Source organism: Streptomyces sp. NPDC031340 (genome assembly GCF_055569945.1).
On record NZ_JBVIIE010000036.1, the window covers coordinates 1 to 56,819 of the forward strand.

The window sequence follows — 56,819 nt, forward strand, 5'->3', positions numbered from 1 at the left end:
TCCTCTCTTGTGGGGGGTTCCCTTTTTTTTTCCCTCCCCCCCCCCCCCCCGTTCTTTCCTTCTGACTCTGTTTTTTCCTCCCAGACCCCCCCCCCCCCCCCCCCCCCCCCCCCCCCCCCCCCCCCCCCCCCCACCAGGGAGAGTCGGACCGCGGGTCCTCAGTCTTTGGCCCGGCCCTCGGCTCAGCCTTGGGCTCAGCCCTTGGCCATGATCAGGTTGATGCCGTACGCCACCGCCGCCGCGCAGGCGGCGAAGCACACGTAGGCGCCGGTGACCGCGAGGGCCGCCGAGTCGCCCTGCGCCACCGCCCGCTCGCGGCGCGACAGGCCCATGACGCCGAGGGTGAACAGGCCCACCAGGGCCACGGTGACCGCGAGGCTGACGCCGAAGACGGAGCCCAGGGCTGCCCAGTCGATCTTCATGCTGCTTCTCTTCCTTCTGCCGGGGGCTCAGACCGCGGCGGCCGGCGGGGCGGCCTGGGTGGCGGGGGTGGCCGGGTCGGGAACGGCGGCCGGGGCGGCCGGTGACGGGATCGTGGCGGTGAGCTCCTCGGCCACCGGGCCCGCCGGGGGCGGCGTCACGGCGGCGATCGCCGCGGTCACCACGCCCTCCGGCTCCTCGACGTGGTTGACGTTGCTGTGGTCGACGACCTCCCGGCGGGAGATCTTCCAGATCGCGGCGCTGGAGGCGATCAGGAAGACCGCGACGACCGCGGTGCCCCAGTCGCCGAGACCGGTGACCGACTCGGCGAGCGCGCCGACCAGGGCGGCGGCCGGGAGCGTCAGCACCCAGGCGACGACCATCCGGGTGGCGGTCGACCAGCGGACCAAGCCGCCCTTGCGGCCGAGGCCTGCGCCCATCACCGAACCGGAGACGACGTGCGTGGTGGAGAGGGAGAAGCCGAGGTGGGAGGAGGCCAGGATGGCCGTGGCCGCGCTGGTCTGGGCGGCGAAGCCCTGCTGCGGCTGCAGGTCGGTCAGGCCCTTGCCCATCGTGCGGATGATGCGCCAGCCGCCGATGTAGGTGCCGAGCGCGATGGCCAGACCGGCGGAGAGGATGACCCAGGTGGGCGGGTCGGAGTCGGGGGCGACGACGCCGCCGGCGACCAGGGCGAGGGTGATGATGCCCATCGTCTTCTGCGCGTCGTTCGTGCCGTGCGCCAGGGAGACCAGGCCCGCGGAGGCGATCTGGCCGGCCCGGTAGCCCTTGTCGGCGGCCTTGCCGTCGGCCTTCCGGCCGAGCGAGTAGGACAGCCGCGTGGCGAGCATCGCCGCCACTCCCGCGACGACCGGGGCGGCGACCGCAGGGATCAGCACCTTGGTCACCAGCACATCGCCGTGGACCGCGCCCATGCCCGCCGAGGCGACGGTGGCGCCGATCAGGCCGCCCATCAGGGCGTGCGAGGAACTGGACGGAAGCCCGACCAGCCAGGTCAGCAGGTTCCAGAGGATCGCGCCGACCAAGGCGGCGAAGATGACCTCGGGACGGATGCCGGTCTCGTCGACGAGACCCTTGGAGATCGTGTTGGCGACCTCCACGGAGAGGAAAGCGCCCACAAGGTTGAGCACGGCGGACATGGCCACCGCGACCTTGGGCTTGAGTGCGCCGGTCGAGATGGTGGTGGCCATCGCGTTGGCGGTGTCGTGGAAACCGTTCGTGAAATCGAACGCGAGTGCGGTAGCCACCACAATCGCGAGGATCAGCGAGAAGTTTTCCATTTACCCAGGCAATCGTTCGAGGTCATTGGCGCGTCGAACGTACGTAACCTGGGTGAACGGAAGATGAACTGAGGCGGACCGCAGGATGTCTGAAAAAGGGGGTCGACGGTTCCGCCGTGCCGCCTGCCCCGGCTGGCGGTGACGGCTGGGTTTCGCGTGGTCACGGACCGTGTCTCCGGCCGGAACGGCGGCGGGTCCGAGGGCGTCCTGGCAGGATCGCCGCATGGCTGAGCGGCGAGCGGACGGGCGGGTCGGACGGGACGGACGGGATGCCCGGGAGGGTGTGCGGTCCGGGCCGGAAGAACGGACTGTGCCGGAGGGGCAGGGCGGGCCGGAGGGGCCGGGCAGGCCGGTGCGGGCCGAGGAGGCGCGCGCCTGGGAGGACCTCGTCGCCACGGCCCGGCGCACGGTGGCCGACGGGCTGGTCGTCGGCACGTCCGGCAACGTCTCGGTGCGCGTCGGGGACACCGTGCTGGTCACGCCCTCGGGGGTGCCGTACGACCGGCTGACCGCGGGCGACGTGACCGGCGTCGGTCTCGACGGCCGACAGGTGCTCGGCTCGCTGGTGCCGACCAGTGAACTGCCCATGCATCTCGCCGTCTACCGCACGACCGCGGCCCGCGCCGTGGTCCACACCCACGCCGTGCACGCGACGGCCGTCTCCACCCTCGTCCCCGAACTACCGGTGATCCACTACATGACCGCCGCGCTCGGCGGCCCCGTCCGGGTTGCCCCTTATGCGGCTTACGGCACCGAGGAGTTGGCCGGGAACATGCTCCAGGCCCTCGCCGGCCGCTCCGGCTGCCTGCTGCAGAACCACGGCACCGTCACCTACGGCGCGACCCTCGAGCAGGCCTACGACCGCACGGCCCAGCTGGAGTGGATGTGCCGGCTGTGGCTGACGGCGTCCGCGGTCCCGGGTCTGTCGCCGTCCCTGCTGACGGCGGAGCAACTGGCGGACGTGGGGGAGCGGCTGCGGGGGTACGGACAGCGCGAACAGCGCGAACAGCGCGAACAGCGCTGACAACGCGGACGGCGCGGGCGGCGCGACTGACCGGCCCGGCGCGCCCCGGCGCACCCCGGTGAACCACCCCGTCCGCCCCCGCCCCCGCCCCGCCGCGTCACCCCGCCCCGTCCGCCCGCTGGCCGGTGGCGCGGTCCGCCGGGACACTGGACGGGTGCGCACTGTCAGAGCGTCGGCCGCCGCCGTCACCGCCGTCCTGGCAGCCGGCGCGGCCAGCGTGGCCGCCGGCCGGCTGGCCGCCGACGCCGCGCTCAAGGCGCCGCCGGGCAAGCCCCTGCCCACCGAACCCCGGCTCACCGTGCACGCCACGGCCCCGGACCGGATCACCCTCACCCGCGACCTCGCCTCGACGCGCCCCGGCACCTACGGCCTCACCGACGCCGGCGCCCACGCCGTCGTCGGACCCGTCCTGGGCACCGCGGGGAACTCCGCCGACGCGGTCGTGCGGCGCCTGGAACGCGTCACGCGCGGCACCCTCCAGCCCGGCGACAAGGTGTGGTTCACCCCCAACCTGCACGTCGGCGACCCGGGCACCGCACTCGGCCTGGACCACGCCGAGGTCCGCATCCCCGGCGAACTCGGCTCCCTGCCCGCCTGGTTCGTCCACGGCGTGCGGCAGACCTGGGTGATCGCGGTGCACGGCCTGGGCACCACCCGCGAACTCACCCTGAACGTCATGGACTTCCTGCACCGCCGGCGCTTCCCGGTGCTCGCCCTCGCCTACCGCGGCGACCCCGGCGCCCCCCGCTCCCCGGACGGCCTGAGCCACCTGGGCGAGACCGAGTGGCGCGACCTGGACGCGGCGATCCGGTACGCCGTGCGGCAGGGCGCCCGGCAGGTCGTCCTGTACGGCTGGTCCACCGGCGCCACCATGGCGCTGCGCGCCGCCGTGCACTCGGGCGTGCGTGAGCGCGTCTCCGGCCTGGTCCTGGACTCCCCCGTCCTCGACTGGACGACGACGCTGCGCGCCCTCGCCGCGGCCCGCCGCACACCGGCCGCCCTGCTGCCGCTCGCCGTACGGGCCGCGCAGGGCCGCACCGGCCTGTACGGCGACCGCACGGCCGGCCTGGCGGACGCGGCCCGGCTCACGGTCCCGGCCCTCGTCCTGCACGGCCCGGGCGACACCCTGGCCCCCTGGGACCTCTCCCGCGGCCTCGCCCGCGCCCTGCCCGGCCTCGTCGCCCTGCACACGGTCCGGGACGCTCCGCACGGAGCGATGTGGAATGCCGACCCGGCGGCCTACGAGGAGGCGCTGCGCCGCTTCCTCACCCCCTTGATGTGAGCCGCGGCTAGCCCCTGCCGGCCCCGGTCCCGGAGATTCCGTTTGAGCCCGCGGAACCGGCCTGTCCCGGGCACCGGGCGGGCCTGTGGAAGCCGGACTTCCGCCCTGTTCAGCGGCCACGGTGACATTCCGTTTGGGTTTTCGGACCGTCAACCGGAAGACTGCCCCCGTGACGTCCCGTATCCCGCGCGACTCCAGGCTTCGACTCGTCCGCCCGCGACCCCTGGCCGCCGCCCCCTCAGCAGTGAACCAGCGGCGCCCGCGGCGCGCCGCACCCCGTCCTCCGGAGGGCACACCGGCCCCCGCGGAACTGGCCAGGATGGCGCGCTCCGGTCTGGCCGCCGCGGCCCGCGTCGCGCGCTGGGCCGACACCGCGCTCGGCGTGGGCCGGGACGGCGTGACCGCCGACGGAAAGGCCACCCTCTCCGACGCGACCGCCGAACACGCGGCGGCCGACCTCGGCCTGAGCGCGGCTCAAGTGCGCGCCGACTGGGACATCGCCCGCCTCGCCGGCCTGGTGGAGGTGCACGGCGGCCGCGCCCGGCCCGGCTGGCGGCTGCGCGCCTGGGACCGCGACGACAGCGCCGTCCTGCGCGGCTGGGTCGCCCTCTTCGACGCATGGTCGCTCGCCTACCCCGAGCCCGCGCACCACGAGCCCGCCGCCGTCGCCGAGGTCGTCTCGGCCATGCCACAGGTGCTCTCCTTCCTCCAGTTGTCCGCCGGCCCGGTCCCGGTGGAGCAGCTCCTGGACCTTCTGGAGCAGCGGGTCACCGAACTGCGCACCGAGCGCTGCGAGATCCCCTACGGCCCCCAGCCCGGCCCGGCGCTCGATCCCGGCTGGCAGGACACGCCCCTCGCGCCCCTCCTCGACTGGGCCCTGCACGCCCTCGCCTCCGTCGGCGCGCTCACCTGCGGCGACGGACACGCCACCCTGACCCCGCTCGGCAGCTGGGCGGTCTGGGTCAAGCTGGAGCAGATCTGCGTCGCCGCCCAGAGCCCCGCCGGGAACATCGAGCAGGGCGCCGAGGACATGCTCCGCGGCTGCGCCCAGCTGCGCCCCAACGCCGCCCGCGCCGAATACCGCGCCTGGCTCGCCGCCCGCCCCGTGGGCAGCGCCGTCACCGAGCTGCTGGCCGCCGCCCGCGGCGAGGACGCCCTGCTGCGCGGCCTCGCCTTCGAGGCGCTGCGCGTGGTCGGCGCACCCGCCGAGGCGGACGTGCGTTCCGTGGCCGACGAGCCGGCGCTGCGGCCCTACGCCCTGCTGTGGCTCGCCGAGCACGACGGCATCGACCCCGAGGACGCCCACGAGGTGCTCACCCGGGAAGAGGCCACCTGGCTGTGGGTGGACACCGCCGCCGCCGTCGCCGACCACGGCGAGGCACCCATGCTGGTGCGCCACTTGGAGTCCGCCGTGCAGCCGACCGTGCCGGCCCTGCTCGACGAGGTGCGCGCCGTCGGCCACCCGCGCACCGTGCAGGTGCTGGTCGCGCTGGCCGCCGCGCACCCCGACCCGGCCCTCGCCAAGGCCGTCCGCCGCGCCGCCTTCCAGGTGCACACCGGCGGCGACTAGGCCCTCGACGGGGCTGGGCCCTCGACGGGGCCGCTGGCTCCGTCAGGCCCCGATCTCCGGGGTGTACGTGCCGAAGCTCCATATGTTGCCCTCGACGTCCCGGGCCATGTAGTCCCGGGCGCCGTACTCCTGGTCCGCCGGGGGCGTCAGGATCTCCGCGCCGTGCTCCACGGCGTGGCGGTGGTGTGCGTCGACGTCGTCCACGACGACGTACACCCCGGTGGTGCCCGCGTCCTTCATGGCCGCGTCGAAGACGCCGCCGCGGCCCTTGGAGGCGATCATCACCGCGCCGTTGCCCTGCACCAGCTCGGCGTGCATGACCACGCCGTCCTCGCCCTCGTACACCGACAGCTCGGTGAACCCGAAGGCCTTCGTGAGCTGGCTCATCGCCGCTTTCGCGTCCGCGTACAGCAGTGTCGGGTAGATGCTCGGACGTCCGCCGTGCGTGCCGGCCATACCGATCACTCCCTCGTGATCACGTCGGAAATGCCATCCACCGCCCAGTGTGACAGCGGCCACTGACAACGGCCCGCGCACGCTGAGCCGGAAAAGCGCTTGCAGGTGCCCGTTAGACTTCTCCCATGGCCATTCTCCTCGCGCATTAGACGGCGGGAACGTCCTCAGCCGCCCACCCGCCAACCCCTGTCCGCCCTGGAGTCTGTCCGTGATCTCCGCCTCCGGTATCGAGCTGCGCGCCGGTGCCCGCATCCTCATCGAGAACGCCAGTTTCCGCGTCGCCAAGGGCGACCGGATCGGCCTGGTCGGCCGCAACGGCGCCGGCAAGACCACCCTCACCAAGTGCCTCGCCGGCGAGGGCATCCCCGCCGCCGGCACCATCACCCGCTCCGGCGAGGTCGGTTACCTCCCGCAGGACCCGCGCACCGGCGACCTGGACGTCCTCGCCCGCGACCGTGTGCTGTCCGCCCGCGGGCTCGACGTACTGATCCGCAAGATGCGCGAGAACGAGCAGCGCATCGCGAACGGTCAGGGCGCCACCCGCGAGAAGGCACTCAAGCAGTACGAGCGCCAGGAGACGGAGTTCCTCACCAAGGGCGGGTACGCCGCCGAGGCCGAGGCCGCCACCATCGCCGCCGCGCTCAACCTGCCCGACCGGGTGCTGAACCAGCCGCTGCACACGCTCTCCGGCGGTCAGCGGCGCCGTATCGAGCTGGCCCGCATCCTGTTCTCCGACGCGGACACCCTGCTGCTGGACGAGCCCACCAACCACCTCGACGCCGACTCGATCATCTGGCTGCGCGACTACCTCAAGACCTACCGCGGCGGCTTCATCGTGATCTCCCACGACGTCGACCTGGTCGAGACGGTCGTGAACAAGGTGTTCTACCTGGACGCCAACCGCGCCCAGATCGACATCTACAACATGGGCTGGAAGCTGTACCAGCAGCAGCGCGAGGCCGACGAGAAGCGCCGCAAGCGCGAGCGCGCCAACGCCGAGAAGAAGGCCGCCGCGCTGCATTCGCAGGCCGACAAGATGCGCGCCAAGGCCACCAAGACGGTCGCCGCGCAGAACATGGCCCGCCGGGCCGACAAGCTGCTCGCCGGCCTGGAGGCCGTCCGGCAGTCCGACAAGGTCGCCAAGCTGCGCTTCCCGGAGCCCGCGCCCTGCGGCAAGACCCCGCTGACGGCCGAGGGCCTGTCGAAGTCGTACGGCTCGCTGGAGATCTTCACCGACGTCGACCTGGCCGTCGACAAGGGCTCCAGGGTCGTCATCCTCGGCCTCAACGGCGCCGGCAAGACCACCCTGCTGCGCCTGCTGGCCGGCGTCGAACAGCCCGACACCGGCATGGTCGTCCCCGGCCACGGCCTCAAGCTGGGCTACTACGCCCAGGAGCACGAGACCCTGGACCCCGACCGCACGGTCCTGGAGAACATGCGCTCGGCGGCCCCCGACATGGACCTCGTCGAGGTCCGCAAGGTGCTGGGCTCGTTCCTGTTCTCCGGCGACGACGTCGACAAGCCGGCCGGCGTGCTCTCCGGCGGTGAGAAGACCCGCCTCGCCCTCGCCACCCTGGTGGTGTCCTCGGCGAACGTGCTGCTGCTGGACGAACCGACCAACAACCTCGACCCGGCCAGCCGCGAGGAGATCCTCGGCGCGCTGCGCACCTACAAGGGCGCCGTCGTCCTGGTCACGCACGACGAGGGCGCCGTCGAGGCGCTGCAGCCGGAGCGCATCATCCTGCTCCCGGACGGCGTCGAGGACCTGTGGGGTTCCGACTACGCCGACCTCGTCGCCCTCGCTTGACCGAACTCGTGATCAACGGCGTATGGATCATTCGGCTCATCGGTGATCCATCATCTGGGTGAGATCGCCTGGTACCCGGGTGTGTCCGCCATCGATTTCGCGGCCGAGTCCTCCATCGCCGGGGGCTCGGCCGTCGCGCGTCGCTGACCAGGAACTTCGCCGGAGAACCCGTTCGGCCCAACGAACGGGACAGTGCGGAATGAGGCGTTCCGCATGTGGGGATGTGCTCCTGTCGTCACAAGCCTGTCTCACGGACCTTGCCGAATGGGTGGCCATGAGCGCCCGGAGGGGTGATCATGAGGAGACCAGAGCGCACTTCCCATGAGGAGGCACGGGTGGCCGAGACTCTGAAGAAGGGCAGCCGGGTGACCGGCGCCGCGCGCGACAAGCTCGCGGCAGACCTGAAGAAGAAGTACGACTCCGGTGCGAGCATCCGGGCGCTGGCCGAGGAGACCGGCCGCTCGTATGGCTTCGTACACCGGATGCTGAGCGAATCGGGCGTCACGCTGCGTGGGCGTGGCGGGGCGACTCGCGGTAAGAAGGCCGCTTCGTCCTGACCCGGGCGGCCCATCGGCTTCGATGGTGGCCACCCGGTCGGTCTCCCCTGGGCCCTTGAGGGACCCGGGGGGACGTGAGACCGGCCGGGTGGTTACTGTGCAGTCACTTAGCTCTGCTCTGCTGACCGCACTCATCGGAGGCGCCCCATGGCTTCGCCCGCCCAGGACCTCGGTCCGGTACTCGACAAGGACGGCGTACGGCTCACCGTCGACGACGCGATCGCCACGGTGACGCTGACCAACCCGGCCAAGCGCAACGCGCAGAGCGCCCCTCTGTGGCGGGCGCTCGCCGAGGCGGGGCGGCTGCTGCCGGGGTCGGTCCGGGTCGTCGTGCTGCGCGCCGAGGGCCAGTCGTTCTCGGCCGGTCTCGACCGGCGCATGCTGACGCCCGAGGGAATCGAAGGCGAGCCGACCTTCCTCGACCTCGCGCGCAGCAGCGACAGCGAACTGGACGCGGCCATCGCCGAGTACCAGGAGGCGTTCACCTGGTGGCGGCGCAGCGACATCGTGTCGATCGCCGCTGTGCAGGGACACGCCATCGGGGCGGGCTTCCAGCTCGCGCTCGCCTGTGACCTGCGCGTCGTCGCGCACGACGTGCAGTTCGCCATGCGCGAGACCAGCCTCGGCCTGGTCCCCGACCTCACTGGCACGCACCCGCTGGTGAGCCTGGTCGGTTACGCCCGGGCGCTGGAGATCTGCGCCACCGGGCGCTACGTGCTGGCCGAGGAGGCCGTGAGCACCGGCCTGGCGAACCTCGCCGTGCCCGCGGACCAGCTCTCCGACGCGGTGCGGGACTTGGCGTCGGCGCTGCTGGCCGCCCCTCGCGACGCCGTGGTCGAGACCAAGGCGCTGCTGCGCGGCGCGCAGGGACGTTCGTACGACGACCAGCGTGCCGCCGAACGCGCGGCCCAGGCCCGACGCCTACGAGACCTCGCCGGCCTCGGCGAATAGGCCCCCGGCCGACAGCGGCCGGCCGACCGCGCCGACGGATCGCGGACGGCGGACCGCGGTCAGCCGACAGCGGCCAGCGCTGAGTCGACCGCGCCGGCCGACAGCAGGCGGCCGACCGGGCCGGCCGACCCCGCCGGCGGACCGCGGCGAGCCGACCGGGCCAGCGGACAGTGGCGAGTCACCGCTGTCCGCGAACCGCGGTCAGCCGACAGCGGCCAGCGGCCAGCGCTGAGTCGACCGCGCTTGCGGCCAGCTGCGAGTCACCCGCGCCAGCGAACCGCGGTCAGCGGACAGCGCCAGCGGCCAGCGGCGAGTCACCGCTGTCCATGAACCGCGGTCAGCCGACAGCGGCCAGCGGCCAGCGCTGAGTCGACCGCGCTTGCGGCCAGCGGCGAGTCACCCGCGCCAGCGAACCGCGGTCAGCCGACAGGGGCCAGCGGACAGCGGTGAGTCGACCGCGTCGGCGGACCGGGGTCAGCCGTCCGGGCCAGCTGACCGCGCCGGCGGATCGGGTTGGCCGACAGCGGCGAGCCGACCGCGCCAGCCGGCAGCGGCCGGCGGTCAGCGGCGAGTCGACCGTGCCAGCGGACAGCGGGCAGCGGTGAGTGGACCGCGTCGGCGGACAGCTGTCAGCCGACCGGGCCAGCCGGCAGCGGCCGGCTGACAGCGGTCAGCCGACCGCGACGGCGGACAGCGGTGAGCCGACCGCGCTCAGTCGACCGCGGTCACCAGCACTGCCACGGTCGGACGCCCGGGCAGCGTTGCGGCGACCGCCTCGCGGACGCGCCGGGCCACCTCGACGGTCCGGTGGTCCGCTGCCACCGTCACCTCCACCCGGACGTGGCGGTGCGGCAGGCCGCCCCCCGTCCGCCGCTCCTCGACGTGCACGGCGTGCCCCAGCAGGGCCGTCAGCCGGGCCACGCCCGCGACGGCCAGGACGGCGGCGGTGACGCGTTCCTCCTCCGGCGTCTTCGGCCCCGCGGCCTCCGGCGGCCGCGGCGACGCGACGGGCGGGCGCTCGGGCTCGGTGTCGAGCAGGGCCGCCACTCGCAGGTCCACCTCCGCCACCGTCGGCCCCAGCAGCCGGGTGGCCGAAGCGGCCAGGGCCGCGCGCAGCCGGGCCGCCGTCGCGGGCAGCGGCTCGGCCGCCGTCGCCGCGAACTCCGCCGTCACCCGCAGGGGGCCCGGCGGCAGGGCGCCGGGCGGCGGCGGCACGGCGGGCTCGGACACGTCCTCCGGGTCGGCGAGCGCGATCCGCAGCGCGTCGACCCGTACGCCGGGCACCTCCCGCGCCGCTCGCCGCAGCACCGCCCCGGCCGCCTGCTCCGAGATCCACGCGCCGTCCCGGGGGCCGCCCAGGGGCAGCAGCCGGCCGGGCGCCAGCCGCTGCCGTACCGCGTGCGTCCACTGCTCCGCCGTCATTGCTCCAGCCTGCCGCATCTCCGGCGCACCGCGGCTCAGACCCGCTTACCGTGGTCGAAGGGGACGACCACGCGACCGGAAGGGACGTGACCGCGATGAGCGAGATGACGGAGCCGAACCGGCCGGGGACTCCACCGGGGCAGAAAGAGGTGCCGGAGACTCCCGCCACGCGCAGGGTGCAGGCGGCGCGGCGGGGCAGCGGAGACCCCGCCACCCGCGGGCGTACCACCATCGCCGACGGCGTCGTCGAGAAGATCGCCGGAATGGCCGCACGGGACGTGCTCGGCGTGCACACCCTGGGCAGCGGGCTCAGCCGCACCTTCGGCGCGGTGCGCGACCGGGTCCCGGGCGGTTCGAAGTCCGTGGCCCGCGGGGTGAAGGCCGAGGTCGGCGAGGTGCAGACCGCGCTCGACCTGGAGATCGTCGTCGACTACGGCGTGTCCATCGCCGACGTCGCCAGGGCCGTCCGGGAGAACGTCGTCGCGGCGGTGGAACGCATGACCGGCCTGGAGGTCGTCGAGGTCAACATCGCGGTCAGCGATGTCAAACTGCCGGAGGAAGAGGGCGAGGAGCCGGAGCCCCGGATCCAGTGACCGGGCCGCCACCGGACCGTCCGCACCGCTGAGGGGAGCTCACCATGAGCAGGGCCGTGGTCGGCATGATCGCCGGAATGGCGCTGGGGTTCGCCGGGTACTTCGGCGGATTCGGGGCCTTCCTGCTGGTGGCCGCCATGGGCGCGGTCGGCTTCGTCGTCGGCCGGTTCCTGGAAGGGGACCTGGAGGTCGGCGACTTCTTCCGCTCGCGTGACGACCGGCGCCGGTGACGTCCGTGAGCGCCGACGCGTCCCGCGGACCCCTGGCTGTCGTCGCGCCGGGCGAACGCGGGGCGATCCGGATCGCCGACCGGGTCGTCGCCAAGATCGCCGGACAGGCCGCCCGGGAGGCGCTCGGCGGGCTGCCCGCCCCGGCCGCGCCCCCGTACGCCACCGTCGTGGTGCGTCATGAGGCCGCCCACGTCCGTGTCCACCTCGAACTCGGCTACCCCTGCGACATCGGCGCCCGCTGCCGCGACGTGCGTCGGCACGTGGCCCGGCGGGTAGGCGATCTGGTGGGAATGGAGGTGCCGGAGGTCGCCGTCCACGTGGAACGGCTGCACCTGGCCCCGGCGCACGACGCGGCACAGGGGAGGACGCGATGAGCGAGCCCCAGGGCCCCCAGGGCTTCGAGGGGACGACACAGCGGCTGCCGGTGGTCGAGCGGGACACCGGCCCGAACGAGGCGTACGGGCCGCCGCCCCCGCCGGAGGACGTGGGCGGCCGTGCGGGCCGCTTCTGGTCGGCGCGCCGCGTCCCCGCGGGCGTCACCGCGCTGCTGCTCCTGCTCGTCGCGGGCGTCTTCCTCTACGACATCGCAGCCGTGCGGGCCCACCGCCCCGCCCTGGGCCGGCGCCGGGAGCTCGCCCGGCAGCTCGCCGAGCGGCCCCTCGACGACACCTGGGTGCTGCTCGGCGCGGGCGTCGCCGCGCTCCTCGGCCTGTGGCTGCTCGTGCTGGCCGCCACGCCCGGCCTGCGCGGTGTCCTGCCGATGCGGCGGATCCACCCCGACGTCCGCGCCGGACTGCACCGCGACGCCGCCTCCCTGGTGCTGCGCGACCGCGCCATGGAGGTGGCCGGGATCCAGGCGGTGCGGGTGCGGATCGGCCGCGCCCACGCCGACGTGCGCGCCGTCTCGCACTTCCGGGACCTGGACGACGTGCGCGCCGACCTGGACCTCGTGCTCACCGACGCGGTCGCCGGCCTGGGCCTGGCCCGGCCGCCCGCCCTGTCGGTGCGTGTGCGTCGGCCCGGACGGAAGGGGTGAGCGCCGTGCTCGCGATCGTCAACCGGGTGCTGATCGGGACGGTCGGCCTGCTGCTGTTCCTGCTGGGCGGCTCCGTGCTGGCCGTCGGCCTGGGCCTGCGGCCGCCGTCCTGGTGGATCCACCACGGACGGCACGACGTGCTCCTCAGCGACGCCGAACGGACCCGCTGGCGGGACGCCGGCTGGTGGTGGCCGACCGTCCTGGCCGTCCTCGCCGTCCTGGTCCTGCTGGCCCTGTGGTGGCTGACCGCGGTCCTGCGCCGCCGCCGTCTCGCCGAGGTGATGGTCGACACCGGCGACGGCGAGGGCGCCCTGCTGCGCGGGAAGGCGCTGGAGGGCGTGCTGGCCCGCGAGGCGGGCGAAGCGGACGGCGTCGCGGCGGCGCACGTTCGGCTCACCGGCCGGCGCACCGCGCCCGAGGCGCGGATGGCCCTGCGTCTGGAGCCGCACGTGGACCCCGGCATGGTCCTGCACGACCTCACGGACCGGGCGTTGAGGCACGCCCGCAACTCGGCCGGCCTCGCCGCGCTCCCTGCGGAGATCCGCCTGCGGAGTGTCAAGTACCGTGCGGAGAGGGTGAGTTGACCAAAGGGGGGGAGAGGGGCGGGCGGCCCGCGGTCGGGCTCAGAACCCGCGCCGCATCCCCCCGTCCACCGGCACCATGATCCCCGTCAGATAGGAAGCGGCCGGCGACAGCAGGAACGCGGCCACCCGGCCGAACTCCTCCGGCGCCCCGTACCGCCGCAGCGGGATCCGCGACTCCTGGGCGGCCCTGGTGGCCGCCGGGTCCGCGGACAGCGCGTCCAGCTCGCGCACCCGGTCGGTGTCGATGCGGGACGGCAGCAGCCCCAGCACCCGCACGCCCCGCGGCCCCAGCTCGTCCGCGAGGGACTTGGCGAACCCGGCGAGCCCGGGCCGCAGACCGTTGGAGATCGTCAGCGCCGGGATCGGCTCGTACACCGAGCCGGACAGCACGAAGCCGATGACACCGCCCGCGTCCAGCTCCGCCGCGGCCGCCCGGGCCAGCCGTACCGCGCCGAGGAACACCGACTCGAACGCCGCGCGCCACTGCTCGTCCGTGTTGTCCGCGACGAACCCGGCCGGCGGTCCGCCGACGCTGACGAGGATGCCGTGGAACCCGCCGAAGCGCTCACGCGCCGCCGCGATCAGCCGTGCGGGCGCCTCCGGGTCCGCGTTGTCCACGGCCACCCCGGCGGCGTTCGGTCCCAGCGCGGCCGCCGCGTCGGCCACCCGCTGCTCGTCCCGACCCGAGACGACCACCTTCGCCCCGTCGGCGACGAGTTCCCGCGCGGTGGCGTGGCCCAGGCCGTTCGTGGCTCCGGTGACGACGTACACCCGGTCCTTCAGTCCAAGATCCATGTCCCCTATCCTGCCTCCTCGTCCCCGAACAGGGCGAGGGCGGTGTTGACCAGGCCGATGTGACTGAACGCCTGCGGGAAGTTGCCGAGCTGGCGGCCGGCGACCGGGTCGTACTCCTCCGACAGCAGCCCCACGTCGTTGGCGAGGCCCACCAGCCGTTCGAACAGCTCCCGCGCCTCCGCGGTGCGGCCGGCCGCGTGCAGCGCGTCCGCGAGCCAGAACGAGCAGACCAGGAACGCCCCCTCACCGCCGGGCAGCCCGTCGACGGTCGAGTTGTCGCTGCTGTAGCGGCGCAGCAGCCCGCGGTGGCCCAGATCCTCACGGACCGCGTCGATCGTGCCGGTCACCCGCGGGTCGTCGGGCGGCAGGAAGCCGACGCGCGGGATGAGCAGCAGCGAGGCGTCGAGTTCGCGGGAGCCGTAGCACTGGGTGAAGGTGCCGCGCTCGGCGTCGTAGCCCTTCTCGCACACCTCGCGGTGCACCTCATCGCGCATCTCGCGCCAGCCGTCGAGGTCGCCGCTCAGCTCGGGGTGCTCCTCCAGCGCACGCACCGCCCGGTCGACGGCCACCCACACCATCACCTTGGAGTGGACGAACTGGCGCCGCCCGCCGCGCACCTCCCACAGCCCCTCGTCCGGCTGCCGCCAGTGCTCGCGCAGCCAGTCGACGAGGGTCCGCTGCAGCGCCCAGATGTCCGGCTTGGGGGCCAGCCCCGACCGGCGTGCCAGCGCCAGCGAGTCCATCACCTCGCCGTACACGTCGAGTTGGAGCTGGTTGACGGCCCCGTTGCCGATCCGTACCGGTGTGGAGCCGGCGAAACCGGACAGCCACGGCAGTTCCAGCTCGGGCAGCCGCCGTTCGCCCGCCAGCCCGTACATGATCCGCAGGTCCGCCGGGTCGCCCGCGACCGCGCGCAGCAGCCAGTCCCGCCAGTCCGCCGCCTCCTCGTGGTAGCCGCAGGCCAGCAGGGCGCCGAGGGTCAGGGTGGAGTCGCGCAGCCAGCAGTAGCGGTAGTCCCAGTTCCGCAGCCCTCCCAGCTCCTCCGGCAGCGAGGTGGTGGCGGCGGCGACGATGCCGCCGGTCGGCGCGTAGGTGAGGGCCTTCAGGGTGATGAGGGAGCGCACCACCGCGTCCCGGTGCGGGCCCCGGTAGCCGCAGCGGGCGGCCCACGCCCGCCAGTCGGCGACGGCCGCCTTCAGCGCCCGGTGCGGATCGATCTGCCGCGGGCGGGGCTCGTGGGAGGGGTGCCAGGTGAGGACGAACGCCACCTTCTCGCCCTGGGAGACCGTGAACTCCGCGTGGGTGCTGAGGTTTTCGCCCCAGGTGTGCACGGCGGGCTCGCTGCGCAGCCAGACCGAGTCCGGCCCGGCGACGGCCACCCTGTGACCGTCGGTCCGGCGTACCCACGGCACGATGGCGCCGTAGTCGAAGCGCAGCCGCAGCACGCTGCGGACGGTGACCTCGCCGCGCAGGCCCTCGACGATGCGTACGAGGTCGGGAGCGCGGTCGCGCTGCGGCATCAGGTCGGTGACGCGGATCGCGCCCTCGGCGGTCTCCCACTCGGTGTCCAGCACCAGGGTGCCGGGGCGGTAGGCGCGCCGGGTGCAGGGGCCGTCGACGCCTTCCGGGGCGATGCGCCAGTGGCCGTTGTCCTGGTCGCCGAGCAGGCGGGCGAAGCAGGCGCCGGAGTCGAACCGGGGCAGGCACAGCCAGTCGACCGAACCGTCCCTGCCGATCAGGGCGGCGGTCTGTTCGTCGCCGACGATCGCGTAGTCCTCGATGCGGGGGTGCACGGAGTCCGGATTCCCGGCGGACCGAGGGGGCAATCAGGGTAGTGACCGGGGAAGCGATGCGTGCGCGGTCCCGCCGTCCGCCCCCGAGAAGATCACCCCGGGGTGCGAGGGGGTCTGGTTGAGCACCCACAGGCCGAGCAGGGTGGCCAGGGCGAAGACGACGGTGATCAGCACGATGAGGACCAGCCGCCGCCGGCGCTCCCGGCGCAGCCAGTCGCCGCGTGCCGTGCGATACGCGTCGGGTGCGGGCCGCACCTCGCCGGCCAGCGCCTCGAGCGCCTCGCGCAGTCCCCGCTCGGTGCGGTCCGGACCGGTGTCCTTCATCGCCGGGCCTCCATCGCCTTGTTCAGCGCGGCGATGCCGCGTGCCATGTGTGTCTTCACCGAGCCGCAGGAGATCCTCATCGTGGCGGCTATCTCACTCTCCTTCAGGCCGAGCCAGTGCCGCAGCACGAGGGCCTCCCGCTGACGGGCCGGCAACCGCTGCAGCGCGTCGATCAGCACCCGCTGGTCGTCCCGCAGCAGCGCGGTGCTCTCGGCGGAGGCGACGGCCTCCTCGAGAGGGCTCGGCGGATTCTCCACGTGCCTGCGGGCCACCTGCAGGTGACGTATGCGCATCCGGGTCAGGTTGCACACCGTTGACCGCAGGTACGCCTCGGCCGCCTCGACGTCCCGCAGTCGCCGCCACCTGCGGTAGATCTGGTAGTACGACTCGGCCACCACGTTCTCCGGATCGTCGGCGCCGAGCAGTACGGCCAGGCGGAGCATGGAGGAGTAGTGCAGCTCGAAGAGCCGGGCGAGCGCGGCCTCGCGCTCCAGCTCGGCGGGGTCCTGCACAGCGGGTGCCAGGGCCTCGGCGAGCGGTTGCGGGGACGGCTCCTGCAGCGGAGCGGGATGTCTGCGTCTCACGGGTCGTTCGCTTCCGTCTCGGGACACCGCCTGACGGCCAGGCGGGACGGCAGGTCGGTCAGATCGGCGCCGCGCGGGACGCCGAGCCGTTCCAGGGCCGCGGTGCAGGCCACCGCGACGATCAGATTGAGCACAAGGGCCGCCAGCCCGGCATAGACCTCGAACGCTCCGAAGCCCAGTGCGAGCGTGGAGGAGAACCCGTCCCGTACGACCATGACGGTCCCGGCGGCCATGCCCACGCCCCACCCGGCGAGCAGCGCCCGCGGATGCAGCCGTCCGGTGAACAGCCCGACCGTCACCGCCGGGAAGATCTGCAGGATCCACACCCCGCCGAGGAGCTGCAGGTTGACGGCGTCCTGGTCGCGCAGCCCGAACACGAACGCGATCGCGCCCACCTTCGCGGTGAGCGACACCGCCTTGGCGATGCGCACCTGTCGCTTGGGCGTGGCGGTGGGCTGGACGTACTCGACGTAGACGTTCCGTACGAAGCCGGTGGCGGCGGTGATCGACATGACGGCGGCCGGGACCAGCGCCCCCACGGTGAGAGCGCCGAACACCAGCCCGGCCAGCGGCCCCGGCATCAGCCGGTCGACCAGCATCGGCACCGCGGACTCGGCACCGCCCCGCGGTGCGCGCACCCCGGCCGCGAGGGCCGCGATACCGAGGAAGCCGAAGACCGCCAGCAGTCCCGTCCAGGCGGGCAGGGCCACCGACACCTTGCGCAGGGTGCGTGGCCCGTCGGCGGCGAAACCGGCGGTGAGCACGTGCGGGTACATCAGCAGGGCGAGGGCCGAGCCGAGGGCCAGGGTGCCGTACGCGGGCTGCTGCTCGGGGGCCAGCACCAGCGCCGGGCTGCCCAGTTGCCGTGCCGCCCCGTCGAAGACCGCGCCGGGGCCGTGCAGCCGCTCCAGCACCAGCCAGGTCACGGCCGTGAGTGAGACGAACACGGCCACCGCCTTCAGCGCGGAGATGACCGCGGGCGCGCGCAGCCCGTGCCGGTACGTCGCCACCGCGAGCCCCGCGAACAGCGCCACCATCGTCAGGTCGCCGGCTGCGCCCCGCGGATACACGCCCCCGGCTGTGAGCACCGCGCGTATCCCGAGCAGTTGCAGCGCGAGGTACGGCATCGTGGCCAGGATGCCGGTCAGGGCGACCACCAGCGCCAGCGGCGGTGAGCCGTAGCGTCCGCGCACGAAGTCGGCGGCGGTCACGTAGCCGTGCCGCCGGGCCACGGTCCACAGGCGGGGCAGCAGCACGAAGGCGAGCGGGCAGACGATCACCGTGTACGGCACGGCGAAGAAGGCGGGCGCGCCGTTGCCGTACGCCAGGCCCGGCACCGCGGTGAAGGTGTACGCGGTGTAGACGGTGCCGCCGAGCAGCAGCCAGGTCCACACCGGGCCGAGGCTGCGGTCGGCCAGCGCCCAGCCCTCCAGGGAGGGCAGCCGGTCGTTCGGGTGCAGCCGCCGCGCGGTGACGGCAAGCAGCGACGCCCCGCCGATCACGGCGAGGAACGTCGCGGTCATGGCGCTGTCGGCCATGGGTCACCGTCCTTGGTGTGCCTGTGCCCTCGCGGGTGAGTTGCGCGAGGGGCCCGCCCGGAGGACAGGAAACCGGCGGGAAATCTTCTGGACATTCGCTGTCAACCGGTTCGGGCGGGTGGGCAACTCTTGCACGGACCCACAGCGGACGGGAGAGGAGCGCAGGTCATGGCACGGACCGGTCGGCACCGGCTACGGCGCGTCGCGATCGCCGTACTGCTCCTCGCGCCCGCCGCGGGCCTGCTGTGGGTGCCGCTGTACGCGGGTGCGGGTCCGCGGCTCGCGGGGACGCCGTTCTTCTTCTGGTACCAGCTCGCCTGGGTGCCGGGGTCCGGCCTGTGCCTGCTCGCCGCGTACGCGCTGACCCGTGAGCGCCCTCGCTGATCCGCCCCCTTCTTCATCTTTCCCCGCCGGTCCGGCGGCCCGTCATCGGTCCGCCGCCGATCCACCGCGCACGTCCCGTCACATCCCGTCACACCGTCCAGGTGAGGAACCGTCATGCCTACGTCAGCCATGCCCGAATCCGGCCGCGCAGCGCCGCAGAGATCCCGCACGCGGTCCGTACTGCTGTGGGGCGCCGTCTCCCTGGCCGGTGCGATCGCCTGGGGCGTGCTCGCCCTGGCCCGCGGTGAGGAGATCTCCGCCGTCTGGCTGGTGGTGGCCGCGCTCGGCTCGTACGCCATCGCCTACCGCTTCTACTCCCGCTTCATCGCCCGCCGGGTGCTGCAGCCCGACGACCGCCGGGCCACCCCCGCCGAGCGCCTCGAGGACGGCGTCGACTTCCACCCCACCGACCGCAGGGTCCTCCTCGGCCACCACTTCGCCGCGATCGCCGGCGCCGGACCGCTGGTCGGGCCGGTGCTCGCGGCTCAGATGGGCTATCTGCCCGGCACCCTGTGGATCGTGGCCGGAGTCATCTTCGCCGGCGCGGTGCAGGACATGGTGGTGCTGTTCCTGTCGATGCGCCGCGACGGCACCTCGCTCGGGCAGATGGCCCGCGACGAGATCGGCCGGGCGGGCGGGGCCGCGGCCCTGGTCGCGGTCTTCGCCATCATGATCATCCTGCTGGGCGTGCTGGCGCTGGTCGTCGTCAACGCGCTCGCCCATTCCCCGTGGGGCACCTTCTCGGTCGCCATGACCATCCCCATCGCCCTGTTCATGGGCTTCTGGCTGCACCGCATCCGGCCCGGCCGGGTCGTGGAGACCAGCCTCATCGGCGTGGCGCTGCTGCTCCTGGCCATCGTCGGCGGCAGTTGGGTGCAGGACTCCTCGCTGGCGTCCGCGTTCACCCTGAGCCCGACGACGCTCGTCTTCTGCCTGATCGGCTACGGCTTCGTCGCCTCCGTCCTGCCGGTGTGGATGCTGCTCGCCCCGCGCGACTACCTCTCCACCTTCATGAAGATCGGCACGATCACCCTCCTCGCGGTCGGTGTGGTCGTGGCCGCGCCGGTGCTGCGGGCGGACGCGGTGAGCGACTTCGCCTCCTCGGGCGCCGGGCCCGTCTTCGCGGGGGCGCTGTTCCCCTTCCTCTTCATCACCATCGCGTGCGGCGCGCTCTCCGGCTTCCACGCCCTGGTCTCCTCGGGCACCACCCCGAAGCTGATCGAGAAGGAGTCCCAGGTCCGGATGATCGGCTACGGCGCCATGCTGATGGAGTCGTTCGTCGCGATCATGGCGCTGATCGCCGCGGCGGCGCTGGAACCGGGCCTGTACTACGCCATGAACGCACCGGCCGGACTGCTCGGCACGACCGCCGAGTCCGCCTCGCACGCCGTGGCCGGCCTCGGCTTCACGATCACGCCCGACCAGCTCACCCAGGCGGCGAAGTCGGTGGAGGAGCAGACGCTCATCGCCCGGTCCGGCGGGGCGCCCACGCTCGCGGTCGGCATGTCGGAGATCTTCTCCGGGCTGTTCGGCGGCACCGCGATGAAGGCCTTCTGGTACCACTTCGCGATCATGTTCGAGGCGCTGTTCATCCTGACGACCGTCGACGCGGGCACCCGGGTCGGCCGCTTCATGCTCCAGGACATGCTCGGCAACGTGTGGAAGCCGGTCGGCCGGGTCAACTGGAAGCCGGGCATCTGGCTGTGCAGCGGCCTGGTGGTCGCCGCGTGGGGCTACTTCCTCTACACCGGCGCCACCGACCCGCTCGGCGGGATCAACCAGCTCTTCCCGCTCTTCGGCATCGCCAACCAGTTGCTCGCCGCGGTCGCCCTGACCGTCTGCACCACGGTCCTGGTCAAGTCCGGCAAGCTGCGCTGGGCCTGGGTCACCGGAGTCCCGCTGGTCTGGGTGGTCGCGGTCACCTTCACCGCCGGATGGCAGAAGATCTTCTCCGACGATCCCAAGATCGGCTTCTTCGCCCAGCGGGCCCGCTACTCCGACGCCCTCGACGCCGGCCAGGTCCTGCCGCCCGCGAAGAGCCTCGGCGACATGCACACCGTCGTCACCAACTCCACCGTCGACGGCGTGCTGATCGCGCTGTTCCTGTTGCTGGTCGCGGTCGTCATCGTCAACGCCGCGGTGGTGTGCGTGCGGGCGGTACGGACTCCGGGAGCGCTGCCGACCAGCGAGGCGCCGTACGTGGAGTCCCGCATCGACGTGCCCGCACGGGAAGGCGCGCCGCTGGCGGGAGCCCGCTCGTGAGCGTCGGCCGCTGGGTCCGGGCGGTGCGGTGGTATCTGCGGGAGCTGACGGGCGAGGCGGAGTACGACCGCTACTGCGCACGTCACCGGCGTCACCACCCGCAGGCCCCGGTGCCGACCCGGCGGGAGTACCAGGTGCTGCGCTCCCTGCACCGGGAGACGCATCCGCAGGGCCGCTGCTGCTGACGCGGGCCTCCCGAACCGCGGGGCGGGCGGAACTCAGGCCCCACGCCGCCCGCCCCGCGCCTTTGGTCACCCGAGGGGACCGACATGCTCAGACGCCGACCCTCCCTGCTGATCCGTCCCTCGCTGGACGATGAGACCCTGCACGAGATCCTCACCGATCTCCGCCCAGCGGGGCAGCTCCACGGCCTCGGCGCGGGGCGCAGCCGCCCCCTGTGGCAGCCGGTCGCCGATCTGCTGCACACCACAGGGCGCGACTGGGACCGCCGGGCGCACCGGCTCTCCGTCCTGGCGAGCCGGCTGCCGGCCGCCGTCGCCGAGCGCTGGATCGCCGACCGGCCCGACGACGGCGACGCCCTCGCCCTGCACGCTTTCACGCTGGCCGGGCGCGGGCCGGCGGCCGGCGCCGAGCGGGCGTGTCTGCGTGCGGCGCGGGCCTGCCCGGACGACCCGGCTCCCTGGCTGGCGCTGCTGGCACTGCGGTACGCCTGCGGGGCTCCCGTCCGGGACGCGGTGGCCGTGTGGACCGAGGCCGTCACCCGTGCCCCGTGGCACCGCGGCGCCTACCACGGGATGCTGCGCCACCTGTCCCCGCGCGGCCACGGCACCGTCCCCGACATGCTGGACTTCGCCCGGCACGGCGCCGCCCGGGCACCGTACGGCTCACCGCTCGCCCTGCTGCCGGTGGCGGCCCGCGTGGAACTCCTCGCCCACCGTGAGCGGCACACGCCGCTCGGCGCGGGCGGCGTCTGGAACGAGCCACGGGCCGCGTGGGAGATCGACGCGGCTCTGGACGGCTGGTTCCGTACCGCCGCCGCACCCCACGCCGAAGCGCTCGCCGACCTCAACATCCTGGCCTTCGCGCTGGTCCGGGCGCACCGTCCGGAAGACGCCGGGCCCGTCTTCGAGCGCATCGGCCGGCACATGACGCCCCACCCGTGGAACATACTGCCCGATCCGCGGCGCACGTTCCTGTACTGGCGGGACCGGCTGGTGGGACGCCGGCGCGGCTGACGCCTCCGGGCCTAAACCGCCGCCGGTTCGGCGTCGGCCGGCTTCTGTCCCGCCGCCTGCGCCCGGTCGCGCACCTCACGGCGCACCAGGGCCCACCAGCCCACGGGGACGGCCGCGGCGAACAGCCACCACTGGATCATGTACGCGTAGTTCAGCGGAGCGTCCTCGCTGCCCGGATCGGAGATCAGCTGCGGGGTGCCGCCCTTCGGCTCGGGCGCCGTCTGCTGGACGTAGCCGCCGAGGACCCGGGCACCGAGCCGGCGCGCCTGCTCCGCGCTGTCGATCAGCATGATCTGCCGGTCCGGCAGGCCCTTGAGGTCCTTGATGCCGCTGGCCGCGGTCGTCTCGTCGGGCATCAGCCGCCCCTTGACGGTGACCTGCCCGCGCGGGGGAGCGGGAACCTCGGGGAACGCGCTCTGGCTCCGGTCGTTCGCGGGGACCCAGCCGCGGTTGACCAGCAGCACCTTGCCGTCGGTCAGCACGAACGGGGTCAGGACGTGGTAGCCGACCTCGCCGTCGGAGTTGGTGCGGCGCCGGACGACGACCTCGTGGGCGGTGTCGTAGCTGCCCCGGGCGGTCACGGTGCGGTACTTCTGCTCCCCGGTCACGGCGTGTCCGGGGGAGGTCAGCCGCTCCACGGGTACCGCATCGGCGTGCAGCGCCTCGGAGACCTGCTGGTTGCGGGCGCTGCGCTGCTCGTAGCGGTGCATCTGCCAGAAGCCCAGCCTGATCATGGTGGGGATCAGGAGCAGGGCGACCAGGGTGAGGATCACCCACTGCCGGGACAACAGGAAGCGGTACACCCCACGACCGTACAACCCGGGCGGGGGGTGTCCGCAGTCGGGTCGGGGCTCAGACCCGGTCGACGATCCCCGCCCTCCCCTCCGCGCGGGCGCAGTGGCCGCCGCAGTACCAGTGGCCCTCGACCTCGACGCCCTGGCCGATGATCTGCACCCGGCAGTGCTCGCAGATCGGGGCCATGCGGTGGATCGCGCAGGAGAAGCAGTCGAAGACGTGCACCGCGCCCTGCGCGTGGACCTCGAAGGTCATTCCGTAGTCATTGCCGCAAACTTCGCATCTCGCCATGCGCCACAGAGTGGGCCGTCACCGCCGCGCGGGCGAGCGGGCGGTGGGCGAGTCGCGTGGCAATCACCCGTCCGTACGGGTCACTCGTCCGCCGGCGCCACGTCGCGGAGCAACTGCCCGAACGCCGCCTCGTCGACGACCGGCGTCCCGTACTGCCGTGCCTTGAGCACCTTGGACGTGCCGGCGTCCGGGTCGTTCGTGACGAGCAGGCTGGTCAGCCGGGACAGGCTCGTCGCGACGTGCAGCCCGGCCTCGACCGCGCGGTCCTCCAGCAGCTCGCGGTCGACCGAGGTGTCCCCGGAGAAGGCGACCCGCATCCCCTGCTTCAGCGGTCTGCCCTCCTCGTACCGCCCCGGGTTGGGGTACGGGCAGGCCGGCCGCTTCCGGGACGGGCGCCAGCCGCCGGTGCGCCAGCCGCCGGGGCCGTCGGCCTGCCGGCCGATGCGCGGGGCGGGCCGGTCCGTCCACTCCGTCAGCGGCCGGCACTCCTGCAGCGGCAGCCGCACGCTGCCCGCCGCGGCCGCCAGGAGGCTCGGCCGGAACGCCTCCGCCAGCACCCGCGCGTCGTCCAGTGCGTGGTGCGCCCGCTGCTGTACGACGCCGAAGTGGGCGGCCAGCGACTCGAGCTTGTGGTTGGGCAGCGGCAGGTCCAGCTGCTTGGACAGCGCGATGGTGCACAGCCGCTGCCGCACCGGCGCCTCGCGCTCGGCGCGCGCGTACTCCCGGGCGATCATCTGCCAGTCGAAGACCGCGTTGTGCGCGACGAGCACCCGGCCCCGCAGCCGCGCCGCGAACTCCTCGGCGACCTCCCGGAACAGCGGCGCCCCCTCGAGCACCTCGCTCGTCAGGCCGTGTATCCACACCGGGCCCGGATCGCGCTCCGGGTTGACGAGGGTGTACCAGTGGTCCTCGACGTCGCCGCGCGCGTCCAGCCGGTAGACGGCCGCGGAGATGATCCGGTCGTCCCGGGCCAGGCCGGTGGTCTCCACGTCAACGACCGCGTATCCCTGGGGATACGCGGTCGGCCACGTCGTGGGGGAGGACGCGGGCGTCGTGCGGTCTTCGAGCATGGTTCCTGAGGATAAGGGCCGTGACTGACAGTCCCCTTCGTCAGGTGCCTCCGGGTACAGCCGTGTTCGGACATGAGCGATACCCACAATGTCTGCTGTGCCCACATATGTGGCGGTTGGCGCGATCGCGGGGGTCGCGGGTGCTTCCGGCCCTGTGCCTCAAGTGGCGCTGCCCCGTGGGCGGTTGGAATCCGGGCGTCCGGCGGCCGGATCCGCGGCCCCCGCTGCCGGGTGGGAAACGGACGGGGTGAGAAAATACCGGCGTGATGAAACCTACGCACGACGAGGCCCATGAGGGCGGGATGGGCCAGCGGCTGAACTGGCTGCGGGCCGCCGTCCTCGGCGCCAACGACGGCATCGTCTCCACCGCCGGTCTGGTCGTCGGCGTGGCCGGAGCGACCGACGACCGGGCGGCCCTGCTCACCGCCGGGCTGGCCGGGCTGCTGGCCGGGTCGATGTCGATGGCCGCCGGGGAGTACGTGTCCGTCTCCACCCAGCGGGACTCGGAGAGGGCGGCCCTGGCCATGGAGCGGCGCGAGCTGCGCGAGTCGCCGGAGGCTGAACTGGACGAGCTCACCGGGCTGTTGGAGGCGCGCGGGCTGTCGCGCGAGGTCGCCCGGGAGGCGGCCGAGCAGCTGACGAGCCGGGACGCGCTGCGCGCGCACGCGCGCGTGGAGCTCGGCATCGACCCCGACGAGCTGACGAACCCCTGGCACGCGGCATGGGCGAGCTTCCTGGCGTTCACCGTGGGCGCGCTGCTGCCGCTGCTCGCGATCGTGCTGCCGCCGGCGGCGTGGCGGCTGTGGATCACCGTGGTCTCGGTGCTGGCGGCCCTCGTCCTCACCGGCTGGTCCAGCGCGCGGATGGGCGCCGCGGCCCCGGGCCGGGCGGTGCTGCGCAACGTCATGGGCGGCGCACTGGCCATGGGCATCACCTACGGGGCGGGCACCCTGCTGGGGGCGGTCGGGGTGTGAGGCCCCCGCGGTGGCCGCACCGCGGGCCGTCCATTGGCGGAGACGGCCAAGAAGCAAGCGCGTACCCCCGGTAATACTTGTCGGTAACAACGTCTAGCCCGCGGCTCACCGGCGCCTCTACGGTGCCTTCATGCCGAACCTGCCCGATGTCGTGCTGTGGTCGATACCCGCCTTCGTGCTGCTCACCGTCGTGGAGATGGTCAGCGTGCGGATCCATCCGGACGAGGACGCCGCCGGGTACGCGGCGAAGGACGCGGCGACCAGCGTCGGCATGGGCCTCGGCAGCCTCTTCTTCGACTTCCTCTGGAAGATCCCGATCGTCGCGATCTACACGGCGGTCTACGAACTCACGCCCCTGCGCGTCCCCGTCCTGTGGTGGACCGTCCTCCTGATGCTGCTCGGGCAGGACTTCTTCTACTACTGGTCCCACCGCGGCCACCACGTCATCCGCATCCTGTGGGCCTGTCACGTCGTCCACCACTCCAGCCGGAAGTTCAACCTCAGCACCGCGCTGCGCCAGCCCTGGACCTCCCTGACGGCCTGGCCGTTCTACCTGCCCCTCGTCGCCGTCGGGGTGCACCCGGCCGCGCTCGCGTTCTGCTCCTCGGTGAGCCTCGTCTACCAGTTCTGGATCCACACCGAGCGGATCGACAAGATGCCGCGCTGGTTCGAGTTCGTGCTCAACACGCCGTCCCACCACCGCGTCCACCACGCATCCCAGGGCGGCTACCTGGACCGCAACTTCGGCGGGATCCTCATCGTCTGGGACCGGCTGTTCGGATCCTGGGTGCCGGAGACCGACCGGCCCGTCTACGGGTTGACCAAGAACATCGACACGTACAACCCGATCAAGGTGGCCACCCACGAGTACGTCGCCATCGCCAGGGACCTCCGGGCCGCGGCCGGCTGGCGCGAGCGGGCCGGACGGCTGCTGCGCGGGCCGGGCTGGCAGCCGGCGCCCGCCGCCGCGGCGCGCGCCGAGGGAGCGGTCGACGGAACGGTCGAGGAGACGGCGGCCGCGTGAACCGCTCCCGGGGCGACGACGCCCGCACGAACCCCTCCCGGGACGACGACGCCCGCACGAACCCCTCCCGGGACGACGACGCCCGCACGAACCCCTCTCGGGACGATGGCGCCCGCACGAACCCCTCGCGCGGCTCCCGCCCGGCGTCGGCCGCCCTCGCCGCGTTCGCCGTCGTCACGCTCGTCGACCTGGTCTGCCTCCTGACCGGCTTCCACCCCGGGCACGTCGTCGCCAAGCCGCTGCTGATGCCGCTGCTGGCCGCCTGGGCCGCGCTGCGGGGAGCGCCCCGGCTGCTGATCGCCGCCCTCCTGCTCGGCTGGGGCGGCGACACGCTGCTGCTGTCCGGCGCCGACGCGGCCTTCCTCGCCGGGATGGCGTCCTTCGCCGCCGGGCACGTGTGCTACCTCGCCCTGTTCCGCGCGCACGGCACCGCACGCGCGCGTACCGGCCCGCTCGCCCTCGGCTACGCCGTCGTCCTCGCCGTGACGGTCGTCCTGTTGTGGCCGGACCTCCCGGCGGGCCTCAGGGTGCCCGTGGTCTGCTACAGCACCCTGCTCACGGCCATGGCGTGCACCGCCGCCGTCCGCTTCGGCGCCGTGGCGGGTCTCGGCGGCGCGCTGTTCATGCTCTCCGACACCCTCATCGCGACCGGCATCGCCGAGTGGCCGCAGCCGCCGTACCCGGATTTCTGGATCATGCTCACGTACACGGTCGCGCAGCTCCTCCTGGCCCGGGGCGTCCTCGGCGAGCGCCCCGCACCGCGGGAGCCGCGCCGGGCGGTGCGCTCGGCCGCCCCGTGAGCGGACCGTGCGAACGGTCCCGGCGCGGGCCGGGGCTCACCATCTGATCGGCAGCGGCAGCGCCGTCAGCAGCCCCGACACCACGACCACCGCCGCCAGCACGACGACCTCGGCCCGCGCGGGGACGCAGGCGGTGAGCGGGCGGGCCGCCCGGCGCAGCCGGATCCGCGCCCACAGCGCGAGCCCGGCGACGGCGACCACCAGGATCACCTTGGCGAGCAGGGTGCGTCCGTACGCCGTCGTGGTCAGCTGGTCGAGGATCGTCGCCGACGGCATCCGGCGCAGCGAACTGGTCACCCCGGTCGCGGCGATGGCGGCGAGCAGGACGGCCGCCACGCGCGCGTACAGGCCGAACAGGGCCGCCCCCGTCCCGCCGGGCCCCCACCGCCGCAGCGTGCGCAGGGCGTGCAACAGACCGCCCGCCCACAGCGCCGCGCACGTCAGGTGCACCGCCGTCAGGCCGGAGCCGAGCAGCGGGGTGTGCTCCGTCGGGGGGTGCGCGCGCAGGGCCTCCGCGACGACCACCGCGGCCAGCGGCCACAACTGGCCGGCCGGACGGCGGGAGACGGCGCACAGGCCCGCCGCGAGGAAGGCGTTGACCTCCACCAGCGCGAGCTTGCCGTCGCGCGAGGCGTACAGGCCGCCGACGTCGACCTGGGCGAGGCTGTGCGGCACCAGGTTGCCCGTCGCCACCACCGAGGCGAGCCCCAGGGCGGCCAGGAAACCGGCGGCGGCCGCGTAGGGGGCCCAGCTGCGGGGTGCGGCGACCGGGGCGCCGGGCACCGAACGGGCGAGCCCCCGGACGAGGAACTCGCCCGCCGGCACGCACAGCGCCAGGAACAGCACCGCGCGCAGCAGCGCGATGCCGCCGGTGCCGGGCGCGGCGGCCTCTCCGGTGCCGCGCAGCGCGGCGGACGGGCCCAGCAGGGGGATCAGCGCGCCGAGCGCCGCCAGGGCGAGCAGGGCGGCGGCCCGGCCGGCACCGGACCGCCGTATGGACCCGCTCGCGTCGGCGGCCTCCGGCGTGGGTCTGGTCAAAGTCACCCCAGGATCTTCACCAGCCATCGCAGAACCGGGCAAGTCAAGGAAAACGACCGGCGGTACGGCATTCCGCTCATGGACGCGTTTCCGGCCCGGTCCGGGGATCAGGCCCAGCGCGGCGCGTCCGACCCCCAGGGCGTGGCCGGCCGCACCCAGTCGGCGGGCCCGCCGACGAAGGAAACCGGAGGCAGGGCGTATCGCAGCCGCCCGATCGCGCTGTCCGTCCCGGCGAGACGGGAACCCGGTTCGCCGTCGGCCGCGTGCCCCGCCTCGCCGGCCTCGCCCGGCTCGATCTCCTCGGTCAGCCATTGGGCCGTCCGGGCCAGTGCTAGCCGCACGAGCCGGCCGCCGCCCTCCCGCGACTGCTCGGTCAGCGCCCGCAGCACGGCCGCCGCCAGCAGGTACCCGGTGCCGTGGTCGAGGGCCTGCGCCGGCAGCGCGCCGGGCCGCTCCGCCGATCCCTCCAGCACGGCGATCCCGGTGGCCGCCTGCACCAGGCTGTCGAAGCCCCGCCGTCCGCGCCACGGCCCGTACCCGCCCCACGCCGACAACTGCGCCACGACCAGGCCGGGCCGCCGCTCGGCCAGCGCCTCGGGCGACAGGCCGAACCGGTCCAGGGCGCCGGGCCGGTAGCCGGTGACGACCACGTCCGCCGCCGCGAGCAGTTCCTCGAAGGCACGCCGGTCGGTCGCCAGGTCCAGCGTCGCCGAACGCTTGCCGAAGCCGGTGTCGGCGTGCTGGTCGGGCAGTTCGGGCAGGTGCGGCGGGTCCAGGCGCAGCACGTCCGCGCCGAGCAGGGCGAGGGTGCGGGTGGCGACCGGTCCGGCGAGCACCCGGGTGAGGTCCAGGACCCGCAGGCCGGCGGCGGGCAGCAGAGGCGTGCCGGCCGGCCGGGCGAGCACACGAGCGTGCCCCGCGTCGAGCCGCTCGCGCTCGACCAGCGGCCGCCGGGCCACCTCGGCCGCCTGCTCGTGCGCGGCCCACTCCTTCGGCGTCCGCAGCGCCACGGCGAGGGCGCCGGCCGCGCACACGGTCTCCTCGGCCTCCGCCGAGGACCGCTCCGCGAGCGCCGCCGCGACCGCGGCAACGGCCTCGGGGTCCTCCGAGCCCTCGGGGCCCTCGGGGCCCTGGGACACGCCCAGCGCCTCCAGCAGCCGCGCCCGGTGGTGCGGGTAGTTGGCGTGCGTGCGCACCCAGCCGTCCGCCGTCCGCCAGAACCGCGACAGGGGGGCGAAGTTGACCGGCGCCCGGCCGTCGATCAGCAGGTGCCGCTCACTGTGGAACGCCGCGGCGACGGCCGCGTCGTCCACCCGGACCGCCGGCACCTCGTCGAGCCCGGCCCGCACGGCCGCCAGCTCCGCCGCCGCCAGGGCGCACGCCCCGACGCAGGCCCGGGCCAGCTCCCGCACCGGCAGGCGGGCCTCGAGCGGGCCGGGACGCACGACGGTCGAGACACGCGAGAGGAGGGCGGGGTCGCCGCCCAGCGCTCTCCAGGCGAACATGATGTCAGTCATGACTCGACTATGCATTATTGATTCAATCAATATATAGGCTCTCGCGGCCTCATCGGGCCTCGTCGGATAGTGCCGGAGCACGCGAAAGGGGCCGGACGTTCCCGTCCGGCCCCTTCTCCTTGCCTTCACGCGTGCGTGGGCATTACCGCGTTACCGCGTCACCGCGTCCAGGGCATCCGCGATGCCCCAGCCGTAGAAGCCGTTGCGGTTCTTCGGCCCCTCGCAGACCGCGTCCACCTTGCCGTCACCGTCGATGTCGTACGGGTCCGGGCACGCCGTGGCGTCGGCCTCGGCGTACAGCAGCGCCTTGACCAGGGCCGGGGAGGCGTGCGGGTGGGTGGACTTGATCAACGCGGCGACCGCCGCCACGTGCGGCGAGGCCATCGACGTGCCCGCCATGTAGCCCCACTTGCCGCCGGGCAGCGTGCCCAGGATCAGGCCGCTGGTGGCCGGCGGGGCCGGGGTCTGGTAGCGGGTCGAGTCGCCGCCCGGCGCGGCGATGTCGACGGTGCCCAGACCGTAGTTGGAGTAGGACGACTTGAGGCCCTTGGCGCCGGTGGCCGCGACGGTCACCACACCCGGCAACTGGGTCGGTATGTCGTAGCACTTCGACGGGTCGATCACCCGGTCCGAGGCGGTGCCGTCGTTGGGCGAGACCGGGTCGGTGATCTCGGCGGCGTTGAGGTCGTAGTTCTCGTTGCCGGCCGCCGCGACGTTGACCGCGCCCTTCTTCTCCGCGTACCGCGAGGCCCGGGTGACGGCGTCCACGAGCGCCTTCTGGTCCGGGTCGTCCTTGCAGTTGAAGTACCAGGGGTCGGTGTAATAGCTGTTGTTCGTCACGTCGACGCCGTGCTCGGCCGCCCACACGAAGCCGCACACCACGGCCTCGGTGTAGAAGTAGCCGTCCGGGTTGCCCACCTTGATGCCGGCGACCTTGACGCCGGGCGCGACGCCCGTCATGCCGACGCCGTTCTTCGCCGCCGCGATCTCGCCCGCCACGTGCGTGCCGTGCGGGCTCTCCGAGGCGCTCGGCCGCCAGGCGCCGTCGGTCGTGTCCGGCTTGCCGGAAACGCAGTTGACCGAGGCGCCGCGGTCGAAGTTCGGCGCGATGTCGGGGTGGGTGTCGTCGACGCCGGTGTCGATCACGGCGACGGTCACGTCCGGGCTGCCCAGCGACTTCTCGTGCGCCTTGTCCGCCTTGATGGCGGTCAGGTCCCACTGCAGGGGCTCCAACGGGTCCTGCCCGTCGGCCGCCTGCACGTCGGCCAGTTCGTCGGCGGTGAGCGCCTTCGGCGTGCCCATGTCCGTCGTCGACTGGGCGGGCAGCGGCGCGTTGCGCGTGTTGCCGGCCGACTGCACGCCCGGCACCTGGCGGACGGTCCTGGCGAAGTCCGGGTTCGACGAGTGCACGACGATCACGCCGATCTCGTCGTACGACGTCACGATCGTGCCGCCGGCCTCGGCGATCGCCTTCTTCACGTGCGCCGAAGGGCCGTGCCCGGGACGGACGTTGACGACGTAGCTGAGCGAGGTGGCGTCCGCCGCGGCCGTCGTGCCGGCCTGCGGGGCCGCCGAGGCGGTGACGTTCGGCAGGAACGCGAGAGCCGTCGCCATGGCCGTCCCGACCGGGATCGCCAGCGCGCGGCGCAGGCGCGGGTGAGGCGCTGTCATGTGTGGGTGTCTCCAGTTCGTTCGCGGTACGAGCGGACCGTGCGGGCCTCAGGGCCTGTCCGGCATGTTCCGCCGGACAGGCCCTGAGCCCGGGGGGCCGAAGCCCCCCGGGAAGCGGGTTACTTCACCGCGCGCAGCGCGTTGACGACACCGAAGCCGTAGAACCCGTTGACGCGCTTGCCGCCCACGCAGGTCGCGTCCACCACGCCGTCGCCGTTGCCGTCGTACGGCTCCGTCGGGCAGCCCGGGTTGTCCGCCTGCGCCTTCAGCAGCGCCTGCAGCTGGGCCGGGGTCGCCCACGGGTGCGTCGACTTCAGCAGCGCGGCGACGGCCGCGACGTGCGGCGAGGCCATCGAGGTGCCCTGCAGGAAGCCGTACTGGTTGTTCGGCATCGTGGAGAGGATGCGGCCGTTCTTCGACGGCGTGTCCGGGATCTGGTACTTGTCGCCGCCAGGCCCCGCGACGTCGACGACGCCGTCACCGTAGCTGGAGTAGTACGACTTGGTGCCCTTGACGCCCGTCGCGCTGACCGTGACGACGCCCGGAAGCTGGGTCGGCACGTCGAAGCACTCGTGCGGGTCGACCGTCCGGGTCACGGCGGTCGAGTCGTCGGGGCTGGAATCGTCGACCAGGGCGTCGGAGTCCAGGTCGTCGTTGGAGTTGCCCGCGGAGGCCACGTTGAGCGTGCCCTTGCTCCGCGCGTAGAGCTGCGCCCTGTTGACCGCGTCGACGATGGCCCGCTGGTCCGGGTCGTCCATGCAGTTGTACAGCCACGGGTCGACGTAGTAGCTGTTGTTCGTGACCTCGACGCCGTGGTCGGCGGCGAACACGAAGGCGCACACGACGCTCTCCGGGAAGAACAGCGAGTTCTCGTCCGGCTGCGCCACGGTGATGCTCGCGACCTTCACGCCCGGGGCCACGCCCGCCACGCCGATGCCGTTGCGGGCCGCGGCGATCTCGCCCGCCACGTGCGTGCCGTGGTAGTGGTCGGCGTCCACCGGACGCCAGGAGCCGTACGTGGTGTCCGCCTTGCCGCTGACGCAGTTCGCGGACTGCCCGGCGGAGAAGTTCGGCGCGATGTCGGGGTGGGTGTCGTCGACGCCGGTGTCGATCACCGCGACGGTCACCTTCTTGCTGCCCGGGTTGATCTCGGCGGCCTTGTCGGCGCCGATCGCCCGCAGGTCCCACTGGTCGGCCTCGAGGGGCTCCTCGCCGGCCGCCGAGCTGCTCGCGACCTTCGCCGCCTCGGCCTTGGAGAGGTACTGCACGGCGCCCTCGTCCGTCGTCCCCGCCGCGGTGACCGGCGAGGTGCGCGAGGCGCCCGCCGACTGCACGCCGCGGACCTTGCGTATCTGCTGGGCGAAGTCGGGGTTCGCCGAGTGGGCGACGATCACGCCTATCTTGTCGTAGGCCACGACCACGGTGCCGCCGGCCGCGGTGATCGCGTTCTTGACCGCCTCGATCGTGTGGTGGTCGGTCTTGGTGTTAACGAGGTACGCGTAGGTCTCCGCGTCTGCTGCCTGAGCCGTCGACTCCGCCCGCGGGGCGGCCTGGGCCGCCGCCGGCAGGAAGCCGAGCGAGGCGGTCAGGGACAGCACGACCGGCACCGCGAGGGCGAGCCGGCGTCTTGAACGCAGATGAGCCATGGGGTCTCCACATCATCCTGAAACAGAACCGCCCGAGACACAGGTGCTGCTCGGGCAGGTACATGACGGGTGGTGCAGAGCCGAAACTATCTTCCGCAGTCGTTGGCCAGCAATGACTTACCTCAGGTGACTTCGGAAAGAACGGAAGGTGGTTGAACCCGTCTCCGTGCCGCGCCGTGCCCTTGGACAGGGAACGCGAGGACACTCGCGCCCGGTCCCCGTCACCACCCGCAACGCGAGGAGACTTCGTGGCCACCGACGCACCGCCGCCCTCGAAAACCGAAGACCGGCTCCCGTCCACCGAGGAGTTCGAGGAGGTGCAGAAGAGCGCGGAGTTCGCCGAACTGCGCCGCTCCCACCGCTCGTTCGCCTTCCCGCTGACGATCGCCTTCATCGTCTGGTACCTGCTGTACGTCCTGCTGTCCAACTACGCGGGCGACTTCATGGGCACCAAGGTGGCCGGCAACATCAACGTCGCCCTCGTCCTGGGGCTCGCGCAGTTCCTGACCACGTTCCTCATCGCCTGGTGGTACTCGCGGCACGCCGCCGCGAAGCTCGACCCCAAGGCGCAGGCGATCAAGTCCCGGATGGAGAACGGCGAATGAACCACGCGCACACCACCCTGCTGGCGGCGGGCGCGGCCAGCGAGCACCGGACCCTGATCATCAGCCTGTTCTCGGTGTTCGTCCTGGCCACCCTCGTCATCACCGTCTGGGCCGGCCGCCAGACCAAGGACGCCGCCGACTTCTACGCCGGCGGACGGCAGTTCACCGCCTTCCAGAACGGCCTCGCCGTCTCCGGCGACTACATGTCAGCGGCCTCCTTCCTCGGCATCGCGGGCGCCATCGCGCTGGCCGGCTACGACGGCTTCCTGTACTCCATCGGCTTCCTGGTCGCCTGGCTGGTCGCCCTGCTGCTGGTCGCCGAGCCGCTGCGCAACTCCGGCCGGTACACCATGGGCGACGTCCTCGCCTACCGCATGCGCCAGCGCCCGGTCCGCACCGCCGCCGGCACCTCCACCATCGTCGTGTCGATCTTCTACCTGCTCGCGCAGATGGCGGGCGCGGGCGTGCTGGTCTCGCTGCTGCTCGGCATCACCAGCGACGGCGGGAAGATCGCCATCGTCGCCCTGGTCGGCGTCCTGATGATCGTCTACGTCACCATCGGCGGCATGAAGGGCACCACCTGGGTCCAGATGGTCAAGGCCGTGCTGCTGATCATCGGCGCCCTGCTGCTGACCTTCCTGGTGATGCTCAAGTTCAACTTCAACATCTCCGACCTGCTCGGCAAGGCCGCCGAGAACAGCGGAAAGGGCTCCGCCTTCCTCGAACCCGGCCTGAAGTACGGTGCCACCTCGACGTCCAAGCTGGACTTCGTCTCGCTCGGCATCGCCCTGGTCCTCGGCACCGCGGGCCTGCCGCACATCCTGATCCGCTTCTACACGGTGCCCACCGCCAAGGCCGCCCGGAAGTCCGTGAACTGGGCGATCGGCCTCATCGGCGCCTTCTACCTGATGACCCTCGCGCTCGGCTTCGGCGCCGCCGCGCTCATCAAGCCGGACGAGATCATCGCCTCCAACAAGGCCGGCAACACCGCGGCGCCGCTCCTCGCGCTGCACCTGGGCGGGGTCGACTCCAACTGGGGCGCCGTCCTGCTCGCCTCCATCTCGGCGGTCGCCTTCGCCACCATCCTCGCCGTCGTCGCGGGCCTGACCCTGGCCTCCTCCTCGTCGTTCGCCCACGACATCTACGCCAATGTCATCAAGAAGGGCCAGGCCGACGAGAAGCAGGAGGTGAGCGCGGCGCGCTGGGCGACGGTCGCCATCGGCGCCGTCTCGATCTTCCTGGGCGCCCTGGCCCGCGACCTGAACGTGGCCGGCCTGGTGGCCCTGGCGTTCGCGGTCGCCGCCTCCGCCAACCTGCCGACGATCCTCTACAGCCTCTTCTGGAAGCGCTTCACCACCCAGGGAGCCCTGTGGTCGATCTACGGCGGCCTGGTCACCGCGGTCGGCCTGGTGCTGTTCTCGCCGGTCGTCTCCGGCAAGGCGACGTCGATGTTCCCGGACGTCGACTTCCACTGGTTCCCGCTGGAGAACCCCGGCCTGGTCTCCATCCCGGTCGGCTTCCTGCTCGGCGTCATCGGCACCTACCTGTCCAAGGAGGAGCCGGACGCCGGCAAGTTCGCCGAGCTGGAGGTGCGGTCCCTCACCGGCACCGGCGCCCACTGACCCGCCCGCCGGCAACCCCCTGAGCGGCCGCGTCGCAGGACCCCTGCGACGCGGCCGCGTGCCGTCCCGGAGACGGGGCACCCTGTCCCGGGGGGCATCTGCGGGGCATCCTGTCCCGTGGGCGGGGCACCGTCGATGTCGGTGCCGTCGCGTACGCTCGCAATGACGCAGAACAACCGATCCGCCACGAGGGAGGGGGCCCACGTGCTCATCGACACCTACGGCCGGGTGGCCACCGACCTGAGGGTCTCGCTGACCGACCGGTGCAACCTGCGGTGCACCTACTGCATGCCCGAGGAGGGCCTGCAGTGGCTCGCGAAGCCCGACCTGCTCACGGACGACGAGATCGTCCGCCTGATCGGCATCGCCGTCACCTCCCTGGGCATCCAGGAGGTGCGCTTCACCGGCGGCGAGCCCCTGCTGCGCCCCGGTCTGGTGGGGATCGTCGAGCGCGTCGCCGCCCTGGACCCGCGCCCCCAGACGTCCCTCACCACCAACGGCATCGGCCTGAAGCGCACCGCGCCGGCCCTGAAGGCGGCGGGCCTGGACCGGGTGAACGTCTCGCTGGACACCCTCCGCTCGGACGTCTTCAAGGCACTCACCCGCCGCGACCGCCACCGGGACGTCATCGAGGGCCTGCACGCCGCCCGCGAGGCGGGCCTGACCCCGGTCAAGGTCAACTCCGTCCTGATGCCCGGGCTCAACGACGACGAGGCCCCCGACCTGCTGGCCTGGGCCGTCGAGCACGACTACGAACTGCGCTTCATCGAGCAGATGCCCCTGGACGCGCAGCACGGCTGGAAGCGCGAGGGCATGGTCACCGCCGGCGACATCCTCGCCTCCCTGCGCACTCGCTTCGAGCTGACCCCGGAGGGCTCCGACGCGCGCGGCTCGGCACCCGCGGAGCGGTGGCTGGTGGACGGCGGCCCGCACCGCGTCGGCGTCATCGCCTCCGTCACCCGCCCGTTCTGCGCGGCCTGCGACCGCACCCGCCTCACCGCCGACGGCCAGATACGCACCTGCCTGTTCGCCACCGAGGAGACGGACCTGCGCGCCGCCCTGCGCTCCGGCGCCCCCGACGAGGAGATCGCCCGCATCTGGCGCGTGGCGATGTGGGGCAAGAAGGCGGGCGCCGGCCTGGACGACCCGTCGTTCGAACAGCCCGAGCGGCCGATGTCGGCGATCGGCGGCTAGAACGCGACGACTGGAACGCCACGAAGGCTGGAGCGCGACGGCGGCTACTGGGCCTGGCCCTCGGAGCCTTCGGGTGCCTGCCAGTCCTCGAGGCTCACGACGTCCTTGAGGAATCCGCGCACGCCCAGGAACTGCGACAGATACTCGCGGTGCTCCTCGCACGCGAGCCACGTCTTGCGCCGCTCCGGCGTGTGGATCTTCGGGTTGTTCCACGCCAGCACCCACACGGCGTCGGCGCGGCAGCCCTTGGCGGAGCAGATGGGGGTGTCACTCACAGATATGTCTCACAACCGCTGTGAACAAGGCGACGCCGAGCAGCCACGGGGGGAGCTGCCCGGCGTCGGTCTGTCGCTCCGACGGGGGATGCGGAGCGCCTACGAAGTATGTCACGGGTCACCGGTCGCCCGGCACTGGAACAACATGATTGATCTGAGGTTTTCTTGAGCTTGGCGTCAAGTCGACCCTCGGTCGCGGACCGGCCTCCGGGGTCAGGTCCGCCTGTGCTGCTCGCTTCGTTCTCCCGGCGCGGGCCCGGCCGCGACATCTTCCGGATCGGGTTCCGCGAAACCGTCGTTCGTCCGCGGCGGCGCGACCATCGGACGCACCGGAGCGGTGATGAAGGTCGACGGCAGGGACGGCGCGTTCTCGCGCCCGGCGTTCGCGACCACCACCGCGATGTAGGGCAGCACCGCCCCGAGGACCAGCGCCACGATGGCGACCGGCCGCTCGATGTTCCACAGGCAGGCCGCGAGGATCACCGACACCGTACGGATCGACATCGAGATCACGTACCGGCGCTGCCGCCCGCGCACGTCCTCCTGGAGGCCGGTCCGGGCTCCGGTGATCCGGAACACCTGGACGTTGCCGCCGCCGCGTTGCTTCCGCATCACATTCCACCATCCGCCCGTCTCGGACTTCATACACCCCGGGACCGGACCGCCCCGGTCGGGGAAGCACAGCCCAATACGTCCACGTTACGCCGCGTCCACGCCGCCCACGAGACCGGGTCCCGGGCCCGCCTGCGCGGACGCCCTCGGCCCCGGCGCGTACGGCCGTCCCCGGCATGCGCCGTACCGCATACGGCCGGACACCCGACGCACCGCTACGCACCGCTCACGTCGAGTCGTCGTCGAGCCGTGCCAGGAGGCAGGGTGCGAGGCGGAAACGCACCCGCCGGGCCCCGGGAACGCGGGCGGCCGGCCCGGGAACGCGAACGGCGGGCCGCAGCCTCTCGGCTGCGACCCGCCCACGCTCCGCGCCGTAGCGGCGGTCAGCCTCCGGCCACCTCGACGGCGGCCAGGTTCCGCTTGCCGCGCCGCAGCACCAGCCACCTGCCGTGGATCAGGTCCTCCGCGGCGGGGACGGCGTCCTCACCGGTGACCTTCACGTTGTTCAGGTAGGCGCCGCCCTCCTTGACCGTGCGCCGCGCCGCCGACTTGCTGGCCACCAGGCCGACCTCCGCGAACAGGTCGACGACCGGACCGAGCGTGGCGACCTGGATGTGCGGCACCTCGGACAGCGCCGCCGTCAGCGTCCGCTCGTCCAGCTCCGCCAGCTCGCCCTGGCCGAAGAGGGCCTTGGACGCGGCGACGACGGCGGCGGTCTGGTCGGCACCGTGCACCAGTGTCGTCAGCTCCTCGGCCAGCGCCCGCTGCGCGGCACGGGCCTGCGGCCGCTCCTCGGTCTGCCGCTCCAGCTCCTCGATCTCCTCGTGGGACCGGAAGCTGAAGATGCGCAGGAAGTTCGACACGTCCCGGTCGTCGGCGTTCAGCCAGAACTGGTAGAAGGCGTACGGCGTGGTCAGCTCGGGGTCGAGCCACACCGTGCCGGACTCCGTCTTGCCGAACTTGGTGCCGTCCGCCTTGGTGATCAGCGGGGTGGCCAGGGCGTGCACCGAGGCGTGCGGCTCCACCCGGTGGATCAGGTCGGCGCCCGCGGTGAGGTTGCCCCACTGGTCGCTGCCGCCGGTCTGCAGCGTGCAGCCGTAGCGCCGGTACAGCTCCAGGAAGTCCATGCCCTGCAGGATCTGGTAGCTGAACTCGGTGTAGCTGATGCCCGCGTCGGAGTTGAGCCGCCGGGCGACGGCCTCCTTCGAGATCATCTTGTTGACCCGGAAGTGCTTGCCGACGTCCCGCAGGAACTCGATGGCCGACAGACCCTGGGTCCAGTCCAGGTTGTTGACCATCAGCGCGGCGTTCGGCCCGTCGAAGTCCAGGAACCGCTCGATCTGGCCGCGCAGCCGCGTCACCCAGCCGGCCACCACCTCCGGATCGTTGAGCGTGCGCTCCGCGGTCGGCTTCGGGTCACCGATCAGGCCGGTGGCGCCCCCGACCAGGCCCAGCGGGCGGTTGCCCGCCTGCTGGATCCGGCGCAGCGTGAGGATCTGCACGAGGTTGCCGAGATGCAGGCTGGGCGCGGTCGGGTCGAAGCCGCAATAGAACGTGACGGGGCCGTCCGCGAACGCCTTGCGCAATGCGTCCTCGTCAGTGGAGAGGGCGATCAGCCCGCGCCACTTCAGCTCGTCGACGATGTCCGTCACGGTTCTCGTGTCTCCTCGGGTGGGCTCGTAATCAGGTACGAGGTTATACGCCCTGGCTGACAGAGCTCATATTGAAGTCCGGTACCCGCAGCGCCGGCATCGCGGCCCTGGTGAACCAGTCGCTCCACTCCCGGGGCAGCGTCTTCTCCGTACGCCCGGCCTCGGTGGCCCGCCCCAGCAGGTCCACCGGCGACTCGTTGAACCGGAAGTTGTTCACCTCGCCGGTCACCTCGCCGTTCTCGACGAGGTAGACGCCGTCCCTGGTCAGACCGGTCAGCAGCAGCGTGGCCGGGTCGACCTCGCGGATGTACCACAGGCAGGTCAGCAGCAGACCGCGCTGCGTGCCGGCCACCATCTCCTCCAGGGAGCGGTCGTCGCCGCCGTCCAGGATCAGGTTGTCGATCGCCGGCGCCACGGGCAGCCCGGTCACGCCCGCGGTGTGCCGGGTGGTCGTCAGGTGCGTCAGCTCGCCCCGGCGCATCCAGTCGGTGGCGGTGAGCGGCAGACCGTTGTCGAACACCGACTGGTCGCCGCTGGAGGAGTGCGCGATCACGAACGGCGCCGACTCCAGGCCCGGCTCGTCCGGGTCGCTGCGCAGCGTCAGCGGCAGCTCGGCCAGCTTGTCGCCGACGCGGGTGCCGCCGCCCGGCCGGGAGAACACCGTGCGGCCCTCGGCCGCGTCCCGGCCCGACGCCGACCACATCTGGTAGATCAGCAGGTCGGCGACCGCGGTCGGCGGCAGCAGCGTCTCGTACCGGCCGGCGGGCAGCTCGATCCGCCGCTCGGCCCAGCCGAGCCGCACGGCGAGCTCCGCGTCCAGCGCGGCAGGGTCCACGTCCTTGAAGTCGCGGGTGGAGCGGCCCGCCCACGCCGAGCGGGTACGGTCGGGCGACTTGGCGTTCAGCTCCAGGGTGCCGTTGGGCTGGTCGTGGCGCAGCCGCAGCCCGGTCGACGTGCCGACGTAGCTGGAGACCAGCTCGTGGTTGGCGAAGCCGTACAGCTCGCGGCCGCCCGCCCGCGCGCGGGCGAACGCCTCGCCGAGCGCCGGGGCGAAGTCGGCGAACACCGCGGAGGTGGTCTCCGCGGGCGCCTCCATGAACCCGGGGGACTGGGTGACGCCGGTGACCAGCGGCTGCGCGTCCTCGGCGGGTCCCGCGCCCCGGGCGGCGGCCTCAGCGGCCCGCACCAGCGGCTCCAGCTCGTCCACGGTCACGGCCGCCCGGGAGACCACGCCGGAGGCCGTGCCCTGCTTGCCGTCGACGGTCGCGATCACGGTGAGCGTGCGCCCGCGCGTGACGCCGTTCGTGGTCAGCGCGTTGCCCGCCCAGCGCAGGTTGGCGGTCGACTGCTCGTCGGCGATCACCACGCAGCCGTCGGCGGTGGACAGTTCAAGGGCCCGCTCGACGACCTCGTGCGGCTTGTTGCTGCGGGCGCTCATCGACCGGCCTCCTGCGTGGTGTTGAGGATGTTGACGCCCCGGAAGAGGGCCGACGGGCAGCCGTGCGAGACGGCGGCGACCTGACCCGGCTGGGCCTTGCCGCAGTTGAACGCGCCGCCGAGGACGTACGTCTGCGGACCGCCCACCGCCGCCATCGAGCCCCAGAAGTCGGTGGTCGTGGCCTGATAGGCGACGTCCCGCAACTGCCCGGTGATCCGCCCGTTCTCGATCCTGAAGAACCGCTGGCCGGTGAACTGGAAGTTGTAGCGCTGCATGTCGATCGACCAGGACCGGTCCCCGACGACGTAGATCCCCCGGTCCACCCCGCCGATCAGGTCCTCCGTCGACATCCCGGCAGGGTCCGGCCGCAGCGACACGTTGGCCATGCGCTGCACCGGCACGTGCGCGGGGGAGTCGGCGTACGCGCAGCCGTTGGACCGCGCGAAACCGGTCAGCTTCGCGATGCGCCGGTCGAGCTGGTAGCCGACCAGGGTGCCGTCCTTGACCAGGTCCCAGGACTGCGCCTCGACGCCCTCGTCGTCGTAGCCGACGGTCGCCAGGCCGTGCTCGGCGGTGCGGTCGCCGGTGACGTTCATCAGCTCGGAGCCGTAGCGGAGCTTGCCGAGCTGGTCGAAGGTGGCGAACGAGGTGCCGGCGTACGCGGCCTCGTAGCCGAGCGCGCGGTCCAGCTCGGTGGCGTGGCCGATGGACTCGTGGATGGTCAGCCACAGGTTGGAGGGGTCGACGACCAGGTCGTACAGGCCCGGCTCGACGCTCGGCGCCCGCATCTTCTCGGCGAGTAGCTCGGGGATCCGCTCCAGCTCCGTCTCCCAGTCCCAGCCGGTGCCCCGCAGGTACTCCCAGCCGCGGCCCACGGGCGGCGCGAGGGTCCGCATCGAGTCGAACTCGCCGCTGGACTCGTCCACGGACACGGCGGTGAGCTGCGGGTGCAGCCGGACGCGCTGCTGGGTGGTCACGGTGCCCGCGGTGTCGGCGTAGAACTTGTTCTCGTGCACGGTGAGCAGGGAGGCGTCGACGTGGTTGACGCCGTTCGCCGCCATCAGCCGCGCGCTCCACTCCGCCAGCAGCCCCGACTTCTCCTCGTCGGGCACCGCGAACGGATCGATCTCGTACGACGACACCCACGTCCGGTCGGCGTGCACCGGCTCGTCGGCCAGCTCCACCCGCTCGTCGGAGCCGGCCGCCCGGATCACCTCGGCGGACAGCTTCGCCATCGCCACCGCCTGCGACGCCACCTTGGCGGCGGCGTCCAGGGTCAGGTCCACCCCCGACGCGAAGCCCCACGTGCCGCCGTGCACGACCCGCACCGCGTACCCGAGGTCGGTGGTGTCCGAGGAACCGGCGGGCTTGGCGTCCCGGAAGCGCCAGGAGGCGCTGCGCACCCGCTCGAACCGGAAGTCCGCGTGCTCGGCGCCCAGCGCACGCGCGCGTGCCAGCGCGGCGTCGGCCAGCGGCCGTAGCGGGAGCGCCAGGAATGACTGATCGACTTCGTGGGGCACCGGTGGGATCCCTTCGGGCGCTTGCCTGTTGTGACCTTCGGAGGCAGTGAATCACGTCACGCTCCGCCCGCTCCTGGAAAAAAGGTGCTCGGCCACGCAGGAAGGGACGGTGCGGAGCTCCGGCTGGGAAGGATGTCAAGACTGTGACGAGCGCTGTCCAGCCGGGCAGTAGGGTGGCTCAGTTGCGTGACTCGTCCCGGGCCGGTTCCCGGGAACGACGCGCAGGGAAGCGGCAGCGCGGAACGCAGGGGGCCCGGTAAGTCATGGACGTCTTTCGTGTCCACCACGATCTCATCGCGGAATACGAGGCGTTCACCAGCTCCCTCGTCGCGGTGAGCGACCCCTCCATCGAGACCCACCTGGAGGCCGAGCGGCGCCGGAAGACCCGCTGGCCCGATCCCAAGCTCGCCCTCAACCCCATGTTCCGCAAGGCCGGCACCGTCGCCGAGATGTGCGACGACGGCCTGCTGCACCCGATGTGCCGGGAGTACTTCCGCGACAAGAAGGGCCCGGACGACCCGGGCAGCCGCACCCTCTCTCTCCACCGGCACCAGCGTGAGGCGATCGCGGCGGCCGACAACGGCGATTCCTACGTGCTGACCACGGGAACCGGCTCCGGCAAGAGCCTCACCTACATCGTGCCGATCGTGCACCAAGTGCTGCGCGACCCGAACCCGGGCGGCATCACGGCGATCGTCGTCTACCCCATGAACGCGCTGGCCAACAGCCAGTTCCACGAACTGGAGAAGTACCTCCACTGGGGCATCCCCGACGACCGCCGCAAGGTGACCTTCGAGCGTTACACCGGCCAGGAGAACGCCGAGGACAAGCGCCGTGTCCTGCGGAAGAAGCCGGACATCCTGCTCACCAACTACGTGATGCTGGAGTACCTCCTCACCCGCCCCGACGAGCGGCGCGAACTCATCGGCGCCGCCCGCGGCCTGCGCTTCCTGGCCCTCGACGAGCTGCACACCTACCGGGGCCGTCAGGGCGCCGACGTGGCCCTCCTGGTGCGCCGGCTGCGCGACGCCTGCGAGGCCCCGAAGCTCCAGTGCGTCGGCACCTCCGCCACCATGGCGACCGGCGTGACCTTCGAGGAGACCCGCGAGGAGATCGCGAAGGTCGCCACCCGCCTGTTCGGTACGGAGATCCGCCCGGACCGGGTCATCGGCGAGACCTTGGAACGCTGCACCGACCCGGGCCCGGACGCGGTACCCGGTGTCCACCCCCGCGAGCCTCTCGCCGACGCCGTGCGCCGCGCCGCCGCCACCCCCTCAGGCTTGCCCGAGGACTACGACACCCTCAAGCGCGACCCCCTCGCCGTGTGGGTGGAGGACACCGTGGGGCTGGCGGTGGAAGAGGGCAGCGGCAGGCTCGTACGCCGTCCCCCGCTCACCATCCCGCAGGCCGCGGCCCTGCTCGCCGAGGCCAGCGGTGAGCCCGTCGACGTCTGCCACCGGGCCATCGAGGAGACGCTGCGGGCGGGGGCGAAGGCCCGGCACCCGGAGATCGACAAGCCCCTGTTCGCGTTCCGGCTGCATCAGTTCCTGTCCAAGGGCGACACCGTCTACACCAGCCTGGAACCGCCCGGCAGCCGTCACCTCACCAGTCAGTACCAGATCCGCGTCCCCGACCACCCGGACAAGCCTCTCGTCCCTCTCCACTTCTGCCGCGACTGCGGCAAGGAGTACCTGGTGGTCACCCGCCCCGCCGAGCACGAGGGCCGTGTGTTCGAGGCCAGGGAGGACCCCGACGCGCCGGCCGCCGCCGACGACGGCTTCCTGTACGTCAGCGACGACCGGCCCTGGCCCGACGCTGACGACCAGGACGCCGTGTTCCGCCGCCTTCCCGCAAGCTGGGTCGAGACGGACGAGAACGGCGACTCGTCCGTCCTCAAGGCCCGCACCGGGGACCTGCCCGAGGAGGTGTGGGTCGGCGCGGACGGCCGCGTCACCGGACCGGGCACCGGACTGCGCGCCTGGTGGATCGCCGCCCCGTTCCGCTTCTGCCTGCACTGCCGGGCCTCCTACGAACAGTTGCGGCTCAAGGACCTCGCCAAGCTGGCCACCTTCTCCGCGGAGGGGCGCAGCTCGGCCGTCTCCCTGATCAGCTCCCGCGTGGTGCGCTCCCTGCGCGAGCAGCCGGAGCTGACGAAGCGGGCGCGCAAGCTGCTCACCTTCGTCGACAACCGGCAGGACGCCAGCCTCCAGGCGGGTCATTTCAACGACTTCGCCCTGGTGACCCAGGTGCGCGGCGCCCTCTACCGGGCGGTCGAGGCGGCGGGGGAGCGGGGCCTGACCTACGACCGGCTGCCTCAGGCCGTGTTCGACGCCCTGGCCCTCCCTCCCGACGCCTACGCCAAGGTGGCGACCGCCAAGTTCCACCAGCGCGAGCTCACCCGGTCCGCCCTGCGCGATCTGCTCGCCTACCGGGTCTACGCCGACCTGGAGCGCGGCTGGCGTGTCACCATGCCCAACCTCTCCCAGACCGGCCTGCTGCGTTTCGACTACACCGACCTCGCCGAGATCGCCGCCGACACCGAGAGCTGGGAGGGCTGTCATCCGCTGCTCACCGGCGACACGCCCGCCCACCGCGAGCAGCTCGCCCGCGACTTGCTCGACGAGGTGCGCCGCTCCCTGGCGGTGGAGGTCGAGTGCCTCACCCAGGAGGGTTTCGACCGGCTCGTCACGGTCAGTGAGGCGCACCTGGTGACGCCGTGGGCGCTGTCCCGGCGCGAACCCCGGGTGCCCGCCCGTTACGTGTACGCGGGCCGCGGCCAGATGGGCGGCTCGCCCGACGCCGTGTACCTCAGCGGACTTGGCGCCTACGGCCGCTATCTGCGCCGCATCGGCCAGTTCGCCGCCCTGCCCGGCCAATCGGGGAAGCGCATCCCGGTCGCCGACGCCGACGCGGTCATCCGTGATCTGCTGTGCGTGCTGCACGAATGCGGTCTGCTCGACATCAGCCGTGAGGACCGCGACGGCTCCCTCGGGTACCAGTTGCGCGCCTCCGCGCTGCTGTGGCTGCCCGGTGAGGGCACGCGGCCCGAACCCGACCCTGTGCGCAAGGTGACCGACGCGGACGCCGAAGTCCGCGTCAACCCGTACTTCCGCGACCTCTACCGCGCCAAGGCCGCCGGGCTCACCGGCATCAGGGCGCACGAGCACACCGCACAGGTCGAGTCGACCGTCCGCCGTGTCCGCGAGGAGGCGTTCCGTGAGGGTGACCTGGAGATCCTCTACTGCTCCCCGACGATGGAACTCGGCGTCGACATCGCCGACCTGAACGCCGTCGGCATGCGCAACGTTCCGCCGACGCCGGCCAACTACGCGCAGCGCTCCGGGCGCGCCGGACGCGGAGGACAGCCCGCGCTCGTCACCACGTACTGCTCCACCGGCTCCCCGCACGACCAGTACTACTTCCGCCGCCCCGAGCTGATGGTGTCCGGCAGTGTCACCCCGCCCCGCCTCGACCTCGCGAACGAGGAACTGATCCGCTCCCACGTCCACTCCGTCTGGCTCGCCGAGACCGGCGTCCACCTGGGCGGCCGCCTCACCGACGTGCTGGACGCCGAGACCCCGGGAGCGGATGGCGGCTGGCCCCTGGAACTGCTGCCCAGCGTGCGGGCCGACCTGGACAGCGAGAGCGCCCGGCTGCGCGCCATCGGCCGCGCCACCGAGGTCCTCGCCCCCCTTGTCGACGAGGAGCTGTCCGGTTCCTCCTGGTGGCACGAGAACTGGATCGAGCGCACCGTCCGCCAGGCTCTCGGCTGCCTGGACGACGCGTGCGAGCGCTGGCGTCGCCTCTACCGGACCGCCCGCACGGAGGTCGAGCAGCAGCACCGCCGGGCCAACGACCTCTCCCTCAGCCGCCGGGACCGTGACATGGCCGCGCTGCGCCGGGCCGAGGCGGAGAACCAGCTCAAGCTGCTGCGCAACGAGTCGGACGGCGAGTCCTTCAGCGACTTCTACACCTACCGCTACTTCGCCTCCGAGGGCTTCCTGCCCGGCTACTCCTTCCCCCGCCTGCCGCTCGCCGCCTACGTCCCCGGCGAGCGCTCGGCCGGCAAGTACGGGCAGCGCAACGGCGCCTACATCCAGCGTCCTCGCTTCATCGCGATCGGCGAGTTCGGGCCCGGCGCGCTCATCTACCACGAGGGCAACCGCTACACCATCGACCGCGTCACCGTCCCGATGGGCAACCGGCCCGGCCAGGTCGCCACCAGCGACATCCGGCTGTGCGAGGCGTGCGGCTACTGGCACGACCGGCGCGACGGCGCCGACCGCTGCGAGAACTGCGACGTGCCGCTGCACCGCACCCTGCCCAAGCTGATGCAGCTCACCCAGGTGCACGCCGAACCGCGCCGCCGGATCTCCTCCGACGAGGAGGAGCGCCTCAAGCGGGGCTTCCGGCTGCGCACCGTCTACCGCTACGCCCCCGGCGGCGCCCACGAGGCCCGGACCCTCGGCGCGGACGGGCAACAGCTTGCCACGGTCTCCTACGGCGACTCGGCCAGCGTCCGCGTCCTCAACCTCGGCTACCGCAAGCGGGACGCCAAAAGCAACACGGGCCAGGGCTTCTGGCTGGACCCGGTCAGCGGCCGGTGGCTGTCGGAACGCAGGGCGGCCAGCCTCGCGGAGGACTCGGCGGAGGAGGAGTCCCTCGCCTCCTTCGACCGCGCCCAGCGCACCATCCAGGTCATCCCCTACGCCCAGGACACCAAGAACGTCGCCGTGCTGCGGCTGGCCGAACAGGTCGACACCACGACCGCGGTGTCCCTGCGCTACGCGCTCGAACGCGGCATCGAGGCGTACTTCCAACTGGAGGACTCCGAGCTGGAGAGCGAGGATCTCCCGGACGCCGACGAACGCGGCCGGATGCTGTTCGTGGAGAGCGCCGAAGGCGGCGCGGGCGTCCTGCGCCGTCTGCACGACGAGGACCGCGCGCTCGCGATGGTGGCGCGTGAGGCCCTGCGCATCATCCACTACGACGAGGACGGCAAGGACCTCGACCGCGCCGAGGGCGCCGCCGAACGCTGCGAACTGGGTTGCTACGACTGCCTGTTGTCGTACTCGAACCAGGGCTACCACCGCCGTATCGACCGCCATCGGGCCGCGCCCTGGCTGCTCGCCCTGTTGCGCTCCCGCACTACTCGCGACGACGGCCGGCCCGCACCGGCCGCCGCGCTCGCCACCGCCGGCCATGGCAACCCCGAAACCGGCCGGGAAGCCGCAGCGGAACAGGCCCCCGGCACACCGCTCGCCGCCTTCCTCCGTCTCCTCGCCGACGGTGGTCACCGTCCGCCGGACGAGACGGGCACCGAGGCCGCCGACCTCGTCTACCACCTGCCCGGCGCCGAGGTCGCCGTCTTCCTGGAGCACGACTCGGCCCGTCCGCTCAGCGAGCAGGACGAGTACCGCATGATGAACGACGGCTGGCTGGTGATCAGGGCCGGAGCCGAACCCGATTGGAAGGACACCGTGCGCGACTACCCGGACGTCTTCGGCGTCGGACGCGACCACAGGGGACGCGACCACGGGGGAGGCGACCGATGAGCACCCCGGCCGGCCACGCCCCCGGCACGCTCGTACGCGCCCGGGACCGCGACTGGGTCGTCCTGCCCGGCACCACCGGGGAACTCGTCCTCGCCCAGCCCCTCGACGGGGACCGCGAGTTCATCGCCGCCCTGTTCCCCGACGAGGTGTGCGAACCCGGCTTCGGCCTGCCCCGCGCCGAGCCCGGCGAGGCCGGTGACTTCGCCTCCGCCGCGCTGCTGCGCACCGCCCTGCGCATCGCGTCCACCGCGGGCGCGGGCCCCTTCCGTTCCCTGAACGCCGTCGCCGTCGAGCCCCGCCAGTACCAGCTCGTCCCGCTGATGATGGCCCTGCGCATGGACCCGGTCCGCCTGCTGATCGGTGACGACGTCGGCATCGGCAAGACCGTCGAGTCCGCGCTGATCGCGAAGGAGCTGATGGAGCAGGGCTCCGCCCGCAACATGACGGTGCTGTGCTCGCCGTCGCTCGCCGAGCAGTGGCAGCGCGAACTGCACGACAAGTTCGGCATGGAGCCCGAACTCGTCCTGCCGTCCACGGCCGCCCGGCTGCAGAAGGCGATCGACGATCCGGACCGCTCGATCTTCGACCACTATCCCGTCACGGTCGTCTCCACCGACTTCATCAAGCAGAGCGAGCGGCGCGACGCGTTCCGCCGCCACTGCCCCGACATCCTCATCGTCGACGAGGCGCACACCTGCGTCGGCACCGGCGCCAACGAACAGCAGAAGCGCTACGAGCTGCTGTCCGCGCTCGCCGACCGCACCGAGCGCGACCGCCACCTCATTCTGGTCACCGCCACCCCGCACAGCGGCGACCCGCAGGCGTTCGCCAAGCTCACCGGACTCCTCGACCCGTCCCTGAGCGCCCTGGACACCACCCGCTCCGCGGACCGCGACAAGCTCGCCCGTCACTTCGTGCAGCGCCGCCGCCACGACATCAAGCGCTACGTCGGCCAGGACACGCCCTTCCCCGAGGACCGCAAGACCACGGACGCCCTCTACCGTCTGGACGCGGAGTACGCGGGTTTCGTCGCCGACATCCTCGCCTACACCCGTCAGCAGGTGCGCGGCCCCGGCGGCGGCCACCACCAGCGGATGTCCTGGTGGACGGCGCTCACCCTGCTGCGCTGCGTACTGTCGTCGCCCCGCGCGGCGGCCGCGACCCTGCGCGCCCGCTCCCTCATCGCCGGGACCCGCACCGCCGAGGCCGAACGGCAGGGCCGGGCCGCCGCCTTCGAACTCGTCGACGAGGGGACCGCCGAGGGCATCGACCTGGTCCCCGGCACCCTCCCCGCCGAGGGCGGGGAGACCTCCGAAGCAGGGACGGACACCCCCGCCGAAGCGACGGCCGGGGCCGACGCGGAGACGGCCGCCGGTACCGCCGCGGAGACCGTCGCCGGTACCGCCGGGAAGCAGGCCGCCCGCCCCCGCCGCCGCACCGCCGAGACCCGGAAGCTGGAGGAGTTCGCCGCCCGCGCCGACGCTCTCGCCGGACCGGAGACCGACGCCAAGCTCCGCCTCCTCGTCGACCGCGTCAAACAGCAGCTCGTCGACGGCTACGACCCGATCGTCTTCTGCCACTACATCCCGACGGCCGAGTACGTCGCCGAGCACCTCAAGGAGGAACTCGGCCGCAGCGCGACCGTGGCGGCCGTCACCGGCACCCTCCACCCCGACGCCCGCCAGGCCCGCGTGGACGAACTCACCGCCAAGCGCGGCCGGCACGTCCTGGTCGCCACCGACTGCCTGTCCGAAGGGGTCAACCTTCAGGAGCACTTCAGCGCCGTCATCCACTACGACCTGTCCTGGAACCCGACCCGCCACCTCCAGCGGGCGGGCCGCGTCGACCGGTTCGGCCAGCCCAGCCGCTACGTCCGCGAGATCACCGTCTACGACACCGACACCGGCATCGACGGCCTCGTCCTGAAGGTCCTCATCCAGAAACACAAGGACATCGCCGACCAGACCGGCGTCGCCGTCCTCGTCCCCGACCAGGGCCGCGGCGTCCTCGAAGCCCTGACCAGCGCCCTGCTGCTGAACGGCAAGCAGCCCGAGGGCCAGCTCACCCTCGACTTCGAGGACGACCCCGACTTCGGCAGGGCCTGCGAGGCCCTCCACAAGGAGTGGGAGTCCGCGGCCGAACGCGAGTCGAAGGTGCTCACCAAGTTCTCCCACTCCGGCCTGCGCCCCGAGGAGGTGGAGGCCGAACTGGACGCGCTGCGGCAGGCACTGGGCGACCCCGGCGACATCGCCGTGTTCACCCGCGAGGCCCTCTCCCAACTGGGCGCCCAGCCGACCGGCGAACCCCGCGACCGCGGCTTCAAGGCACCCGTCGCCCCGCTGCCCAACGGCCTCAAGCACGCCCTCGGCTTCTACGAGGACGCCGACCAGGCCACCACGCCCGGCGGCGCCCCCGCCCGCGCCAAGGGACGCGGCAAGGCAGCCGTACGCGACCTCGTCTTCCGCGACGACCTTCCCGTCGCCCGCGGTGAACACGCCCTCTCCCGCACCGACCCAGCCGTGCGCGCTCTCGCCCGCTACCTCCTCGACGCCGCCGTCGACACCACCCTGCCCGCCGAGGAGCGTCCCGCCCGCCGCCTCGGGGTGATCCGCACCGCCGCCGTCGACCGCCGCACCGTGCTGGTGCTGGCCCGCTACCGTTTCCGCCTCAGGCTGCCCGGCCGCACCGCCACCGACGAACCCCGTGTCCTGGTCGCCGACGACGCCCAGGTCCTCGCCTGGCGCACCGAGCCCGACGGCGGCCGTACCTGGCTCTCCGACGAGGAGACCGCCGCCCTGCTCACCGCCACCCCCGACTTCAACACCCTGCCCGCCCTGCGCAACCAGCAGGCCGCCCTCGCCGTCACCGAAGTCGGCGGCCAGGACGTACGCGACCATCTCACCGCCCGCGGTCGGCTCCTCGCCGAACGGCTGCGCGACGCCCACCAGCGCGTCCGTGAGGCCGCCGGCCAGCGCGGCCGTGAACGCGGCGCCGCCGCCGTTCGCCGCATCGACGTCGAACCGTCCGGCGACCCGGACCTGCTGGGCGTGTACGTGTACCTCAACGTCCCGGCCGCGCAGCAGAACGCCCGGAGCACCGCCCAGGGGCCCGCCCAGAACGCCGCACAGCAGACCGCACCCGGAGGAGACCGGTGACCGCCCTCGCTCCCGACCGGCTTCCCGCCTCCGCCGCCGTACGCGTCGAGGGAGGCCTGCTCTCCGCCGACCTCCTCGGCAAGATCCGCGCCCAGGACCCCGAACTGCCCGGCAGCGCCCCCGCCGACTACGGCCTCGGCCGCGGCGTACGCATCGAGGACGCCGCCAGCCGCAAGTGGAACGCCCTGCGCGCCGCCTACACCTCCTTCCAGGAGGAACTGGAGGAACTCGGCGACACCGCCGACCCCACCAAGGCCACCAGGACCTGGCTGCTGACCCTCCTGGAGGAACTCGGCTACGGCCGGCTGGCCCCCCGACGCGGCGGCATCCGGCTCCCCGGCCGGCCCGATCCCTACCGGGTCAGCCACCAGTGGCAGGACCACGTCCCCGTCCACCTCCTCGGCTGGACCACCCCGCTCGACCGCTGGTCCGCGCACAGCCCCCGTATGCCGCAGTCGATGATGCAGGAACTGCTCAACGCCTCCCCGGACCACCTCTGGGGCATCCTGTCCAACGGCCGCGTCCTGCGCCTGCTGCGCGACTCCACCGCCCTGGTCGGCTCCGCCTACGTCGAGTTCGACCTCGAAGCGATCTTCGGCGGCGGCGACTTCAGCGACTTCCTGCTGATGTACGCCCTGCTGCACGCTTCCCGCCTCGAACTGCTCCCCAAGCCGGAGAAGAAGCGCCGGGGCGCGGCCGCTGCCGCGGCGGCCGAAGAGACCGCCGAGGACGAGGAAACCGAGGAGGGCGAGGAGGACGAGGGCGTCGGCGCCGCCGACGACATCAAGCTCACCCCGGCCGACTGCCGCCTCGAATGGTGGCGCGACTACGCCGTCGAGACCGGCATCCGTTCCCGCAACCTCCTGCGTGACCAGGTCGCCAAGGCCCTCAACATCCTCGGCACCGGCTTCCTCCAGAACAACCCCGACCTCGCGGACGCCATCACCGCGGGCGGCCGCCGCGCCCTCGACGACTACCACCACGAACTGCTGCGCCTCGCCTACCAGTTGATCTTCCTCTTCGTCGCCGAGGACCGCGACGCCCTGCTCGTCCGCCCCGGCCGCAGAGCCACCAAGGCCGAGATCAAGTCCAACCGGGACGCCCGCGAACGCTACGCGCGCTACTTCTCCACCGCACGCCTGCGCCGTATCGCCTCCCGCCGCAAGGGCGACCACCACACCGACCTCTGGCAGGGCCTGGTCCGCGTCCTCAACGCCCTCGGCACCGAAGGCGGCGAACCCGCCCTCGCCCTGCCCGCCCTCGGCGGCATCTACTACCTCCCCGAGCCCGGCGAGCTCGACCAGAACGCCCGCCCCACCCGCCTGCCCGGCGGTGCCGAACCCCTGCGCGCGGCCACACTCCCCAACAAGTGCCTGCTGGAGGCCGTCCGCCTGCTCAACCGCGTCACCGACAAGGGCCGTACCACCCGCGTCGACTACCGCCACCTCGGCGCCGAGGAACTCGGCAGCGTCTACGAGTCCCTCCTCGAACTCGTCCCCGCCCGCGAACCCGACAACGAACTCTTCGAGCTCAAGGACCTCGTCGCGGGCAACAAGCGCAAGCTGACCGGCTCCTACTACACCCCGTCCTCCCTCATCGAGAAGCTCCTCGACAACACCCTCGACCCCGTCATAGAGCGCTATGCCGCCTCCGGCGTCCCCGACCACCTGCTGCGCATCAGCTTCGTCGACCCCTCCTGCGGCTCCGGCCATGTCCTCGTCGCCGCCGCCCGCCGCATCGCCCTGCGCTACGCGCGGATGGTCCACGAGGAGAGCCAACCGGCCCCCGAACTGGTCCGCGACGCCATGGCGAAGGTCGTCCGCAGATGTGTCTACGGCGTCGACCTCAACCCCCTCGCCGCCGAACTCGCCAAGGTAAGCCTCTGGCTGGAGTCCCTCACCCCCGGCGAGCCCCTCGCCTACCTCGACGACCGGATCAAGACCGGCAACGCCCTCCTCGGCGCGACGCCGGCCGCCCTCGAACAGGGCATCCCCGACGGCGCGTTCGAGAAGCTGGAAGGCGACAAGCAATCAGTCGTCACCGAGCTGCGCAACCAGAACGACGCCGAACGCAAGGGCACCGAACAACTCCCGTTCGAGGACCGGGTCTTCCGCACCAGCACGGCGGCCGTCCGGGCCGAGGCGGAGAAGGTCGCCGGCATCGGCGACCGCAGCCTCGCCGAGGTACGCCGCCACGCCCGCGAGCACCGCAAGCTCGAGAACCAGCCCGAACTGCGGCACATGAAGCGCGTCGCGAACGTCTGGTGCGCGGCCTTCCTGTGGCCCAAGAACACGGACGCGCCCGCCGCGATCACCACGAACGTGCTGCGCGCCGTGATGAAGGACGAGGAGGACTCTCCCCTGGTGGAGGAGGGGGCGGAGCCGATGCTCCAGGACATCGTCCGCCGCAACCAGTTCTTCCACTGGCACCTGGAGTTCCCGCAGATCTTCCGCGTCGAGGACGCCCACGCCGACGACGTCAACCCGGACACGGGGTGGCAGGGCGGATTCGACGCGGTGCTGGGCAACCCTCCGTGGGAGCGGGTGAAGATCCAGAAGAAGGAGTGGTTCGCGGCCCGCGACGAGACCATCGCCGCCGCCGCCACCGCCAGCATCCGCGACGGCATGATCGAGGCGCTTGCCGCCAGCGTGGAAGAGGACGGCAGCCCCAACGAGGGCCACCGCAAGCTGTACGCGGAGTACCAGTTCGACCAGCGGGAGTCCAAGGGCCAGGTCACCATGTACCGGAAGTCGGGCCTGTTCCCGAAGACCGGCTTCGGCGACGTGAACACCTACGCCGTCTTCGCCGAGAAGGCCCGGCAGTTGATCGGCCCGAAGGGCATGGCGGGACTCGTCCTGCCGACGGGCATCGCGACGGACAAGACGACGGCGCCGTTCTTCGCGGACCTGGTGGAGAAGCGGCAGATGGTGGCCGTGCTGGACATGGAGAACGAGGAGAAGCTGTTCCCGGCGGTCACCAACCGTGTCGCGTTCTGCCTGTTCACGATGGCGGGCCGTGATCTCGCCGAGGGCTATCCGGTGGTGCGACTGGCGTTCCGGGCACGTCGGCCGGACCAGCTCGACGCGCGGGAGTTCACGCTGGACGAGGAGGGGTTCAAGCGGATCAACCCGAACACTCGGACGGCGCCGGTTTGCGAGAGCCCGGAGCACTTGCGGGTGCTGGAGGGGGTGCATGATCGGGTGCCGTTGCTCCGACGGCACGTGAGCGGTGGGCCGGCGGATCCCTGGAAGTTGGGCAACGGACCTTTTCTGCGCATGTTCGACATGGCCACGGCCTCCAAGCGGTTCCAGTCCGCAGAGGCGCTTCTCGCCCAGGGCGGGACCCAAGAAGGCACGGTCATCACGAACCGCGACGTGCGCTATCTACCCTTGTATGAGGGCAAGTTCTTGCACCAGTTCGACAGCCGATTCGCGACGTACGAGAACGCCACCCAGGCACAGATCAACAAGGGAACGCTGCCGAGGTTCGACCTCGAGAGCCATCAGAACCCAACAGCCTTGCCGTTGCCGCGTCACTGGGTGGCCGAAGATGAGATTGAACAGCGACTGGCCGAGGACCGCTCCGTCCCGCGCAAGGCATGGCGGCAGGGATGGCTCATGGGCTGGCGTGACGTCTGCCGGGCATCGGATGAGCGGACGGTGATTGCTTCTGCTATGCCTCGGACAGCTGTGGGCCATAAGTTCCCATTGATTCTTGTGTGGGAGGGCCCGGAACTACTGTTGGCTAATCTGAGCTCTTTCATCTTGGACTTTGTCCTTCGTCAGAAGTATGCAGGGGCTTCCCTGGCTTACTTCGTCCTTGAGCAGCTTCCGGTTCTGGCGCCCACGGCCTATGACCTCTCTGCTCCATGGACCGAAGACACACCCTTGGCTCACTGGATCCGTCCACGAGTCCTGGAACTCACCTACACCTCGTACGAGATGGCCCCGTGGGCGAAATACCTCGGTGACGAGGGCCCACCCTTCGTCTGGGACGAAGAGCGCCGGTTCCTGATTCGCGCCGAACTCGACGCCGCCTACTTCCACCTCTACGGGATCGAACGCGCGGACATTGACCTGGTCCTCGACAGCTTCCGGGCGCTCAAGAACAAGCAGCCCGGCCTTTTCGAGGAAACCAAGAAGGAGATCGTCCGCGTCTACGAGGCCATGGCCGAGGGACGGCCCTTCACGCACCCCTCCCTCACGCCCCCTCCGGCTCAGGGCCCCCGCCACCTGCCGGGCACCAGTCCGCTGACCCGGGCCCTCCCGGTCGGCGGACCGCCGAGGCTTTTGGCGGCATCGGCCAGGAAGAAGCGCCGGAGCAAGCGTGCCCCCGACCAGTTGGGCGGCGGCCTGTTCGGGCTGGAAGAGGTGGAGGGCGCGGACGTCCAACTCGACATGCTCAATCTGTTCGGTGACGGCGAGGCGGGGTAGGACACGAAGCCGTAGAACAGCGGGCGGGTACGGGATCAGCTCCCGTACCCGCCCGTGTGCTCCCGTGCGGCGCAGATTCAGCCGTCCAGAGATGAACCCGCTGCGAGTGCCGTGAACGCAGCCCAGGTGCTCGGCGCGACGACGAGGGGGCGGATGCTCTTGTCCTTGGAGTCGCGAATGTGGACCGCGTACGGGCGTACGGCGACCTCGACGCAGTTGTCCCCGTCTCCGCCGCTGTAACTGCTCTTGAACCAGCTCAGTTCAAGGGTGGCCGTCATGCTGCTCCTCGCATCTGTTTCAGGAGGTTCACCGTAGCCCGGCAGTCCAGGGCTTGGGAACGCAGTTTGCCGTAGCGCTGATGCAGGGCGCTCACCTTGGCGGGATCCGCGATCAGGTTGCTCGACAGATGGCCTTCGGTGTAACCGAACCACTGGTGGCCCGGTGTCTCGGCCAAGTACAGCTGACCGTCGGCTCCGCAGTGGTCCTCCTGGGACTGAGGCATGACCTGGATCTCGACGTTGGTGCGCGCGCCGACGTTCAGCAAGTGGTCGAGGACAGCCCTGGTGACCGATGCTCCACCGATCCCGCGTTCCAGAACGGACTGCTCGATGATGAACGTGAAGGCGGTGTTCGGCCTGTTGTCGAGCAAGTCTTGGCGCTGGAGCCGAGCCCCCACCTTCTGGTCGATCTGCTCCGTGCTGTGCGGTGGGAGCTGCCGCTCAAAGATCGCCCGCGCGTACTCCTCCGGCTGCAACAAGCCCGGAACGACCCGACACTCGTACGCGTAAAGCGAGATCGCCTCCTCCTCGATCGCCGCCCACTGCCGAAACCAGGACGCCAGCCCCGCCCGCCGCGTCAGGCTCCTCGCCGCTGCCCCCAGCACCTTGAACGCGACCTGCCCCAGCACTTCCTCCGCCCGCTCCGGCAGGTCGGCCGGCGGGAACCTCTTGCCCTGCTCGATCTTGGAGACATAAGCGGTCGAGTACCGCACACGGGCCGCGAACTCCTCCTGCGTGAACCCGGATTCCTCCCGCAAGGCCTTGAGGACAGCACCGAAGGTCTTGAGGCTGTCGGAGAGTTCGGGTTCGGTGTTCGCGCCGTTGGTGTTGCCGCCGCCGTTGTCCGCTGCCATGACCAGGTGCCTCCCGTGCTCACGCTTGCGTCACCTGCTCAACGGCCATCACCCGTTCGGCGTCACGCCGCGTAACCCACCCAGCTCGAAAGGCGGACTGATACAGCTTTGGCTGTATCAGTGGCGTCCCCCCAAACCCGTTCGTCTCAGACCGCTGGATTGTTCCCCAGGGACGGCGCCGGATCAGGGCGGTCAGGGCCCTGCCCGCGCCACGACCCCCGACGGGCAACCCCTCGGCGCATTACCGCCTGTCGCCGAGCATGCACTCGCGATAACCTGCCGTCGATCGGCGCGAACACAGCACAAGCGGGCAGTTCACACAGGGGCGCGAGGGAGAACGTGGAGCGGCGGGATCTGCGGGGGCACTACGAGGACCTGGCGACCGAATACGACGAGCACTGGGTGTACGGGCCGGACTACATCCCCTGGATGTCCGCACGGATCGCCGAGACACTGCACCTTGCTCCAACGGACCGGATCGCCGACATCGGCGCCGGAACTGGTCTGTTCGCCAGGGAAGTGGCACGGCAGCTCCGTCCGCGCCGGCCCATCCTGTGCGTCGATCCGTCCGAGGCGATGCTCCGCCAACTCGGCTCTCCTCCTCCGCCGGACCTGACACCAGTGGTCGCCTCCGCCGAACACATCGCGGAGGGCCGCGTGCAGTTGCCGTACGAGCGGCTGGACGCGATGTGGC

48 protein-coding genes (1 of these 48 running past the window's edge) are annotated in these 56,819 nt (G+C 72.3%); 25 read left to right on the plus strand and 23 right to left on the minus strand.

The genetic code is table 11. From position 1 onward, the window contains the following. Positions 1 to 194 precede the first annotated feature (194 nt). Positions 195 to 422 carry a hypothetical protein gene (locus tag ACZ5GT_RS26030; RefSeq protein ID WP_469030936.1) on the minus strand — a complete coding sequence of 76 codons (228 nt, stop codon included), beginning with the start codon at positions 420 to 422 and terminating at the stop codon, positions 195 to 197. A 27-nt stretch (positions 423 to 449) separates the two neighbouring features. Beyond that, on the minus strand, positions 450 to 1,718 hold the full coding sequence (locus ACZ5GT_RS26035; protein ID WP_469030940.1) for an inorganic phosphate transporter: 1,269 nt from the start codon (positions 1,716 to 1,718) through the stop codon (positions 450 to 452). 223 nt (positions 1,719 to 1,941) lie between these two features. Here ACZ5GT_RS26035 and ACZ5GT_RS26040 point away from each other — a divergent pair, with 223 nt between their 5' ends. From ACZ5GT_RS26040 to ACZ5GT_RS26050, 3 genes are all read left to right on the plus strand, one after another. Then, positions 1,942 to 2,742, plus strand: a complete 801-nt coding sequence (locus ACZ5GT_RS26040; RefSeq protein WP_469030944.1) for a class II aldolase/adducin family protein — start codon at positions 1,942 to 1,944, stop codon at positions 2,740 to 2,742. Between the two features lie 154 nt (positions 2,743 to 2,896). After that, positions 2,897 to 4,024: an alpha/beta hydrolase gene (locus tag ACZ5GT_RS26045; protein WP_469030947.1), complete on the plus strand. Its 1,128-nt coding sequence runs from the start codon at positions 2,897 to 2,899 to the stop codon at positions 4,022 to 4,024. A gap of 169 nt (positions 4,025 to 4,193) precedes the next feature. Then, positions 4,194 to 5,594, plus strand: coding sequence for a hypothetical protein (locus ACZ5GT_RS26050; RefSeq protein ID WP_469030950.1), 1,401 nt, complete (start codon positions 4,194 to 4,196; stop codon positions 5,592 to 5,594). A 42-nt stretch (positions 5,595 to 5,636) separates the two neighbouring features. On the opposite strand, the gene ACZ5GT_RS26055 is transcribed toward ACZ5GT_RS26050, so the two are convergent. Then, positions 5,637 to 6,050 (minus strand): VOC family protein, encoded by a 414-nt coding sequence (locus ACZ5GT_RS26055; RefSeq protein ID WP_469030953.1) that lies wholly within the window; start codon positions 6,048 to 6,050, stop codon positions 5,637 to 5,639. A 208-nt stretch (positions 6,051 to 6,258) separates the two neighbouring features. Here ACZ5GT_RS26055 and abc-f point away from each other — a divergent pair, with 208 nt between their 5' ends. The 3 genes from abc-f to ACZ5GT_RS26070 all read left to right on the plus strand — a co-directional run bounded on the left by abc-f (position 6,259) and on the right by ACZ5GT_RS26070 (position 9,365). Next, a complete protein-coding gene (abc-f, locus tag ACZ5GT_RS26060; RefSeq protein ID WP_469030956.1) occupies positions 6,259 to 7,857 on the plus strand; it encodes a ribosomal protection-like ABC-F family protein in 1,599 nt (532 codons plus the stop codon). A 335-nt stretch (positions 7,858 to 8,192) separates the two neighbouring features. After that, positions 8,193 to 8,414: a helix-turn-helix domain-containing protein gene (locus ACZ5GT_RS26065; protein ID WP_004002281.1), complete on the plus strand. Its 222-nt coding sequence runs from the start codon at positions 8,193 to 8,195 to the stop codon at positions 8,412 to 8,414. Between the two features lie 147 nt (positions 8,415 to 8,561). Continuing rightward, complete coding sequence (locus tag ACZ5GT_RS26070) at positions 8,562 to 9,365, plus strand: enoyl-CoA hydratase/isomerase family protein (protein ID WP_469030958.1); 804 nt, start codon at positions 8,562 to 8,564, stop codon at positions 9,363 to 9,365. A 711-nt stretch (positions 9,366 to 10,076) separates the two neighbouring features. Here the strand turns inward: ACZ5GT_RS26070 and ACZ5GT_RS26075 are convergent. Continuing rightward, complete coding sequence (locus ACZ5GT_RS26075; protein ID WP_469030961.1) at positions 10,077 to 10,787, minus strand: nucleopolyhedrovirus P10 family protein; 711 nt, start codon at positions 10,785 to 10,787, stop codon at positions 10,077 to 10,079. Between the two features lie 95 nt (positions 10,788 to 10,882). Between ACZ5GT_RS26075 and ACZ5GT_RS26080 the strand changes: the two genes are divergently transcribed. From ACZ5GT_RS26080 to amaP, 5 genes are read left to right on the plus strand one after another with little or no spacing between them, the layout of a single operon-like run. Continuing rightward, entirely contained in the window at positions 10,883 to 11,380 is a 498-nt protein-coding gene (locus ACZ5GT_RS26080; RefSeq protein WP_469030964.1) for an Asp23/Gls24 family envelope stress response protein, read from the plus strand. A gap of 44 nt (positions 11,381 to 11,424) precedes the next feature. Continuing rightward, on the plus strand, positions 11,425 to 11,610 hold the full coding sequence (locus tag ACZ5GT_RS26085; protein WP_351889585.1) for a hypothetical protein: 186 nt from the start codon (positions 11,425 to 11,427) through the stop codon (positions 11,608 to 11,610). Beyond that, the gene (locus ACZ5GT_RS26090; RefSeq protein WP_469030970.1) at positions 11,607 to 11,984 is read left to right on the plus strand and encodes an Asp23/Gls24 family envelope stress response protein; all 378 of its coding nucleotides are present in this window, start codon (positions 11,607 to 11,609) and stop codon (positions 11,982 to 11,984) included. Before ACZ5GT_RS26085 ends, ACZ5GT_RS26090 begins: the two co-directional genes overlap by 4 nt. Further along, a complete protein-coding gene (locus tag ACZ5GT_RS26095) occupies positions 11,981 to 12,646 on the plus strand; it encodes a DUF6286 domain-containing protein (RefSeq protein ID WP_469030972.1) in 666 nt (221 codons plus the stop codon). Before ACZ5GT_RS26090 ends, ACZ5GT_RS26095 begins: the two co-directional genes overlap by 4 nt. 5 nt (positions 12,647 to 12,651) lie before the next feature. After that, positions 12,652 to 13,230 (plus strand): alkaline shock response membrane anchor protein AmaP, encoded by a 579-nt coding sequence (gene amaP, locus ACZ5GT_RS26100; RefSeq protein ID WP_469031160.1) that lies wholly within the window; start codon positions 12,652 to 12,654, stop codon positions 13,228 to 13,230. Between the two features lie 39 nt (positions 13,231 to 13,269). On the opposite strand, the gene ACZ5GT_RS26105 is transcribed toward amaP, so the two are convergent. From ACZ5GT_RS26105 to ACZ5GT_RS26125, 5 genes are read right to left on the minus strand one after another with little or no spacing between them, the layout of a single operon-like run. Further along, a complete protein-coding gene (locus ACZ5GT_RS26105) occupies positions 13,270 to 14,025 on the minus strand; it encodes an SDR family oxidoreductase (RefSeq protein ID WP_469030976.1) in 756 nt (251 codons plus the stop codon). A gap of 5 nt (positions 14,026 to 14,030) precedes the next feature. Beyond that, positions 14,031 to 15,818 (minus strand): glycoside hydrolase family 15 protein, encoded by a 1,788-nt coding sequence (locus ACZ5GT_RS26110; protein ID WP_469030978.1) that lies wholly within the window; start codon positions 15,816 to 15,818, stop codon positions 14,031 to 14,033. Between the two features lie 33 nt (positions 15,819 to 15,851). Beyond that, positions 15,852 to 16,142 (minus strand): hypothetical protein, encoded by a 291-nt coding sequence (locus tag ACZ5GT_RS26115; protein WP_324785406.1) that lies wholly within the window; start codon positions 16,140 to 16,142, stop codon positions 15,852 to 15,854. Then, on the minus strand, positions 16,139 to 16,726 hold the full coding sequence (locus ACZ5GT_RS26120; RefSeq protein ID WP_469030985.1) for an RNA polymerase sigma factor: 588 nt from the start codon (positions 16,724 to 16,726) through the stop codon (positions 16,139 to 16,141). Before ACZ5GT_RS26120 ends, ACZ5GT_RS26115 begins: the two co-directional genes overlap by 4 nt. After that, a complete protein-coding gene (locus ACZ5GT_RS26125) occupies positions 16,723 to 18,264 on the minus strand; it encodes a sodium:solute symporter family protein (RefSeq protein ID WP_469030988.1) in 1,542 nt (513 codons plus the stop codon). The genes ACZ5GT_RS26120 and ACZ5GT_RS26125 overlap by 4 nt, the downstream gene beginning before the upstream one ends. Positions 18,265 to 18,432: 168 nt before the next feature. On the opposite strand from ACZ5GT_RS26125, the gene ACZ5GT_RS26130 reads away from it, so the two are divergent. The 4 genes from ACZ5GT_RS26130 to ACZ5GT_RS26145 all read left to right on the plus strand — a co-directional run bounded on the left by ACZ5GT_RS26130 (position 18,433) and on the right by ACZ5GT_RS26145 (position 22,106). Beyond that, positions 18,433 to 18,648 (plus strand): DUF3311 domain-containing protein, encoded by a 216-nt coding sequence (locus tag ACZ5GT_RS26130; protein ID WP_324785404.1) that lies wholly within the window; start codon positions 18,433 to 18,435, stop codon positions 18,646 to 18,648. Positions 18,649 to 18,762: 114 nt separating this feature from the next. Further along, a complete protein-coding gene (locus tag ACZ5GT_RS26135; protein WP_469030991.1) occupies positions 18,763 to 20,910 on the plus strand; it encodes a carbon starvation CstA family protein in 2,148 nt (715 codons plus the stop codon). Beyond that, positions 20,907 to 21,095, plus strand: coding sequence for a YbdD/YjiX family protein (locus ACZ5GT_RS26140; protein WP_469030994.1), 189 nt, complete (start codon positions 20,907 to 20,909; stop codon positions 21,093 to 21,095). Before ACZ5GT_RS26135 ends, ACZ5GT_RS26140 begins: the two co-directional genes overlap by 4 nt. An 84-nt stretch (positions 21,096 to 21,179) precedes the next feature. Next, positions 21,180 to 22,106, plus strand: coding sequence for a hypothetical protein (locus ACZ5GT_RS26145; RefSeq protein WP_469030997.1), 927 nt, complete (start codon positions 21,180 to 21,182; stop codon positions 22,104 to 22,106). Positions 22,107 to 22,117: 11 nt separating this feature from the next. Here ACZ5GT_RS26145 and ACZ5GT_RS26150 read toward each other — a convergent pair whose 3' ends face one another. From ACZ5GT_RS26150 to ACZ5GT_RS26160, 3 genes are all read right to left on the minus strand, one after another. Continuing rightward, the gene (locus ACZ5GT_RS26150; RefSeq protein WP_469031001.1) at positions 22,118 to 22,909 is read right to left on the minus strand and encodes an SURF1 family cytochrome oxidase biogenesis protein; all 792 of its coding nucleotides are present in this window, start codon (positions 22,907 to 22,909) and stop codon (positions 22,118 to 22,120) included. A 49-nt stretch (positions 22,910 to 22,958) separates the two neighbouring features. Next, complete coding sequence (locus ACZ5GT_RS26155; RefSeq protein WP_398996323.1) at positions 22,959 to 23,192, minus strand: hypothetical protein; 234 nt, start codon at positions 23,190 to 23,192, stop codon at positions 22,959 to 22,961. Between the two features lie 80 nt (positions 23,193 to 23,272). Next, positions 23,273 to 24,262 carry a DEDDh family exonuclease gene (locus ACZ5GT_RS26160; protein WP_469031005.1) on the minus strand — a complete coding sequence of 330 codons (990 nt, stop codon included), beginning with the start codon at positions 24,260 to 24,262 and terminating at the stop codon, positions 23,273 to 23,275. A gap of 263 nt (positions 24,263 to 24,525) precedes the next feature. Here ACZ5GT_RS26160 and ACZ5GT_RS26165 point away from each other — a divergent pair, with 263 nt between their 5' ends. From ACZ5GT_RS26165 to ACZ5GT_RS26175, 3 genes are all read left to right on the plus strand, one after another. After that, entirely contained in the window at positions 24,526 to 25,236 is a 711-nt protein-coding gene (locus tag ACZ5GT_RS26165) for a VIT1/CCC1 transporter family protein (protein ID WP_469031007.1), read from the plus strand. A 130-nt stretch (positions 25,237 to 25,366) separates the two neighbouring features. Then, a complete protein-coding gene (locus ACZ5GT_RS26170; RefSeq protein WP_469031010.1) occupies positions 25,367 to 26,260 on the plus strand; it encodes a sterol desaturase family protein in 894 nt (297 codons plus the stop codon). A 188-nt stretch (positions 26,261 to 26,448) separates the two neighbouring features. Continuing rightward, positions 26,449 to 27,060, plus strand: coding sequence for a lysoplasmalogenase (locus tag ACZ5GT_RS26175; RefSeq protein ID WP_469031163.1), 612 nt, complete (start codon positions 26,449 to 26,451; stop codon positions 27,058 to 27,060). Positions 27,061 to 27,096: 36 nt separating this feature from the next. Here ACZ5GT_RS26175 and ACZ5GT_RS26180 read toward each other — a convergent pair whose 3' ends face one another. From ACZ5GT_RS26180 to ACZ5GT_RS26195, 4 genes are all read right to left on the minus strand, one after another. Then, positions 27,097 to 28,104, minus strand: a complete 1,008-nt coding sequence (locus tag ACZ5GT_RS26180; protein ID WP_469031014.1) for a CopD family protein — start codon at positions 28,102 to 28,104, stop codon at positions 27,097 to 27,099. Between the two features lie 101 nt (positions 28,105 to 28,205). Further along, positions 28,206 to 29,615: a CoA transferase gene (locus ACZ5GT_RS26185; protein WP_469031017.1), complete on the minus strand. Its 1,410-nt coding sequence runs from the start codon at positions 29,613 to 29,615 to the stop codon at positions 28,206 to 28,208. Positions 29,616 to 29,765: 150 nt separating this feature from the next. Further along, complete coding sequence (locus ACZ5GT_RS26190; protein ID WP_469031019.1) at positions 29,766 to 31,286, minus strand: S8 family peptidase; 1,521 nt, start codon at positions 31,284 to 31,286, stop codon at positions 29,766 to 29,768. A 119-nt stretch (positions 31,287 to 31,405) separates the two neighbouring features. After that, a complete protein-coding gene (locus tag ACZ5GT_RS26195; protein ID WP_469031021.1) occupies positions 31,406 to 32,932 on the minus strand; it encodes a S8 family peptidase in 1,527 nt (508 codons plus the stop codon). Positions 32,933 to 33,180: 248 nt separating this feature from the next. Here ACZ5GT_RS26195 and ACZ5GT_RS26200 point away from each other — a divergent pair, with 248 nt between their 5' ends. The 3 genes from ACZ5GT_RS26200 to moaA all read left to right on the plus strand — a co-directional run bounded on the left by ACZ5GT_RS26200 (position 33,181) and on the right by moaA (position 36,353). After that, on the plus strand, positions 33,181 to 33,537 hold the full coding sequence (locus tag ACZ5GT_RS26200; RefSeq protein WP_469031024.1) for a DUF485 domain-containing protein: 357 nt from the start codon (positions 33,181 to 33,183) through the stop codon (positions 33,535 to 33,537). Further along, positions 33,534 to 35,159 carry a solute symporter family protein gene (locus ACZ5GT_RS26205; protein ID WP_469031028.1) on the plus strand — a complete coding sequence of 542 codons (1,626 nt, stop codon included), beginning with the start codon at positions 33,534 to 33,536 and terminating at the stop codon, positions 35,157 to 35,159. The genes ACZ5GT_RS26200 and ACZ5GT_RS26205 overlap by 4 nt, the downstream gene beginning before the upstream one ends. A gap of 204 nt (positions 35,160 to 35,363) precedes the next feature. After that, positions 35,364 to 36,353: a GTP 3',8-cyclase MoaA gene (gene moaA, locus ACZ5GT_RS26210; RefSeq protein ID WP_469031030.1), complete on the plus strand. Its 990-nt coding sequence runs from the start codon at positions 35,364 to 35,366 to the stop codon at positions 36,351 to 36,353. A 44-nt stretch (positions 36,354 to 36,397) separates the two neighbouring features. Here moaA and ACZ5GT_RS26215 read toward each other — a convergent pair whose 3' ends face one another. From ACZ5GT_RS26215 to ACZ5GT_RS26235, 5 genes are all read right to left on the minus strand, one after another. Then, positions 36,398 to 36,628, minus strand: coding sequence for a hypothetical protein (locus tag ACZ5GT_RS26215; RefSeq protein WP_469031032.1), 231 nt, complete (start codon positions 36,626 to 36,628; stop codon positions 36,398 to 36,400). A gap of 213 nt (positions 36,629 to 36,841) precedes the next feature. Continuing rightward, the gene (locus tag ACZ5GT_RS26220) at positions 36,842 to 37,240 is read right to left on the minus strand and encodes a DUF3099 domain-containing protein (protein ID WP_469031035.1); all 399 of its coding nucleotides are present in this window, start codon (positions 37,238 to 37,240) and stop codon (positions 36,842 to 36,844) included. Between the two features lie 383 nt (positions 37,241 to 37,623). Next, positions 37,624 to 38,892, minus strand: a complete 1,269-nt coding sequence (gene tyrS, locus ACZ5GT_RS26225) for a tyrosine--tRNA ligase (RefSeq protein ID WP_469031037.1) — start codon at positions 38,890 to 38,892, stop codon at positions 37,624 to 37,626. Between the two features lie 43 nt (positions 38,893 to 38,935). Next, positions 38,936 to 40,330, minus strand: a complete 1,395-nt coding sequence (locus ACZ5GT_RS26230) for a metallopeptidase TldD-related protein (protein WP_469031039.1) — start codon at positions 40,328 to 40,330, stop codon at positions 38,936 to 38,938. Continuing rightward, positions 40,327 to 41,850 (minus strand): TldD/PmbA family protein, encoded by a 1,524-nt coding sequence (locus tag ACZ5GT_RS26235; protein WP_469031041.1) that lies wholly within the window; start codon positions 41,848 to 41,850, stop codon positions 40,327 to 40,329. The genes ACZ5GT_RS26230 and ACZ5GT_RS26235 overlap by 4 nt, the downstream gene beginning before the upstream one ends. A gap of 263 nt (positions 41,851 to 42,113) precedes the next feature. Here ACZ5GT_RS26235 and ACZ5GT_RS26240 point away from each other — a divergent pair, with 263 nt between their 5' ends. The 3 genes from ACZ5GT_RS26240 to ACZ5GT_RS26250 are packed head-to-tail and all read left to right on the plus strand — an operon-like array spanning position 42,114 to position 54,993. After that, positions 42,114 to 47,405, plus strand: coding sequence for a DEAD/DEAH box helicase (locus ACZ5GT_RS26240; RefSeq protein ID WP_469031044.1), 5,292 nt, complete (start codon positions 42,114 to 42,116; stop codon positions 47,403 to 47,405). Next, on the plus strand, positions 47,402 to 50,560 hold the full coding sequence (locus ACZ5GT_RS26245; RefSeq protein WP_469031048.1) for a helicase-related protein: 3,159 nt from the start codon (positions 47,402 to 47,404) through the stop codon (positions 50,558 to 50,560). The genes ACZ5GT_RS26240 and ACZ5GT_RS26245 overlap by 4 nt, the downstream gene beginning before the upstream one ends. Continuing rightward, a complete protein-coding gene (locus ACZ5GT_RS26250; RefSeq protein WP_469031050.1) occupies positions 50,557 to 54,993 on the plus strand; it encodes an Eco57I restriction-modification methylase domain-containing protein in 4,437 nt (1,478 codons plus the stop codon). The genes ACZ5GT_RS26245 and ACZ5GT_RS26250 overlap by 4 nt, the downstream gene beginning before the upstream one ends. A 77-nt stretch (positions 54,994 to 55,070) precedes the next feature. Here ACZ5GT_RS26250 and ACZ5GT_RS26255 read toward each other — a convergent pair whose 3' ends face one another. Then, a complete protein-coding gene (locus tag ACZ5GT_RS26255; RefSeq protein WP_469031052.1) occupies positions 55,071 to 55,271 on the minus strand; it encodes a DUF397 domain-containing protein in 201 nt (66 codons plus the stop codon). Then, positions 55,268 to 56,125 (minus strand): helix-turn-helix domain-containing protein, encoded by an 858-nt coding sequence (locus tag ACZ5GT_RS26260; RefSeq protein WP_469031056.1) that lies wholly within the window; start codon positions 56,123 to 56,125, stop codon positions 55,268 to 55,270. Before ACZ5GT_RS26260 ends, ACZ5GT_RS26255 begins: the two co-directional genes overlap by 4 nt. 339 nt (positions 56,126 to 56,464) lie before the next feature. On the opposite strand from ACZ5GT_RS26260, the gene ACZ5GT_RS26265 reads away from it, so the two are divergent. Then, positions 56,465 to 56,819, plus strand: the 5' end (the start) of a protein-coding gene (locus tag ACZ5GT_RS26265) for a class I SAM-dependent methyltransferase (protein ID WP_469031060.1). The gene runs 422 nt beyond the window's last position; only the first 355 of its 777 coding nucleotides appear in the window; its start codon is at positions 56,465 to 56,467; the stop codon falls past the right edge of the window.

Excerpts from the sequence above, each read along its gene's own strand:
- ACZ5GT_RS26145 (WP_469030997.1), top strand. The coding sequence starts at position 21,180 with ATGCTCAGACGCCGACCCTCCCTGCTGATCCGTCCCTCGCTGGACGAT.
- ACZ5GT_RS26105 (WP_469030976.1), bottom strand. The coding sequence starts at position 14,025 with ATGGATCTTGGACTGAAGGACCGGGTGTACGTCGTCACCGGAGCCACG.
- ACZ5GT_RS26130 (WP_324785404.1), top strand. The coding sequence starts at position 18,433 with ATGGCACGGACCGGTCGGCACCGGCTACGGCGCGTCGCGATCGCCGTA.
- ACZ5GT_RS26155 (WP_398996323.1), bottom strand. The coding sequence starts at position 23,192 with ATGGCGAGATGCGAAGTTTGCGGCAATGACTACGGAATGACCTTCGAG.
- ACZ5GT_RS26205 (WP_469031028.1), top strand. The coding sequence starts at position 33,534 with ATGAACCACGCGCACACCACCCTGCTGGCGGCGGGCGCGGCCAGCGAG.
- ACZ5GT_RS26170 (WP_469031010.1), top strand. The coding sequence starts at position 25,367 with ATGCCGAACCTGCCCGATGTCGTGCTGTGGTCGATACCCGCCTTCGTG.
- ACZ5GT_RS26075 (WP_469030961.1), bottom strand. The coding sequence starts at position 10,787 with ATGACGGCGGAGCAGTGGACGCACGCGGTACGGCAGCGGCTGGCGCCC.
- ACZ5GT_RS26070 (WP_469030958.1), top strand. The coding sequence starts at position 8,562 with ATGGCTTCGCCCGCCCAGGACCTCGGTCCGGTACTCGACAAGGACGGC.
- ACZ5GT_RS26255 (WP_469031052.1), bottom strand. The coding sequence starts at position 55,271 with ATGACGGCCACCCTTGAACTGAGCTGGTTCAAGAGCAGTTACAGCGGC.
- ACZ5GT_RS26080 (WP_469030964.1), top strand. The coding sequence starts at position 10,883 with ATGAGCGAGATGACGGAGCCGAACCGGCCGGGGACTCCACCGGGGCAG.
- ACZ5GT_RS26160 (WP_469031005.1), bottom strand. The coding sequence starts at position 24,262 with ATGCTCGAAGACCGCACGACGCCCGCGTCCTCCCCCACGACGTGGCCG.
- ACZ5GT_RS26095 (WP_469030972.1), top strand. The coding sequence starts at position 11,981 with ATGAGCGAGCCCCAGGGCCCCCAGGGCTTCGAGGGGACGACACAGCGG.
- ACZ5GT_RS26030 (WP_469030936.1), bottom strand. The coding sequence starts at position 422 with ATGAAGATCGACTGGGCAGCCCTGGGCTCCGTCTTCGGCGTCAGCCTC.
- ACZ5GT_RS26190 (WP_469031019.1), bottom strand. The coding sequence starts at position 31,286 with ATGACAGCGCCTCACCCGCGCCTGCGCCGCGCGCTGGCGATCCCGGTC.
- ACZ5GT_RS26260 (WP_469031056.1), bottom strand. The coding sequence starts at position 56,125 with ATGGCAGCGGACAACGGCGGCGGCAACACCAACGGCGCGAACACCGAA.
- ACZ5GT_RS26125 (WP_469030988.1), bottom strand. The coding sequence starts at position 18,264 with ATGGCCGACAGCGCCATGACCGCGACGTTCCTCGCCGTGATCGGCGGG.
- ACZ5GT_RS26245 (WP_469031048.1), top strand. The coding sequence starts at position 47,402 with ATGAGCACCCCGGCCGGCCACGCCCCCGGCACGCTCGTACGCGCCCGG.
- ACZ5GT_RS26135 (WP_469030991.1), top strand. The coding sequence starts at position 18,763 with ATGCCTACGTCAGCCATGCCCGAATCCGGCCGCGCAGCGCCGCAGAGA.
- ACZ5GT_RS26040 (WP_469030944.1), top strand. The coding sequence starts at position 1,942 with ATGGCTGAGCGGCGAGCGGACGGGCGGGTCGGACGGGACGGACGGGAT.
- ACZ5GT_RS26220 (WP_469031035.1), bottom strand. The coding sequence starts at position 37,240 with ATGCGGAAGCAACGCGGCGGCGGCAACGTCCAGGTGTTCCGGATCACC.
- ACZ5GT_RS26195 (WP_469031021.1), bottom strand. The coding sequence starts at position 32,932 with ATGGCTCATCTGCGTTCAAGACGCCGGCTCGCCCTCGCGGTGCCGGTC.
- ACZ5GT_RS26240 (WP_469031044.1), top strand. The coding sequence starts at position 42,114 with ATGGACGTCTTTCGTGTCCACCACGATCTCATCGCGGAATACGAGGCG.
- ACZ5GT_RS26035 (WP_469030940.1), bottom strand. The coding sequence starts at position 1,718 with ATGGAAAACTTCTCGCTGATCCTCGCGATTGTGGTGGCTACCGCACTC.
- ACZ5GT_RS26185 (WP_469031017.1), bottom strand. The coding sequence starts at position 29,615 with ATGACTGACATCATGTTCGCCTGGAGAGCGCTGGGCGGCGACCCCGCC.
- ACZ5GT_RS26085 (WP_351889585.1), top strand. The coding sequence starts at position 11,425 with ATGAGCAGGGCCGTGGTCGGCATGATCGCCGGAATGGCGCTGGGGTTC.
- ACZ5GT_RS26230 (WP_469031039.1), bottom strand. The coding sequence starts at position 40,330 with ATGAGCGCCCGCAGCAACAAGCCGCACGAGGTCGTCGAGCGGGCCCTT.
- ACZ5GT_RS26055 (WP_469030953.1), bottom strand. The coding sequence starts at position 6,050 with ATGGCCGGCACGCACGGCGGACGTCCGAGCATCTACCCGACACTGCTG.
- ACZ5GT_RS26115 (WP_324785406.1), bottom strand. The coding sequence starts at position 16,142 with ATGAAGGACACCGGTCCGGACCGCACCGAGCGGGGACTGCGCGAGGCG.